Raw genomic sequence first — 55,402 nt, forward strand, 5'->3', positions numbered from 1 at the left:
TGAACTCGGTCTCCCACTGCCTCCACCGGCGTTCGCTTCCGTGGACGCGGACGGACCACACGCTCAGCGCTACCGACACGATGCCCGGAGTCAGCCGCTCCCGTTCGAGCACGCGGACGGCTGCGTTCGCCGCCCCCGACAGGCCGGGAACGTCGCGGTAGCGCACCCAGGGAGCGCTCCGGCCACGGTTCCGCAGACGAAGCGAAGCCGGCTTTCTACGCGGCACGGCCCCTTCGGATGTCAGTCATGGACGAGATCCTCCCATGGCCAGGACCGGTCGGACAGGTCCTAGCGGCCGGAACCGAGCTCGGCCAGCACCGCGTCGGTGAAGGGGGTCCAGACCTCCGCTGCCCACGGGCCGAAGGGCCGGTCGGTCAGGGCGACACAGGCCATGCCGGCCGCCGGGTCGATCCACAGGAATGTGCCGGACTGTCCGAAGTGGCCGAAGGTCGCCGGGGAGGACGAGAGGCCCGTCCAGTGCGGGGACTTGGAGTCCCGGATCTCGAAGCCGAGCCCCCAGTCGTTGGGGTTCTGGTGGCCGTAGCCGGGGAGTACGCCCTTGAGGCCCGGGTGGACGACGGTCTGGGCCTCCAGCACCGTACGCGGGTCCAGGAGCCGGGGCGCCTGCACCTCCGCGGCGAACCGCACCAGGTCCTCGACGGTGGAGACGCCGTCCTTGGCGGGCGAGCCGTCCAGCGTCGTGGCCATCATGCCCAGCGGTTCCAGGACCGCCTGGCGTACGTACTCGGGGAAGGGGATCTCGGTGGCCTTCGCGAGGTGGTCGCCGAGGACCTCGAAACCCGCGTTGGAGTACAGCCGACGGGTGCCGGGAGGGGCCGTGACCCGGTGCTCGTCGAACGCGAGGCCGCTGGTGTGCGCGAGGAGGTGGCGGACGGTGGAGCCCTCGGGGCCGGCCGGTTCGTCCAGCTCGACCGCGCCCTCCTCGTACGCCACCAGCGCCGCGTACGCCGCCAGCGGTTTGGTGACGGAAGCGAGTGGGAAACGGTGGGCCGTCGGGCCGTGCGCACCGACGACGGTGCCGTCCGCTCGTACGACGGCCGCCGCCGCGGTGGGGACGGGCCAGTTCTCGATCATCGCCAGGCTCTGCATGCATATGAGCCTAAACCGAAGAACGCCGCCGAATGCGCTTGCTTGGAGTGCACTCCAAGGTTCTAGCGTGGAGGGCATGACGGTGATGGAAAGCACTTCCGCACGGACCGACACCTGTGCCTCGGCCCCCAAGGCCCACCCGCGCCCCGAGGGTCAGGACCGCTACACCATCAGTGAGGTCGTCGCCTTCACGGGCCTCACCGCGCACACCCTGCGCTGGTACGAGCGGATCGGGCTGATGCCGCACGTCGACCGTTCGCACACCGGCCAGCGCCGCTTCACCAACCGCGACCTGGACTGGCTGGCGTTCGTCGGCAAGCTCAGGCTGACCGGAATGCCGGTCGCCGCCATGGTCAGGTACGCGGAACTGCTGCGCGAGGGCGAGCACACCTTCGAGGAGCGGCAGGAGCTCCTGGAGGCGACCCGACGCGACGTGAGGACGCGGATCGCGGAGCTCCAGGACACCCTCGCCGTACTCGACTTCAAGATCGAATTTTATGCGGGCGCCCGTGCGGCGTCGGAAAGGCCCTGACGACATGAGCGACAACAGCACCGGCCGGATCGCGACCGTGGAGCTCGGCGGCGGCCCCCGGGTCGGCGTACAGGGGCTCGGCTGCATGGGAATCAGCGAGTTCTACGGTGACACCGACGAGGCAGCCGCCCGGGACACCCTGGAGGCGGCGCTGGAAGCGGGCGTCACCCTCTTCGACACCGCCGATGTCTACGGGCGCGGCGCCAACGAGACGTTCCTCGCGCCGTTCGTCGCCGCGCACCGCGACGAGATCACGCTGGCCACGAAGTTCGCCATCGAGCGGACCGACGACCCGCACTACCGCGGGGTGCGCAACGATCCCGCGTTCATCCGGCAGGCCGTCGAGGACAGCCTGCGCCGGCTGAACACCGACGTCATCGACCTGTACTACATGCACCGGCGCGACCCGCTCGTCCCGCTCGCCGAATCGGTCGGCGCGATGGCCGAGCTGGTGCGGCAGGGCAAGGTCAAGCAGCTCGGGCTGAGCGAGGTGACCGGGGCCGAGCTCCGCGAGGCGCACGCCGTGCACCCGATCGCCGCCCTCCAGTCCGAGTGGTCACTCTTCAGCCGGGACGTGGAGCGCAGCGCCGTGGGAGCGGCCGTCGAGCTCGGAGTGACCCTTGTGCCGTACTCGCCGCTCGGCCGCGGCTTCCTGACCGGGTCGTTCGCCGACGCGGTCAAGGACCTGTCACCGGACGACTTCCGCAAGCACCAGCCACGCTTCACCGGCGAGAACGCGAGGACGAACACAGCCCTGCTGGAGCCCGTCCACAAGATCGCGGCGGCGCACGGTGCCACGGCCGCACAGGTGGCCCTCGCGTGGGTGCAGCAACGCGCCGAGGTGCACGGACTGACCGTGGTGCCGATTCCCGGCACCCGCAAGCGCAGCCGTCTGCTGGAGAACGCGGCGGCGACCCGGCTGACCCTGACCGGGCAGGAGCTGGAGGCGCTGGAGCCGATCGCGGGACAGGTCGCGGGGGACAGGTACCCGGACATGAGCAGCACCTCGACAGCCCGCGAGTAGATGCAGCCCAGGGGCGTGGCCGGGGTGCACCGTGCACGGGCCACGGTCACGCCTCCGCGCCCCCCGGCGTCACCAGCCCCGACTCGTACGCGAAGATCACCGCTTGTGCCCGGTCCCGCAGATCGGCCTTGGCGAGTATCCGTGAGACGTGTGTCTTCACCGTCTGCTCCGCGACCACCAGCCGATTCGCTATCTCCTGGTTGGACAGGCCACGCGCCACCAGCTCCAGTACCTCCGTCTCGCGCGGCGTCAGCCCCCGCAACCGCAGGGCGGGGCCGCTCCGGAACGCTCCGGACGGCCGCTGGCGTGCAAAGTCCGCGATCAGCCGACGGGTCACGGACGGCGCGAGCAGGGCGTCCCCGGCGGCCACGACGCGTACCGCCGAGATCAAGTCGGCCGGCGGTGCGTCCTTCAGCAGGAAGCCGGATGCACCGACGCGCAGCGCCTCGTACACGTAGTCGTCCACGTCGAAGGTGGTCAGCATCAGCACCTTCGGACGGTGGTCCTGACCGACGGACGGGGACAACAGCTCGCGTGTCGCGGCCAGTCCGTCCATCTCCGGCATCCGGACGTCCATCAGGACCACATCCGGCTGCTGTTCGCGGCTGACCTCGATGCCCCGGCGTCCGTCCGGCGCCTCTCCCACCACGTCGATGTCGCTCTGCGCCGCCAGGAGCGCGGCGAACCCCGCCCGGACCATGGCCTGGTCGTCGACGATGATCACGCGGATGCTCAAGAGTCCTCCGGGGCCGGGGAGATCGACGGGACCGGACCGGCGGACAGCGGAAGCCGCGCGGCCACCCGGAAACCCCCGTCGGGCAGTGGACCGGTGTCCAGCGTGCCGCCGGTCAACCGTACGCGTTCACGCATCCCGACCAGCCCATGCCCAGTTCCGGTCGTCTCCAGCGGTGAACCGGGCCGCTGCGCACGGTCGTTGACGATCAGTACCGTCACGTGGCCGTCGGCTGTCGTGACCGAGACCCGGGTGCGGGCCCCCGGCGCGTGCCGGACCGCATTCGCCAGAGCCTCCTGCACGATCCGGTACACGGACAGGTCGACGGCCTGGGGCAGGCCGTCCCCCACAGCCTTGGGCACCTCCTCGCCCATCGAGAGCTCCACGGGAAGCCCCGACCGCACCGTGGCCTCCACCAGCTGCTGTATCCGGCCGAGCCCCGGCTGGGGTGCCCGCTCCCCCTGCGTGCCGTCGCTGCGCAGAACCGAGAGCAGCAGCCGCATCTCCGTCAGAGACTCCCGTGCACTCGCCGCGATCGCCTCGAACTCGGCCCGCGCCTGCTCGGGCAGTCCGCCGATCCGGTACGGGGCCGAGTCGGCCTGCACGGTGATCACGGACATGTGGTGCGCGACCACGTCGTGGAGCTCGCGGGCGATCCGGGTCCGTTCCTCCAGGAGCGTCCGCCCGGCACGCTCGGCCTCACTGATCGTCTCCTGCTCGGCGAGCCTGCGCTGGGCGTCGCCCCGTTCCCGTAGCGCCGCCGCGACCACCAGTACCACCGCGCCGAGGATGAGCAGCAGCAGGGCACTGCCTTTGCTGCGGTCGGGCGCGATCACGTGCAGCAGCAGGCCTGCCACGCCCGTCATCAGCCAGACGGCCACCAGGGTCGTCCGGGGCTCGCGGAGGCCCAGCGCGAACAGCACGAAGAGGTAGCCGATGATCACCGGGGGCGTCCACGGCCAGATGCCGGGCTCCTCGGCCGTGAACGGCAACGGCGCGGTGCTGTACTCCGTGGCTCTGGACCACAGCAGCACCAGGGCGCCGACGACATCCGCGCAGAAGATGATCCACCAGGCCTGCAGCGGCCGGTGCGCCAGCATCAGCAGCGGAGCGGCCTGGGCGACGGCGAGCATCGCCGCCGTACCGCCCGCCAGGCGGTACTCCGAGGTCAGGACGTTGAAGGTGACGGGCACGAACAGGAGGGCGAGAAGGGCGACGGCCCCGTACGGGAGCAGCCGCCGCCATCGCCTCGGGGAGTTCGCGAAGAACGGGGTCGGCGGATGGGACGGGTGGGACAGCGCATGGGCGAACTCGCGCAGATGGCGGTGAGCAGCGCTCAACAGGCCGACGGCGGGTTCGGGCAGGGGTGGACCGGAGAAGGTGGACATCGCCCGCTCAGCCTAGGCAGCCTGCCGGTCCGTGGCGTCATACCCCGGTGCTGATGTGGGACAGGCCGCCCCGTACCGCAGTAGGGGGTGGGCGGGCGGCAGGCCGGGAGCTGGCCGCCGGCTACAGCTCCGCGAGCAGCTGTGCCTTCTTCGCGCTGTATTCGTCGTCCGTGACCAGACCGGCCCGGTGCAGCTCCCCGAGGTGCCGGATCCGCTCGGCGATGTCGGCCGGGTCACGCCGTTGGCCGCCCACCGGGGCGAGGGCCGCCGCGACGGGCACCGCCTGGGTCCTGCGGACGGATTCCAGCACGGCCGCGGCGAAGGGCAGCGACTCGTGCACCGGCCCGTAGCCGAGCCCGAAGACGACAGCGGCCGGATCCTGGTCGACCGGTACGTGCCGGACGGCCGGCTGCTGGGCGCCCTGCGCCGCGTCCGGCCCGAGTGCGTGCACGGGACCGCCCTCGTCCGCGTCACCGGCCGCGCCGCGCACGATCAGCCGCAGGTATCCCTCGAGGGCCTCGGGCGAACGCCATTGCACGTCGCTGAGCTCCGCCACCGGGAAGGTCTGGTCACCCGCCTTCCACTTGGTGCTGGACGCACCCGTCCAGGACCACCGGAAGGAGACCCGGACCCCGTCGAAGCCGGCCCGGCCGTCGTACGCCTTGAAGTGCATGGGCGCCTCGGGAGCCGTGACCAGGAACCCGTCGGCGTGCTTCGCCGCGTCCGGTCCGAGCAGGGACCGCAGCTCGTCCGCGTAGTACTCGGCGAGCGTTTCGCGTTCGGCGGGCAGCACCAGCCGGTAGGGGTCGCAGCCGTCCTTCAGCTGCCCCGCCGCGGCCTCCAGCAGCGGATCGGCACCAGGTCTCGGCACCGCGTGCAGGACCACCGTCCCCCGCCTGCCCGGGGTCAGCGTCACCGACGACAACGCCGCATACGGAATGCGGCGCTCACGCAGGCTCTGGAAGAGCCTCGGCGTGCGGATCCCCCGTTCGAAGCGGATGAGCAGGGAGTCGGTGTCGAACTCCCAGGTGGCATGAATTCCGGCCAGCACATCACCCATGTGCCTCATCGTATGCGGCGCGGGCGCGCACGTCCCCCCTCGGTACATGCAATCCCCGCAAGGCCTTTCACCGTTCTCTACGCGCGTCAGGCGTCCGGCTCACCGGAGATCTCGCGGTGGCACGCACGGTCGGAGCTTGCGCAGCTGACCGAGTCGTAGGCCCCGACGCCGATGGCGGCGAAGTTGCTGAGGCTGTCCGTGCCCGGCTCGAAATAACCGCTGTGCCCGACCGCACCGTTCGCCGACACGATGCGCGCGCCGAACTCCGGGTCGACCGGATCCGCGCCGTGGCCGAGCCCGCCCACGGCCATGTTCGGCACATCCTGGATCCAGTCGTCGCCGTCCCGCATCGCCCACACCCGGGCCCCGGTGTCCAGCGCCTCGGCGCTGTCCGCCCGCATGCCCGGACTGCCGGCGACCGCGATGTCGGACACCCTGGACGGCAGCTCACGCGCGGCGACCCCGCACAGCACGGAGCCGTAGCTGTGGCAGATCAGCGAGACGGTCGAGGTGCCGGGCAGTGCACCCACGAGCGCGTTCAGCCGCACCGCTCCGTCCGCCGCGAGTCCGCCCAGGGCGGCGTCCATGCCGATCCCCGCGGGTGCGGTGTAGTCGGCCCACGCGATGACGGCCGTACGGGCCCCGGGACGCGCCGCGCGCTCGGCGTCGTACAGCTGTTGCGCCATGCCGACGGGCGCGGCGTTCTTCTTGGTGCCGGTGCGTTCCAGCGTCAGCAGATTCGTATCGACCCCCGGAACGACGACGGAGACCCGCTCCGCCCGGTCGAGGTCGCCGAACACCTCCGCGGCGTGGCCCCTGCCCGACGGGTCGAAGGCAAGGATCCGCCGGTCCCCGGCGAGCATCGACCGGAAGCGGGCGAGCCGGAGCGCCGCCTGGTGGCGGCCGCCGGACGAGAGTCTCGGGTCCTGCGTCCGCTGTTGCTCCGCGGTCTCGGCCCGGGCCAGCGCATGCCGGTTGGCGCGGTAGCGCAGGCTGACCGGGGCGCCGTCCAGATTCCCCACCACGAGCGGGTACTTGTCGGTGAGAGCGACCTGCTGGCCCGCCGTGAGCGTGGCGAAGAAGTGAGCCAGCCGGTACGGCGGCGCATCGGTGTCCGGGAGGGCGTGACCGGCTATCCGGTCACGCGCCCAGGAGGCGAGCGCGATCTCGCGTGGCGCTTCGGAGTGTTGATGACGCACGGCGGTCCACCCGGTGGTCGCCAGCATCACGAACACCACCGCCACGGCGAGCAGAGCGCGCCAGGCGGTGAGCGTGGGGGAGGAGTCGAAGGAAGTCACTGCGCCCCACCCTAGGAGACGCGCGTGGGCAGCCGTGAGGGCGGTGACGCACATCACCCGGCTGCGGGGAATTGGATGCCCCAACCTCACCCTCCGTGTGTGCAGAGCCCACACTCCGGCGCGCCGGGAGGCCGATCGGCACCCCGAAAGCGTAGAGAGGCCGGGGCATTGTGAGTTGGGCCATGCCGAAGCGGTGAGGCGTGCGGCACAGATGTGTGGTGCGCCTAAGTGGTGCGCCAGTCTCCGGCAAGTGCTGGTCCGAGCCGGTCCAGGTGCATCTCGGTGAGTGCCCGGAGCGCGTCCACGCTCGCGTCCTGCCGTCGTCCCCAGAGCTGTCCGGTCAGCCGCATCACCCCGGAGAAGGCGGCGACGGCCACCCGGGGCCGTGGGTCCGTCTCCGGGTCCAGCCCCTCACGCTCCGCGATCAGCAGAGTCACCTGGTGCTCCAGGTCGACGCTGCGCCGCATGAGGGCGGCGAGCAGTACGGGGGTCGATTCGATCATTTGGTAGGTGCGCATGTGGAGTTCGACGGTGACGTCGTCCTCGAGGGCGTCGGCGATGCTGTCCCAGGCGTTCAGGGTGGCCCGGCGCATTGCCTCGAAAGGGGCCTCCTCGGCGGGGCGTTGACGCAGTTCCGCGAGAAAGTGCGACTCACCCATCTCCTGGACGGCGAAGGCCACCGCCTCCTTGTTCGCGAAGTAGCGGAAGAAGGTGCGCTGGGAGACCTCCACCGCGTCGACGATCTCGTCGACGGTGGTCCGGTCGTACCCCTGGGTGGTGAAGAGTTCCAGGGCGGCGTGCAGCAGAGCCTCACGGGTGCGCTGTTTCTTGCGTTCGCGCAATCCGACCGGAGCCGCGAATGCGGGGACCCCGGATGTCTGCCTGCGTGTCACGTAGGGGTCCTCTTTCTGTCGCTTTGACCTGATCAGCCTACCTGTGAGCTACGTGACAGTTACTGACTTGTGAATTGGTTTGTCAACTGTCAGCCGCTGACATAATCTCCCCGCATGACTAGTCAGACCACAGTCGAGAAGGCGCCGCGGGAGCCCGAAGACACCCTCGTTCCCGCACCGGCGAAAGGACTGCGCGGCCACCCCTGGCTGACGCTCTTCGCCGTCGCCATCGGCGTGATGATGGTTGCGCTCGACGGCACGATCGTCGCGATCGCCAACCCCGCCATCCAGCAGGACCTCGGCGCCTCGCTCGCCGACGTCCAGTGGATCACCAACGGCTACATGCTCGCACTCGCGGTCTCCCTGATCACCGCGGGCAAGCTCGGTGACCGCTTCGGCCACCGCCAGACCTTCCTGATAGGCATCGCCGGATTCGCCGCGGCCTCGGCGGCCATCGGCCTCGCCGACAGCGTCACGGCGGTGATCGTCTTCCGCGTGCTCCAGGGCCTCTTCGGCGCCCTGCTGATGCCCGCGGCGCTCGGCCTGCTGCGCGCCACCTTCCCCGCAGAGAAGCTGAACATGGCGATCGGCATCTGGGGCATGGTGATCGGCGCCTCGACCGCGGGCGGTCCCATCCTCGGCGGTGTGCTCGTGGAGCACGTCAGCTGGCAGTCCGTCTTCTTCATCAACGTGCCGGTCGGCGTGCTCGCGCTGGTCTTCGGTCTGGTGATCCTCAAGGACCACCGCGCCGAGAACGCGGCCAAGTCCTTCGACATCGGCGGCATCGTGCTGCTGTCGCAGGCGATGTTCTGCCTGATCTGGTCGCTCATCAAGGGTTCCGAATGGGGCTGGGGCGACGCCAGGACCCTCGGCTTCCTCGGCGCCGCAGTGGTCCTGTTCTTCGTGTTCGCGCTCTCCCAGAAGAACGTCCGCGAGCCGCTCATCCCGCTGGCCATGTTCCGCTCCGTGCCGCTCTCGGCCGGAGTGGTCCTGATGGTGCTGATGGCCTTCGCCTTCATGGGCGGGCTGTTCTTCGTCACCTTCTACCTGCAGAACGTCCACGGCATGAGCCCGGTCGACAGCGGTCTGCACCTGCTGCCGCTGACCGGAATGATGATCGTCGGCTCGCCGCTCGCCGGTGCGGCCATCACCAGGTTCGGTCCGCGTGTGCCGCTCGTCGGCGGCATGGTGTCCGTCGCGATCGCCATGTTCGGCATGTCGCAGCTGACGATCGGCACCGGCACCCTGACCATGTCGCTCTGGTTCGCGCTGCTCGGCTTCGGCCTCGCACCGGTCATGGTCGGCGCCACCGAGGTCATCGTGGGCAACGCCCCGCTGGAACTCTCCGGTGTAGCCGGCGGGCTGCAGCAGGCCGCGATGCAGGTCGGCGGCAGTCTCGGTACGGCAGTCCTGGGCGCCGTCATGGCCTCCCAGGTCGACGCGAAGCTCGGCGACAACTGGAAGGCGGCCGAACTGCCGCCGGTGGATTCCACCCAGTTGGAGCAGGCGTCCTCGGCCGTCAAGGTCGGGATGCCGCCGGTGGCACCCGGTACCCCGCCGGAGATCGCTGCGAAGATCGCGGGCGTCGCCCATGACACGTTCGTGTCGGGCATGAGCTCCGCGTTCATGGTCGCCGGCATCGTCGCCGTCGTCGCCGCTCTGGTCGCCATGCTCACCAAGCGCGGTGCGAACGCCGAGGCGGGCGCGGGAGCCGGCCACATCTGATCCCGCACAGCCCGGGCGCATTCCCTGCGCCGGGGCGTCAACACAGCGCACCCGACAGCCCCGCCGGACGGTTCCGGCGGGGCTGTCGCCTATCAGGGTGATCCGTGGCCCCGGCCCTTCCCGGTGCGCTGCCCCGCAGGTCAGAGTGCGGACATCGAGTCGTTCCGGCTCGCTCGACCACGGGGGTTGATCCACCATGCGCACGACCGTTCTCGCCGCCACCCTGGCGGCCACCGCACTCGTCCCGGCCACGGCCCTGGCCGGCACCGCACCCGCCGCCCACCACGGGCCCACCGACCAGGGGCGCTCACGGAGCGCTCCGCAGCCCGCACCGGCGGGGCTCGCACCGTGCGGGGCGGGACAGCTCTGTCTCTGGTCGAAACCCGACTTCACCGGGGCCAGGCAGACCCATGAACTGTCCACCGTCGACATCGAGAGCTGCGTCCCGCTGCCGGCCGCCGGCCGCGCCCAGGCACTCGTCAACCGCACCGGGCGCCCCGTCACCACCTACCAGTCGGCCGAGTGCGCGGAGACCGGCGAATTCGAGACCTACCCGGGCGGCGGCACCTGGGTGCCCCGCTCCCCGTACACGGTGAGGGCCTTCAAGATCTGGGAGAGCTGAGCGAACGCCGAAGGGCGGCGGGACCGTGAGGTCCCACCGCCCTTCATCCGCTGTTCCGCGCCGTTACGCGTCGCCGCCGGCGGGACCCGGGTCGGCCGCGGCCACATCCAGGAGCGCGTACCGGTCGACCGCCGTCTTCAGCGCCGAACGGTCGATCCTGCCCTCCTTCGCCAGCTCCGTGAGCACCGCCAGCACGATCGACTGCGCGTCGATGTGGAAGAAGCGGCGGGCCGCCCCACGGGTGTCGGCGAAACCGAAGCCGTCGGCGCCCAGCGACTGGTACGCACCGGGTACCCAGCGCGAGATCTGGTCGGGCACCGAACGCATCCAGTCCGAGACCGCCACGAACGGACCCTCGGAGCCGGAGAGCTTCCGCGTCACGTACGGGACGCGCTGCTCCTCCTCCGGGTGGAGCAGGTTGTACCGCTCCACGTCCACGGCCTCACGGCGCAGCTCGTTCCAGGAGGTCGCCGACCAGACGTCCGCCTTCACGTTCCACTCGTCGGCGAGGATCTGCTGCGCCTCGACCGCCCACGGGACCGCCACACCGGACGCCATGATCTGGGCCGGGATCTGGCCCCTGTCGCCGCTCCGGTAGCGGTACACGCCCTTGAGGATGCCGTCGACGTCCACGTCGGCGGGCTCGGCAGGGTGCTGGATCGGCTCGTTGTACACGGTGAGGTAGTAGAAGACATCCTCACTGTTCTCGCCGTACATCCTGCGCAGACCGTCCTTGACGATGTGCGCGATCTCGTACCCGAACGCAGGGTCGTACGCGACACAGCCCGGGTTCGTCGAGGCGAGCAGCTGCGAGTGTCCGTCCGCGTGCTGGAGACCCTCACCGGTCAGCGTCGTCCGGCCGGCGGTCGCACCCAGCACGAAGCCGCGCGCGAGCTGGTCGGCCATCTGCCAGAACTGGTCACCGGTCCGCTGGAAACCGAACATCGAGTAGAAGACGTACACCGGGATCAGCGGCTCGCCGTGCGTGGCGTACGCAGAACCGGCGGCGATGAGCGAGGCCGTGCAGCCCGCCTCGGAGATGCCGTCGTGCAGCATCTGGCCGGTCGGCGACTCCTTGTACGCGAGGAGCAGATCGCGGTCCACCGCCTCGTACTGCTGACCCAGCGGGTTGTAGATCTTCGCACTCGGGAAGAAGGCATCCATGCCGAAGGTGCGGTACTCGTCGGGTGCGATCAGCACGAAACGCTTGCCGATCTCCTTGTCCCGCATGAGGTCCTTCAGGACGCGGACGAACGCCATGGTGGTGGCGATCGACTGCTGACCCGAACCCTTCTTCGCAGTCGCGTAGGCCTTGTCGTCCGGCAGCTGGAGCGGCTTGGCACGCACCACGCGGGTCGGGACATAGCCGCCCAGGCCCTGGCGGCGGTCGTGCATGTACTGGATCTCTTCGGATTCGCGGCCCGGGTGGTAGTACGGCGGGTGGCCGTCGTCCAGCTGCTTGTCCGTGATCGGGATGTGCAGCCGGTCGCGGAAGCGCTTGAGGTCCTCGACCGTGAGCTTCTTCATCTGGTGGGTCGCGTTGCGGCCCTCGAAGTTCGGTCCGAGCGTCCAGCCCTTGACCGTCTGCGCGAGGATCACGGTCGGCTGGCCCTTGTGGGCCTTGGCCGCCGCGTACGCCGCGTAGACCTTCCGGTGGTCGTGGCCGCCACGCCCCAGGTGCAGGATCTGGTGGTCGGACATGTCCTTGACCATGTCGCGCAGCCGCGGGTCGTCGCCGAAGAAGTGGTCACGGATGTACGCGCCGGTCTCGGTGGCGTACGTCTGGAACTGGCCGTCCGGCGTGGTGTTCAGCTTGTTGACCAGGATGCCCGTGCGGTCCTGCGCGAGCAGCGGGTCCCAGGTGCGGTCCCAGACCAGCTTGATGACGTTCCAGCCGGCACCGCGGAACTGCGACTCGAGCTCCTGGATGATCTTCCCGTTGCCGCGGACCGGGCCGTCGAGGCGCTGCAGGTTGCAGTTGACCACGAAGGTGAGGTTGTCCAGACCCTCGCGGGCGGCGATGGAGAGCTGGCCGAGCGACTCCGGCTCGTCCATCTCGCCGTCACCCAGGTAGGCCCACACATGCGACTTGGAGGTGTCGGCGATGCCGCGCGCCTCCATGTAGCGGTTCATCCGGGCCTGGTAGATCGCGCCGAGCGGACCGAGGCCCATCGAGACGGTCGGGAACTCCCAGAAGTCCGGCATCAGCCGCGGGTGCGGGTAGCTGGACAGTCCGTGCGGCGCCTTCGACTTCTCCTGGCGGAAGGCGTCGAGCTGCGTCTCGCTCAGCCGGTCGAGGAGGAAGGCGCGGGCGTAGATACCCGGGGAGGCGTGTCCCTGGAAGAAGATCTGGTCGCCGCCGTCTCCCCGGTCCTTGCCGCGGAAGAAGTGGTTGAAGCCCACGTCGTAGAGCGAGGCGGAGGAGGCGAAGGTGGCGATGTGGCCGCCGACACCGATCCCGGGGCGCTGGGCGCGGGAGACCATCACCGCGGCGTTCCACCGGGTCGCGTTGAGGACCTTGCGCTCGATCTCCTCGTCGCCGGGGAAGAACGGCTCGTCCTTCGTGGCGATCGTGTTCACGTAGTCCGTGCTGCGCATCTCCGGCACGGCGACGCGCTTCTCGCGCGCGCGCTCGATGAGCCGGAGCATCAGGTAGCGGGCCCGCTCACGGCCCCGCTCGTCGACGGCGGCGTCGAGGGAGTCGAGCCATTCCTGGGTCTCTTCGGGATCGAAGTCCGGGACCTGGCTCGGAAGGCCGCCAATGATGATCGGGTTGCGATCGGATCCGGAAGCCACGCTGTTCCTTCGCTGTTCGGTGGTGCTCTTCGGGGCCTGGTTGCGGGGGAACGTACCCCCGGGGCGTCTGATGTACGCCGACTCCATCGTGTACCGCGAGGACGTAAACGTCATCTCTACTGTGGAGTAACACAGGGTTCCCGGACGTCGCGTCCGGGCACGAGTATCGGCACCACGTGGGCGCCCCGGCCCAAACCGCAACCATACGCCCAACCCGGCCATCTGTTCCCAAAGGCTGTTCGACTCCGAATGGCGGACCGAAACGGCATAAGCTGAGTAAGGACGTAAAGGGTTCGGACACCATCGTCGGCCCCGCAGGAGACATGCCGGAAGTTGCGGCGACGTGGCAGGGAACGTCACCGTTTAGGCGGTCTCGGACGCCGGGTACTTGCGCGATTCGCCGAGCCCGTGTGGACTACGGCCAACGCCCCGCGCACGCGCGTGGCTGAAGCATTTTCCGAAACATGATCAGGAGGCAACCCGTGAGCGCGACCGCGGACCACGCGGAGGAACGGACCAACACGGCCGCAAGGCTTGGGTTCGAGCCCGGACAAGTGGTCCAGGAGATCGGCTACGACGACGACGTCGAGCAGGAGCTCCGTGAGGGCATTGAGGCCACAATCGGCCAGGAACTCGTCGACGAGGACTACGACGACGTCGCTGACGTCGTCCTGCTCTGGTTCCGCGACGAGGACGGCGACCTTACGGACGCGCTGGTGGATGCCATTGGTCTGATCGAGGACGGTGGGGCGGTCTGGCTGCTGACGCCCAAGACCGGCCGCGACGGATACGTCGAGCCGAGCGACATCAACGAGGCTGCCCAGACAGCTGGTCTCGCCCAGACCAAGAGCATCAGCGCGGGCAAGGACTGGACGGGCAGCCGTCTGGTCACCCCCAAGGGGGCCAAGGCCAAGCAGCGCTGAGCGTTCTTTCCAACACCGAGGCCCCCGACGGCACTGCGCCGCCGGGGGCCTTCGTACGCGCCCGTCCGGGCCTGCGCGGGTCCGGACGGAGCCCTGCGTAGGGTGGGAGTCACCCGGACGGACCAGTCCGGGGCAGTGGTGACGTTGCGAAGGGATTGCGTTTCATGGCGATCGAGATCGGCACGCCGGCTCCGGATTTCGAACTCAAGGACAACCACGGACGGACCGTGAAGCTCTCCGACTTCCGCGGTGAGAAGAGTGTGGTCCTCCTCTTCTATCCGTTCGCGTTCACCGGGGTCTGCACGGGCGAGCTCTGTGCGCTCCGTGACGAGCTGCCGAAGTTCGAGAACGACGACGTCCAGCTGCTCGCCGTCTCCAACGACTCGATCCACACCCTGCGTGTCTTCGCCGAGCAGGAGGGGCTCGAGTACCCGCTGCTCTCCGACTTCTGGCCGCACGGGGCGACATCCCGGGCGTACGGCGTCTTCGACGAGGAGAAGGGCTGCGCGGTGCGCGGCACCTTCATCATCGACAAGGAGGGCGTGGTCCGCTGGACCGTGGTCAACGGCCTTCCCGACGCCCGTGACCTGAAGGACTACATCAAGGCGCTCGACTCGCTCTGATGCCGGATCTCCTGGCGGCGCCCGGCCAAAAGCCTGTTTTGGCCGGGAACCGGTCACTAGGATCCAATCGTTGATCCGATGCCAACGCACGACGGGGGCGCTGGTGTCTGCCGGCCCTCTCAACACTTTTGGAGGACTCGTGGGAGTCAGCCTCAGCAAGGGCGGCAACGTCTCGCTGACCAAGGCCGCGCCGAACCTGACCGCGGTCATCGTCGGTCTGGGTTGGGATGCCCGTACCACCACCGGTGGGGACTTCGACCTCGACGCCAGCGCTCTGCTGACGAACACCGAGGGCAAGGTCGCCAACGACGGGAATTTCGTCTTCTTCAACAACCTCAAGAGCCCCGACGGCTCGGTCGAGCACACCGGTGACAACCTCACCGGTGAGGGCGAGGGCGACGACGAGGTCATCAAGGTGAACCTCGCCGGTGTCCCGGCCGACGTCGACAAGATCGTCTTCCCGGTCTCCATCTACGAGGCCGAGAGCCGCCAGCAGAGCTTCGGCCAGGTGCGCAACGCGTACATCCGCGTGGTCAACCAGGCGGACAACAGCGAGCTCGCACGCTACGACCTGAGCGAGGACGCCTCGACGGAGACCGCCATGGTCTTCGGCGAGCTCTACCGCAACGGCGCGGAGTGGAAGTTCCGTGCCATCGGCCAGGGGTATGCCTCGGGTCTGCGCGGTATCGCGCAGGACTTCGGCGTCAACGTCTGAGCCGACTCGGCTCCACCACGTCCGGCGCCGCACGATGTGCGGCGCCGGACGCGCTCGACAGAGCGCCGCGCCCGTCCCGCGGGCGCGTGCGCTCGAAGACCGTCCATCGACTCGGGGAGGACACAGCATGGGCGTCACGCTCGCCAAGGGAGGCAATGTCTCCCTCTCCAAGGCCGCACCCGATCTCACCCAGGTGCTGGTCGGGCTCGGCTGGGACGCACGATCCACGACCGGAGCCGACTTCGACCTCGACGCCAGCGCGCTGCTGTGCCAGTCGGGCCGGGTGCTCGGTGACGAATGGTTCGTGTTCTACAACAACCTCACCAGCCCCGACGGCTCCGTCGAGCACACCGGCGACAACCTCACGGGTGAGGGCGAGGGCGACGACGAGTCGGTCATCGTGAACCTCACCCAGGTGCCGGCCCACTGCGACAAGATTCTTTTCCCGGTCTCGATCCATGAAGCCGACAATCGCGGGCAGACTTTCGGGCAGGTCAGCAATGCCTTCATCCGCGTGGTGAACCAGGCGGACGGTCAGGAGCTGGCGCGCTACGACCTCACCGAGGACGCCTCGACGGAGACCGCGATGATCTTCGGTGAGCTCTACCGATACGGCGGGGAGTGGAAATTCCGTGCAGTGGGGCAGGGGTACGCGTCGGGGCTGCGAGGCATCGCTCTAGACTTCGGGGTCAACGTTTCGTAAAGCCGCGCACGGCGCGGGGGAGCCCCGTACTCATCGGGGGAGACCCGTTACATAAATGATGGGGTAGCCAGTGGTCCTGAAAACCTTCGGCTGGTCGTTCGCGGTCACCGCGCTCGGCCTGGTCGCAGCGGTGATCTACGGGGGGTGGCAGGCCTTCGGAATCGTCGCGATCCTGTCGGTCCTCGAGATCTCGCTGTCCTTCGACAACGCGGTGATCAACGCCGGAATCCTGAAGAAGATGAGTGCCTTCTGGCAGAAGATCTTCCTCACCGTCGGTGTGCTCATCGCCGTCTTCGGCATGCGGCTGGTCTTCCCCGTCGTGATCGTCGCCATCAGCGCCCAGCTCGGGCCCATCGAGGCCATTGATCTTTCCTTCAATGATCCCGACAGGTACAAGGAACTGGTGACGGACGCGCATCCGTCCATTGCCGCCTTCGGTGGCATGTTCCTGTTGATGATCTTCCTCGACTTCATTTTCGAGGACCGGGACATCCAGTGGCTGCGCTGGATCGAGCGTCCGCTCGCCAAGCTCGGCAAGGTCGACATGCTGTCGGTCTGCGTCGCGCTGATCGTCCTGATGATCTCCGCCATGACGTTCGCGACCCACGCACACCAGCACGGTGGCGGGCACGCCGACAAGGCGGAGACGGTCATGCTCGCCGGCATCGCCGGTCTGATCACCTACCTGGTCGTCGGCGGTCTCTCCGGATACTTCGAGAACAAGCTCGAGGAGGAGGAGGAGCGCGAGCACGAGGCCGAGGAAGAGGCCAGGAAGGCCGGTAAGCCGGTCGCCGCGGTCGTCCTCGCCGGCAAGGCCGCGTTCTTCATGTTCCTCTACCTCGAGGTGCTCGACGCGTCCTTCTCGTTCGACGGTGTCATCGGCGCCTTCGCCATCACCAACGAGATCGTCCTGATGGCGCTCGGCCTCGGTATCGGTGCCATGTACGTCCGTTCGCTCACCGTCTACCTGGTCCGCCAGGGCACGCTGGACGACTACGTCTACCTGGAGCACGGCGCGCACTACGCGATCGGCGCGCTGTCCGTCATCCTGCTCGTCACCATCCAGTACGAGATCAACGAGATCATCACCGGTCTCGTCGGCGTCGTCCTGATCGGTTGGTCCTTCTGGTCCTCGGTGCGGCGCAACAAGGCGATCGAAGCAGCCGACGGCGACGGCGGCGGCTCGGATTCCAAGGCGGAAGTCTCCTCCGGGGTGTGACCCGGTAGGGATTGAGGAACGCTCTCTCTGCGGGGCGGCCCACGGCGGCGGGTCTCCGGGAACACCCGGACCCTGCCCGGTGGCCGCCCCGCAGTGACGTGCGGGGCGTGTGCGGGGTCGGGCTCTACCGATACATGTGGGGGTTGGGATGGCCTTCTGGGACAGCCTGTGGCCGGGGCGAGAAAATCAGTTCGAGTCGGGCAGCTCCGCGACGAACTCCATCGTGCTCTCCAGACGGCACGCCACGGTCTCGCTGAACAAGCAGGGCGCCCTGTCGGGGAATCTGCGCGTCAACCTCTCCTGGCGGATGCGTACCTCGGACATCGAGGGCAGGTCGCGGCAGAGCGGCAGGCTGCTCCGTCCGCTGAAGCTCTTCACTCCCGATGTGGTCCAGGCCCACACCCAGGGTGTGGTCAACGTCGACCTGGACCTGGGCTGCATGTACGAGCTGACGGACGGCACCAAGGGTGTGGTGCAGCCGCTGGGCAATCTGATCGGCGATCTGAACGCCCCGCCCTACATCCGGCTCAGCGGCGACGACCGCTTCGGCGCACCGTCGGGCGAGACGGTCTACGTGAACCTCGACAAGCGGGCCGAGATCAAACGCCTGCTGTTCTTCGTCTACATCTACGACCAGACCCCGGCCTTCGACCGTACGCACGCCAAGGTGACGCTCTATCCGGGCAACGGCCCGCGGATCGAGATCGAGCTGGACGAACGGGCCCCGCAGGCCCGCTCCTGCGCCGTGTTCACGGTGGAGAACGTCAAGGGTGAGCTGATCGTGCGCCGCGAGGTGAAGTTCGTGTACGGCTTCCAGTCGGAGCTGGACCGGCTGTACGGCTTCGGCATGCAGTGGGGACGCGGCTACAAGACGCGGGCCTGAGTGGCCGCCGTGGAGGGCGACCGCACTGCCGGCTCAGGGACGGATGAACTGTGGGCCCTGCGGGGGAAGCGTGAACCCCGGATCGGGAGCGTGCGCCGCCGTGGCTGCGGGCTGCGGGTAACCGTAGGCGGGCGGCGCGGAGGCAGGCTGCGGGTAACCGTAGGCCGGCGGTGCGGAGGCGGGCTGCGGGTAGCCGTAGGCCGCCTGGGAGGGCTGCGCAGCAGCGGGCGGCGGGTACCCGTACGCCGGCTGCTGGTGCTGGACCGTGGCCTGCGCGTCGGGGCCGGGCGCGGGTGGGGTGGGTTCGGGTACGGGCGGGGTGGGGTCCGGCTCCGCGGCTGCCTCTGCCTCATCGACGGAGATCCCGAACGCGGTGGCCAGTCCGACCAGGCCCGTCGGGTACCCCTGGCCCACCGCACGGAACTTCCAGCCGTCGCCGCGCCGGTAGAACTCGCCGCAGATGATGGCGGTTTCCTCGCCGGTCTCGGCTCGCACATCGAAGACGGCGAGCGGATCGCCGTCCGCGGACGCGGAGTCGTACAGCGATATCCGCAGGTCCCGGACCTGTTCGAAGGCCGCCTCGTCGCAGGACGCCGCGATGACCACCTGGTCCACGGACGGGTCGAGCGCGGAGAGATCCGCCTCGATGGTGTCGGTCAGTCCTCCGGCGGCACTGCGCTTGGGCAGCCGTCGCACCAGGCCCGAGGGATGCCGGGGCTGGTTGTAGAAGACGAAGTCCTCGTCCGAACGCACACGGCCCGAGGCGCCGAGCAGCAGGGCGGAGGCGTCCACGTCCGGAACCCCCGCGCCCGGGGTCCAGCGCAGCACAGCCCGTACGGCCATGGCGTCGAGAGGGACGTTCGAGCCCTTGAGCATCGCGTGCGTCATGCCGGTCATCCTGCCTGCTGGTGGGCCTCCCGGACAACGTGGGGGTCCGAACGCGCGGGCGGGAGAGTGCCAGGAAGCGGCGTGGGGACGCGCCGCGAAGAGTGTGAGAAATGGCCGGGTTACCCGAAGTTCATACTCTTGGGGAACTGTGGACACCCGTCCGAACGTACTATTACCGGCCATACGTCGTCCGGCCTGTCAGGCAGTACGGGGGAATCACATGCGTCATTTCGGGCACATCTCGCCCACTGCCCGAGAGGGCCTGTTCTTCCGGGAGCCGTGCGAATTCGACGCCGGCTCCTCCGCCCGCATGCTGTCGGCGGCCCTGGGCGCCACCCTCTACAGCCCGGCGACCCGGCCGCGACTGGCCGAGGACGTGATCAAGCAGGCCGGACGCGGTGTCGTCTCGATGGTGCTCTGCCTGGAGGATTCGATCGACGACGCCGAAGTTGTCGGCGCCGAGGCGAATCTGGTCCGGCAGTTCGCCGATCTTGATTCACGGGGCGCCGAACTGCCGCTGCTCTTCATCAGGGTCCGTGAGCCGGAACAGATTTCCGACCTCGTGGAGCGCCTCGGCACCTCGGTCCGATTGTTGTCCGGATTTGTACTTCCGAAATTCACGGAGGAGCGGGGAGAGCTGTTCCTGGAGGCCCTCACCGCGGCCGAATCCGCCAGTGGGTACCGGCTGTTCGCGATGCCGGTCCTCGAATCGCCCGAGCTGCTGCACCTGGAGACCAGGGGCGACACCCTCCGCGGAATCGCCCGCACCATCGACAAGTACCGGGACCGGGTCCTCGCGCTGCGCCTCGGCGTCACCGACTTCTGCTCCGCGTACGGTCTGCGCCGGGCCCCCGACATGACGGCGTACGACGTCCAGATCGTCGGCGCCGTCATCGGTGACGTCGTCAATGTGCTGGGCCGGGCCGACGGCACGGGCTTCACCATCACCGGGCCGGTGTGGGAGTACTTCCGCCTCCAGGAGCGCATGTTCAAGCCCCAGCTGCGCCGCAGCCCCTTCATGGGGCGCGCCGAGGAGCTGCGCACCGCCCTCATCGAGCACGACCTCGACGGACTGCTGCGCGAGATCGAGCTCGACCGGGCCAACGGACTGCTCGGCAAGACCTGTATCCACCCGTCCCACGTGCTGCCGGTGCACGCCCTGTCGGTCGTCAGCCACGAGGAATTCAGCGACGCGCAGGACATCCTGCGGCCGGAGCGGGGCGGCGGCGGGGTGCTGCGCTCGGCGTACACGAACAAGATGAACGAAGTGAAGCCGCACCGCGCCTGGGCCGAGCGCACTCTGCAGCGGGCCGAGGTCTTCGGAGTGGCCAAGGAGGACGTCGGCTTCGTCGAGTTCCTGGCCGCGGGTCTGGCGGACTGAGCGCGGTCATGGGCGAGCACGTACCGGGAGAAGAGGCAGTTGACGTGAAGTGGTCGGGTGACTGGGTCGCAGAGCGGCTCGGGGTCGAGCTCGTCGGCGACGGGGAGCTCCGGGAGCTGCTGGGCCTCGCCCTGCGCCGCAACCCGAAGCGGGCCCATCTGCTCGTGTCGAACGTGCTGGGCAAGCACGTGCCGCAGCAGCCGTCGGTGGTGTACGGGGCAGGGTTCGAGCTCGGTGAACGGGTGCGGGACCTGCTGGGTGAGGCGGAGGCAGCTCGCGCCGTCGTCCTCGGGTACGCGGAAACGGCGACCGGCCTCGGCCACGCGGTCGCGGACGGCCTCGGGGTGGCCACGTACCTCCACTCGACCCGCCGCCCCGTCGCGGGCGTCGCACAGGCGGGCGGCTTCGAGGAATCGCACTCGCACGCCACGTCCCATCTGCTGCTCCCCGAGGACCCGGCCCTGCTGACGGGCGCGACGGCCGAGGACTCCCCGGGCGCACCGCTGGTCCTGGTCGACGACGAGTTCTCCACCGGCAACACCGTGCTCAACACCATCCGCGACCTCCATGTGCGCTACCCCCGGGAGCGGTACGTCGTCGTGGCCCTCGTGGACATGCGGTCCGAGGCGGACCAGGGGCGGCTCGCCGAATTCGCCGAGGAGATCGGCGCCCGCGTCGACCTGGTCGCCCGCGCCCGCGGCACCGTGCGACTGCCCGACGGTGTCCTTCAGAAGGGCCGGGACCTGGTGGCGGCCCACGAGGAGGCTCCGCCCGCGGCCCCGGACAGCGCCGCCCTGCGGGGCCCGCGCCCCGCCCCCGTACGGGTCGGGCTGGACTGGCCGGCCGGAGTCCCCGACGGCGGACGCCACGGCTTCACCCCCGCGCACCGTGCCGCCCTGGAGGCCGCCCTGCCGGACATGGCCGCCCGGATCGCCGACGCGCTGGGCGGCGCCCGCAAAGTGCTCGTCCTCGGTTTCGAGGAGCTGATGTACGCGCCGCTGAGACTGGGCACCGCCCTGGAGGACGCCACCACCGCCGACGTGCGGTACTCCACCACCACCCGCTCGCCCGTGCTCGCCGTCGACGACCCCGGCTACGCGATTCGCACCCGCCTGGTCTTCCCGGCCCACGACTACCCCGCAGACGGGCCCGGCGACCGGTATGCGTACAACGTCGCGGGAGCCGGCTTCGACGCCGTCCTGGCCGTGGTCGACTCCGCCGCCGACACCGCGGCACTGCACGCCCCCGACGGGCTGCTCGCCGTGCTCGCCGCGCACACGGACCAGGTCCTGCTCGCGGTCCTCCCCTCGTACATCCCGGCGCCCGCCCCCTTGCCCGCCCTCGAAAGGCAGGAAGCCTCCATGCTGCCCGAACCCCTGCGGGGCCCCGCCTTCTCCTCCTACGCGGCGGACGACGTCGGCTGGCTGCTCCAGGACCTCTCGGACACCGTGCTGGAGGCACCCACGGAGGAACGCGAGGAGGCGATACAGAGCGGTGGCGCGCACTACGCCGAATCGCTGCCGGTCGAGTACCAGCCCACCCCGCAGTACCAGGAGCTGTTCAAGGCGGCCCTGGACACCTCGGCCGCCCGTATCGCCCGGGCAGTCGGAACGGTCACCGAGACGGTTCTCGCCGAACGCGGTCCCCGCCCCGTACTGGTCTCGCTCGCCCGCGCCGGCACCCCCGTCGGCGTCCTCATGCGCCGCTGGGCCCAGCACCGGCACGGGCTCGACCTGCCGCACTACGCCGTCTCCATCGTCCGGGGCCGCGGTATCGACGCCAACGCCCTGCGCTGGCTGGCCGCCCACCACGACCCGGCGGATGTCGTCTTCGTCGACGGCTGGACGGGCAAGGGTGCCATCACCCGCGAACTTGCCGCCGCCCTGGCGGAGTTCGACGGATTCAACCCGGAGATCGCGGTACTGGCCGACCCGGGTGGCTGCGTCGGGACGTACGGAACGCGCGAGGACTTCCTCATCCCGTCCGCCTGCCTCAACTCCACGGTCTCCGGACTCATCTCCCGTACGGTCCTGCGCTCCGACCTCGTCGGCCCCCACGACTTCCACGGAGCGAAGTTCTACCGGGAACTGGCCGACTCCGATGTGTCCGCCTTCTTCCTCGACACGGTCGCCGCCCGCTTCGACGAGGTCGCCGAAGCCGTGGACGCCGACGCCAAGGAGATGCTCGCCGCGGACCGCGCCCCCACCTGGGAGGGCTGGGCCGCCGTCGAACGGATCAGCGAGGAGTACGGCATCCACGACGTGAACCTCGTCAAGCCGGGCGTCGGCGAGACGACCCGGGTGCTGCTGCGCCGTGTGCCGTGGAAGATCCTCGCCAAGCGTGGCGCCGGCAGCGACCTCGACCACGTACGGCTGCTCGCCGAACAGCGCGGCGTCCCCGTCGAGGAGGTCGGTGAGCTCCCGTACACCTGCGTCGGACTGATCCACCCGAAGTTCACCCGCGGCGCGACGGGCGCGGACGGCAAGGCGGTGGCGGGACAGTGAGCGCGCCCGTGACGCTGGTGGCCAGCGACCTCGACCGCACCCTCATCTACTCGGCAGCGGCGCTCCAGCTGTCCATGCCGGACGCGGAGGCCCCACGGCTGCTCTGCGTCGAGGTCTACGAACACAAACCGCTCTCCTACATGACGGAGAAGGCTGCCGCCCTGCTCGACGAGCTGGCCCGCACCACGGTCTTCGTACCGAGCACCACCCGGACCCGTGAGCAGTACGGACGTATCCACCTTCCCGGCCCCGCACCCCGGTACGCCATATGCGCCAACGGCGGACACATCCTGGTCGACGGAGTCTCCGACCCGGACTGGCAGAGGCAGGTGGCCGGCCGGCTCGCCGACGAATGCGCCACGCTCGCCGAGGTCCGCGCGCACCTCATCGCCACGGCCGATCCCGCCTGGCTGCTCAAGGAACGGGTCGCCGAGGACGTCTTCGCGTATCTCGTGGTCGAACGCTCGCTCCTCCCCGAGGGCTGGGTGAAGGAGCTGGCGGCCTGGGCGGACCCCCGCGGCTGGACGGTCTCCCTGCAGGGGCGCAAGATCTACGCCGTCCCCAAGCCGCTCACCAAGAGCGCCGCGATGAACGAGGTCGCCCGCCGCTGCGGCGCCACGACGACGCTCGCCGCCGGTGACTCCCTCCTCGACGCCGATCTGCTGCTCGCCGCCGACCACGCCTGGCGCCCGGGGCACGGCGAACTCGCGGACAGCGGCTGGGGGGCTCCGAACGTCCAGGTGCTGCGGGAGCGGGGCGTTGCCGCGGGCGAGCAGATCCTGAGCCGGTTCCTGCATGCGTCCGGCCCGCGGGCGGGTCGCTGAGCGTACGGGCAGGATCTTCGGCAGGCTGGGACAGGCCGGCCGCTACGAGGGAGATGCGCCATGTCCAAGGGGAACGAAACCAAGATCACCGACGAGCTGTACGCGTACGTGCTGGCGCACAACCCGCCCCTCGACGCGGTGCAGCGCGAGCTCGTGGTGACCACATACGCCCAGCTCCCCGACCACGCCGGTATGCAGTCGTCGCAGGAGCAGGGCCCGCTGCTCGCCTTCCTCGTCAGACTGACGGGCGCCAGGCACATTGTCGAGGTCGGCACCTTCACCGGCTTCTCGGCGCTGTCGATGGCCCAGGCGCTGCCCGCGGACGGACTGCTGATCGCCTGCGACATCTCGGAGGAGTGGACCGCGTACGGGCGTGAGGCCTGGCAGAAGGCGGGCGTCGCCGACCGGATCGATCTGCGGATCGCGCCCGCACTGGACACCCTGCGTGCAATGCCGTCCGAGCCGCACATCGATTTCGCCTACCTGGACGCGGACAAGGGCAACTACATCCCGTACTGGGAGGAACTGGTCCCGCGGATGCGTCCCGGCGGGCTCATCGTCACGGACAACGTGCTCTTCCACGGCGGTGTCACCGATCCACGGGCTACCGGGGCGGCCGCGGCGATCAAGGAATTCAACGACCATGTGGCCGTCGACCTCCGCATGGAGAGCGTCCTGCTGACCGTGGCGGACGGGCTGACGCTCTCGCGCAGGGTGTAGCGGAACCCGCACCTGTCGGTCCTGCCGCCCTGCCGTTTCCCCTGATCAGCCGTGCTGCGGCCGCCGTCGGATCAACCGCAGCAGCCGCCCCCGCAGCAGCCACTGCCGCCGCCCGACGGCGCGGGAGCGGAGCCGGCAGCGGCCGCCGAGGAACCGCCGACAGCCACGGTGGAGAGCAGCTTCACGGTGTCCTCGTGCCCTGCTGGACAGGAGGCGGGAGCGGAGGACTCGGCCATGGGACGGCTGACTTCGAACGTCTCGCCGCAAGGGCGGCAACGGAACTCGTAACGAGGCATGGCCCCAGATTAGGGCCTTTCCCTCGTGACCTCCGGCATCGGGGCACGACGGCGGCGCTCCTCGAGCGTGACCTGCTCGGGGTGACGGGCCCGCCAGTACGGATTGTCGTGCGGCAGACCGCCGCTGACCCTCCCGTACATGCCGAACATCATCAGCAGCAGCCCTATGGCGAAGCTGAACAGCACGTTCTGCATCTGGAAGGCGAGGAAGTTGAGGCCCGTGTCCAGCAGCGCCAGATTCACGAATCCGCTGAGGATGAAGGCGATGCCCAGGAACATGTTCAGGGTGGAGGCGAAGTTTCCGCCGATCACCATCCCGACGAAGAGCAGCATCCCGACACAGATGGACAGCACACTGAGCGCCCCGTTGGTGTTGAGGCCGGCCACCGTGTCGCCGCCGGTGTCGAAGAAGCCGATCCGGTCGATCAGTCCCAGAATGCCGAAGGCGAGGAGGAACAGCCCGGCCAGTCCGGCCCCCACCCGGTAGACCTGGCTGAGCCGGTGGTCCACCGGCAGATGCTCGTCGAGCCGGGTGGCCTTGCGGCGTCGGCCCGTGGGATGCAGGACATGAGTGGCCATGACGGCCTCCTTCGGCCCGTGCGGCCAGCGAACACTCCAGCAGGACCGCTGCGTACCTCCAGGATCGGCCCACCTGCCGCCATGGACAAATCGGACCGGCGGCGGGGCCGCCGGACGGGTCGCGGGTCCGGACACGCCCGACGAAGGGACGCGGCCCCTCAGCAGGCGCCACGGCCGTGGGTCACGGGGCCGCGGGCATCCGGAGCCGTGGGCCGCGGGCATGGCAGCTGTGGGTCGCGGGCTCTCGGGCGCCGCAGCCGTGGGTCGCGGGCGCCGCAGCTGTGGGTCGCGTGGGGGCCCTCAGGCGCCGCTGCCGCGCTCCTCACGGATCGCGGAGACCACCCGGGCCGTCGTCTGCCGCACGGTTTCCATCTCGGTCAGGAAGTGCCAGTAGTCGGGGTGACGTCCCTCGAGCCCGGCGACGGCCCGCTCGAGCCGGGCCACGGCATCGTCCAGCGGACGGGCATGGAGCGGATCGGGGGTGTGGCGTCCGGCCATCGCGAGGCGCTGCGCGTCCCGGATCGCGAACCGGGTCCGATCGATCTCCACCTGCGGATCCTTGGCCACGGCGTCCAGACGCTGCAGCCGGTCACCGGCGGCGGACACCGCCTCGTCGGTCGCGTTGAGCAGGGCCCGTACCGTACTCAGCCGGGCGGTCGCATCGGCCCAGCTCTGCGCGTCGCGAGCCGCAGCGGCCTCCGCCAGCTTCTCCTCCGCCTGCCGGATGTTCACCGCGGCCTGGTCGGGCACGGGCTGCAGGTCCTGCCAGCAGGCGGCCGAAAAGCGGCGCCGCAGCTCGCTGAGCACCGGCTCGACCTGCCCGGCGCGCGTCGTCAGGGCCTGGGCCCGGGTGCGCAGCGACACGAGCCTGTGGTCGATCTCGGCAGCCCGCTCCGGAAGCCGGTCCGCCTCCGCCCGCACCGCCTCGGCATCGCGCAGCACCTGGTCGGCGCGCTGAAGCGTCTCGGCCACGCCGTGCCTGCCGGCGCCCTGGTTCAGCTTGGTCAGCTCCGGGGCGAGAGCCGCCAGCCGTGCCGCGAGATCGTCGGCCCGCAGGCCGGACGCCCGTACGGCGTCGAGCGCGTTACTCGCACCGAGGAGCGCCTGACGGGCACGCTCCACGGCGGGAGCGAGCCGGGCGAGCTGCGTCTCCGCGCTGCCGAGCAGAGAGCCGAGTCCGTTGGCGAAGCGGTCGAGCTCTCCCTTCACCCGTACAAGGTCGTCCTTGGCCCGCGTCAGCTGTGTCCTGGCACCGGCAGCGGCGGAGGGCTCGAGATCGTCGCGGTCGAGGTCGTGGGCGTCGACCGCGGTGATGTACGCGTGGCTGACCTCGTCGATTCGTCTGCCCAGAGCGGTGAAGTCCTCCGCCGCCTTGCGGGCACGCTGCGAACTGTCGACCGCGGTGATCGTCTCGATGGAGATCTGCAGATCCCGCTGGGCGGTGTCCAGATCGAGGAACGCGGCAGCGGCCGCGTCCTTCGCCGCCTGGGCGTCGGCCCTCTGGTTCTCACCCCGCCCGCCGAACCAGCGCCGCGTACCCCCGCCCGCGAAGGTGGCCGGCAGCGCGGCGGCGATCAGAGGCACCGGCAGCAGCATCAGCACCAGGACGTCCTTGACGGCGGAACTTCCACTCGCTTTCGCCTGCGGCCGCGCGTGTGTCGCCGTCACATCCCTCTCCCGTGCCGATTCGCCCTGTCCCCGGTACATTCTCCCACCCGGTAAGGACGAACACACGGGTCGGTTAGTTCGCGCTTCGGACAGTGACTTCACCGTTGTCGCTGCGCGCCTTCACCACATGCGGGCTGTTGTCGCTGCGCGGTACGTCCACGGAGACGTCCCCGTTGTCGGCCTCGGCGGTCACGGCGTACGGTCCGTCGCCCTTCGGGAGGTCGATGGTGATGCCCCCGTTGTCACTGACCGTGTCCACCAGGTCCGGTACACCGGTGACCCCGAGCCGGATCGACCCGTTGTCCGAACGGGCGACCACCGACGAACCGGAGAACTCCTCGGCCACGACAGACCCGTTGTCGCTCTTCAGCTGGAGCGGCCCGCTCGAGTCGCGTACGAGGATCCCGCCGTTGTCGGAGTCGAGCACGAGCCGGGTGTCGAACCCGGACGCGGTGACCTTGCCGTTGTCCGCGTTCACGCTCAGCGCCACTCCGCGGGGCACCTCGACCCGGTGGTGCGAGGTGCAGTCACTGATCAACGCATCGCACTTCACCTTCAGCGTCAGCTTGTCGCCCTCCAGCTTCCAGGAGGCGTCCGGACCGTTGCCCAGCACGACCCACCCGTCGACGCGTCGGGTCACCTCGACCTGCTTCCCATCGGCGGGCACGAGATCCAGCGAGGAGTTCCCGGCGTCGATGGTGAGGGTCTTCCCGCTGAAGGCGAACGACTTGTGCTCGGCCGGGGCGCCCTCCACGTCCGTACTGCCACAGCCGCTGAGGGCCACGACGAGAAGAGCGGTTCCACCGGCGGCCGCGATGAGCGTCCCGGTACGTGAGTGGGTGCGGGTACGGAAGGTCATGGCGATCGATTCCCCCTGAGAGCGCTGCCGGTCTGCCCCCACCGTATGTACGGCGCACCCCGCGAACGATCCGGACGGCTACCGTCTCCGGGGTGGGGTTACCCCCCGCATGCCACCCCGCCGACTCCCGGACGGCCCGGCAGGTAACCGGATTGCCGGACGGGGGCGTGAGCCATGTAATCTGTTGCCTCATCCACGGGTGCGTAGCTCAGGGGTAGAGCGCTGCTCTTACAAAGCAGATGTCGGCGGTTCGAAACCGTCCGCGCCCACCAGCAGTAAGCACGACGAAGGCCCAGGTCACCGGTACTGAACCGGGAGCCTGGGCCTTGTTCGTTCCTCAGCCGCGGGGGCGGGGGAGAGGCGTCGTGCCAGTCACGTGCCAGATGCGTCGCCGGGTTCTGCCGGCCGGACCCTTCTGATCTGATCGTCGACGTGAGCGGCGATCGCATGGTCACGGCCGTTCACCAGGTGCTGGTAGATCAGCGCGGCACGCACCGACGAGTGGCCCATGCGTTGCATCAGCTCGCGGGTGGTCGCACCGCCGGTCGCGGCGAGGGTGTTCCCGGTGTGGCGCAGATCGTGGAAGTGGACGTCTCCCAGGCCGGTCGTCTCCAGGGCCCGCAGCCACAGGCGGCGGAAGTTGTTCCGGCGAAGCTGCCCGCCCCTCGCTCCCGTGAAGAGCAGCCCGGTGCGACCCGGCTCGGCGTAGGTAGCGAGGTGAGCAGCCAGGCTCTCCGTCAGCGAGGCGGGGAAGGCGACGGTCCGCACACCGGCCGCACTTTTGGGCGCCTTGACCAGGATGCCGTCCGTCCGAGTCTCGGCCAGGGCACGCCGTACGGCGACGGTCCGCCGATCGAGGTCGACGTCATGGCGCTGGAGCGCGGCGAGCTCCCCGAAGCGGAGGCCGGTGAAGGCCGCCAGGAGGATGAACACTCGGAAGCGCGCCGGCACGGCGTCGGCGAGCTGGAAGACCTCGGTGACATCGAGGAACGGCCGCTCGGCTGTCTTGGCCGCACCGGCGCCCTTGATACGACAGGGGTTGCGCTGGATCAGTTCGTCGTCGACCGCGGTGTTCATGATGGCGCGGAGGATCTGATACGCCTTGGCGACCGTCGGCTCACCGACACCGGACTCCAGGAGGCCGGCGCGCCAGCGGCGGATCTGCGGTGTGGTGATCTCACTCAGGACCACGTTCGCGAAGGTCGGCAGGATGTGGAGACGTAGGGCGCTGCCGTTGCGCTCGCGGGTGGTCGCCGCGTAGTTGCGCTCCTTGAACCAGGCTTCGGCGTACACCCCGAACAGGACCTTGTCGTCCGGGTTCTTCCACCGGCCGTCGAGGATCTCCGCTTCCTTGCGGACGAGCCACCGATCAGCATCGGTCTGAGTGGGGAAGGTCTCCGGCGCCGAACGCAGCAGACCATCGGGGCCGGGATACCGGGCCTGAAAGCGGCCGGACGGCAGCTTGCGGACCGAACCGAACCGGCGACGCTTCCCTTTCTGGTTTGCCATCAGGCCACCGCCCCGAAGCGCCGCCGACTCGTGACGATCGGCTGGACGGTGTTGGCCGCGACGAAGTCAGCCAACGCGCCCTCAGGGATGCGGACATGCCGCCCCACCTTCACGAACACGATCCGCCGTTCGGCGATCAGACGCCGAGGGAAGCGCGCGGTTGTACCGAGGAGTTGAGCGGCCTCCTCCACCGTGAGCAGTCGGTCAGTCATGCGGCCATGTCTCCTTCCAGGGCGAGGGCTTCGCGGGCGGTTTCTCGGTTGTGTTGCAGGTCTCTGGCGATCGAGGCGGCGAGGACAGACTCGCCGGGGCTGTGCCCCTGCCCGGCGTACTGCCAGTCGGTGAGGACGAGGACGGTCGGGTCCTGGCCGGGGTCGGGCAGGCCGAGTTCTTCGCGTTGTTGGGCGGCGCGGTAGTCGGCGCGGATCTGGCGGAGTGCGCCGAGGGTGGTGGAGTAGCGGCGGGACTTGGAGGAGAAGTGGCCGCGGAAGCCGAGCATGTGGGCCCACGCGCTCAGTCGCCGGTCCGGGTAGAGCGGAGCGAGGTCGAAGCAGGCTTCGATGAGGCGGCGCGGGTGGGCGGGTACCTCGAGGAGGACCAGGGCCTCGCGGTTGCCGACGCGGCGGTCGATGGTGCCGGTTGTCTCGGCGGCTTTGGTGGCGTACTTGGCGACGTAGGAGGCGACTGCCTGTTCGGTGATGTCGGTGCCGGCGTCGAAGGCGCGGATGGGGCGGATGTCGAGCTGGGTGCCCCAGCGGAGCGGGCGGTCGGGTTGGCCGGCGGCGGCCGGGACGGTGATGGTCGTGTACGCGTGTACGGCGGCGGAGCGGATGGCGTCGTCGAGCAGCTGCACGGAGGCCCAGGAGGGCGGCGGGCTGTCGGGTCCGTCCGGGCCGTCGAGGCGCATGACGGCGTGGAAGTGAACGGCCCCGCGCTTTTGGAACTCGGCGACCTTCCCGTACGACACCCGTGCCGTTTCCTTGAGTTCGCGTTGGGTGAGGCCGGCGCGGGCGGCGATCTCGCGCCGGAGCCGGTTGGTGAAGCGCTGCCACAGGTCCCCGGCGTGGTTGTTGAAGAGGACCGCCCCCGCGTAGTCGTACGACTCGGGGTCCAGCGGAGTACCAAGGGCGTCATCGTCGGGACGGTGGGTGGTGCCGCATCGGCAGCGGCCGGCATCGGGGCGGTTGTGGACGGGGCCGAAGGACGGGGCGGTGAGCGTGGCGAAGACGCGGGGGTGGTCGCGGACGGTGGCGGGGACGTCCTTGTCCTGGTCGCCCGCGAGCCCGGCGCGGATCAAGTGGTAGGTGTCGGCGGAGTAGGTCCAGGCGCAGGCCGGGCAGCGGGAAGCACGGCGGTTGCCGCAGGCGACGCGGAGCCGTCCGCCAGGCTCGGTGTCGGTGGAGTAGCGGTACAGGGTCTGGCCGGTGGTCTTGTCCTTGGTGAGCGTCCAGCCGGAGAGGTGGATGGGGTTGGAGCAGCCGCCGGTGCGGCGGATCTGGTCCTGCCAGCGGTCGAAGCCGGTGGACCCGGCCACCCGCAGCAGATCGCCGAGGGTGGCCGGGTCCAGGCCCGCGAGGATCGAGGCGGTCACGCGTGCTCCCGCTGGACGACCGGGGCCGGTGCCGGGGTGCGGGTCGTACCGGTGCCGTGGCAGGGGCGGCAGGTGATCAGGAGGGTGGCGCGGGTGCCGTCGTCGAGGAGCGTTCCGGTGTCGATGGCGACGGCGGGGAAGCCGTCGCAGTCCGGGCAGATACGCGTCGGGGCAGGGCTGTGCTGGGCCATGATGGTGGTCCTCTCGATTGCGGTTGGAAGGGGCCGGACCGTCCGGGCGGCGGCGATGCTTGGCGGCTTGTGCGCCGCCCGGAGGCCGGTCAGCGGTGCTGGTTGTCGGAGGCGATGAGCGAGCGGATGACCAGGGCGCAGATGGCGACGGATGCGCCGGTGATGGCGACCGCGAGGAGCATCGAGACCAGGACCGCGCCGACGACCAGGACAACAGCCGTCCCACCACCCACGAGAGCGATGACGGCGCCGGGCGTGAGCTGAACGGTCGGCCGGGCCGCAGCGGTCGGGACAGCCAACGGCGTGGGGCTCGGCGAGTGGTGCTGGACCACGGCGGTCGGCTCCAGGACGGCCGGCGGGGTGATGAGGCCGGTGGGCTGGGGCATGGTGGGGACCTTGGGCTTGAGCATGGTGGATCTCCCTTCGCGGGTGGTTACTTGACGGCGGTGTCGATGACGGGGGCGAGCAGGCTGTCGGCGAGGAGGTAGCCGCCGAGCAGGAGGACCGCGACGAGCCAGAGCGGCGGGCGGATGAGCTTGATGCCGAGCCAGCCGACGATGATCAGGGCGAACCAGAGGGGGACGTCCACGGGGCCGTTCTCCTATCGGGCGGTGCAGCGGTGGGTGCGGGCGGCGAGCTGTGCGGCGGTCTGGCTGGAGTAGTCGGCGGACCAGCCGCAGCGGTCAGCGCTGCAGACGGCGGCGTGTTTGGTGTGGCCGTGGCGGTCGCGGTGGGTGCCGATCTGCACCGGGCCGATCCGCATCACGGAGTGGAAGTGGTCACGAGTGGGCATGACGGTGGTTCTCCCTTCGGTTCAGGCGAGTTGGGCGGCGATGGTCTCGGCGAGCTGCGGTGGGACACCGAGTCGGGCGCGCAGGGTGTCGGTGTCGATCCGGGTGCCGGTGCGGGCGTGGTGGTCGTCGGCGAGCTTGCGGGCGTGGTCCACCAGCGCGGCTGGGACCGACGGACCAGCCGGGACGACGGTGGTAGCGGGGGCGAGTGCCGGGGTGTCCTCGGCAGCCGCGGCGATAGGCGAGGGCTCCGGTCGCGGGTCGGGGGCCGGTTCCCGCTCGACTTGCGGAGTGGGCTCCGGGGCTACGGGTGCCGGCGGAACCGACTCCGGCGCCTCGGTGGAGTGGGAGTGGGCGAGGAGGGTGCCGCCGAGGAAGGCGAGGGCGGGCCAGCCCGCGATGCCGAACCGCAGCCAGGCCGGCGGATGCGCGAGGTCGAGGAATCCGGCGGTGGCGACGTTGGCGCCGAGCGAGGCGAACAAGGCGATCAGGAACCAGCACCAGGCCAGCCGGGACGGGCCCTCACTGCGCAGGCGTCGCCATGCGGCGACCAGCAGCAGATCAACGCTGATCGGGTAGGCCCATGCCTTCCATCCGTCCTGACCGGCGGCGGCGGCGAGGTCGTGGAGGTGTGCGAAGGACAGGGCACCGGCGATGACGGCCTGGACCAGGACGGCGTCCACGCGGAACGCGGGGCGGGCCATCACGACCCGCCGGGGTAGTCGGGGCCGTCGGCGGGGTCGTAGCCGGGCGGGAACATGCCCGGCGGGGGCTCGGGAAGCGACGCGGCCAGGGACGGGCCGATGGTGTCGATGAAGTCGTCGTCGGCGCCGGGCGTGTTGGCGTACAGAGCCAGGGCGCCGAGCATCAGCACGGTGCGGTGGAAGTCCTCGATGTGCTCACACATGGGAGTTGGTCTCCCTTCCTTCAGACATGGAGCGGGTAGGGACCTGGCGCGATGCGGTCGCGCCAACCGGGGTGCGGGAGGGATTAGGCGGTGGCGGTGGCTGCTTTGGCGAGCGGCTCGGGGGCCGGGGCCAGGGCGCCGACGACGGGCCGGAAGGCTGCCAGGACGGGCAGGTCCGGGGTGCGGTCGGCGTGCCGGTTGCAGATGTTCACGGCCTGGCGCAGGGAGGTGTGGGGGGCGCGGATGCGGGCCCAGCCGCCGGAGGAGTCGCCGGTGACGGCGATGCCGGGCGTTTCGGTGGGGATTTGGATAGCGGCCAGGACGGCGTCGGGGGCGATGTCGCCGAAGGCCATGTTGGCGGAGGACTCGTCGTTCACGCGGTGGGCGGTGCGGCCGGTGAGCTGGGCGCGGAGCATGGTGATGCCCTTGCCGAGTTCGGAGCCGAAGCGCTGTCCGCAGATCTCCAGGTAGATCCCCGCGGCACGGCCGAGTTGGGCGAGGCGGACCAGTGCCGTGATGATCCGGTCGCGGCGCTTCTCCTCATCCTTCGAGGCGAAGAGGGCAAGTTCGGCGACCTCGTCCACCAGGACCACGACCGGAACGGGGCGCAGGTGGTCGGGCAGGTCCCAGATGTCAGCGGCGATCTCCGCGTCCGGCACGTTCACCGTGATCCGCTGCTCGGCCCGGATCAGTTGGTAGACGTCCTCCATGTGCGTGACGAGCGCTTCAAGCAGGTCAAGGGCCGTATCGGGGTTGTCGGCGAGTGCGGAAAACCGGCGGGCCAGCGGGAAGAGCTCGACGCCCTGCTTGCAGTCGATCCCCACCAGCGCCACGTCCATGGGTGCAAGGCCGGCCACCAGGTTGCGCTGATACACGGACTTCCCCGACTCCGTGGCGCCGAGGGTGAGCCCGTGCGGAACAGCGCGGTAGTCGCGGTAGTGGACTGCCCCGTCCTCCCGCAGGGCGACCGGGACCCGCATCGGTGCCGGGTCAGTCTTGGTGGGCATCTGCACCCGCTTAAGGACGTCGTAGCCGGTCATCCGCACTTCGACGACGCCGGAGCGCAGTTCGCGGGAGGTCACGCCGTACATGCCGAACGAGTGCCGCAGCCGGTCTGTTGCGGCGGAGACGTCGAAGGCGTCCTGTCCGGGGCGGAGCTTGAGGCGGAGCACGAGGCCGGTGCGGGTGGGGCGGATGCGCAGGATGCGCGGGGCGCGGGACTCCGGTGCGGGCCGGTTGGCCATCCGGGCGAGGGCCAGGCGCCAGCGGGAGGGCGGGACGGTCAGTCCGCACGCGTCCATCACGGAGACGTAGCGGACCGAGACCCGCAGCGCGGCTAAGAGGGCGCCGAAGGCCAGCCAGTACCAGGCGGGGCGCCGCCACCGCAGGATCACTGCGGCAGCGACAACCAGCACCAGGGCGACCGTGAAGCCGGTCATGGTCAGGCCGCCTTCGAGGCCGATGCAGCGGCGGCGAGCGAGGTGACCGCGACCGCACGGAACGCGATCCCGTGCTTCTTCTGTCCGTTGAACTCGTTCTCCCACGCCGAGGCGACCAGCCCCGTCAGCGCGACCGGAGTACCCATCGCCAGGTCCTCGGAGACGCCCGGCTGAGGAACGGTGAGCTTCAGGATCTCCACCTCGTCCGGCGTGGAGAACATGACCTCCACCGTCATCAGCGTCACGCCGTCCTTGTCGAGCGCGATCTCACCGGTACGGCGGTCCTTGACCTTCGGCTGGGGAGCCTTGGCAACCATCACGGTCGCGTTGGTGGTGTCGACGGGAATCTGACGCACAGCAGATCGCTCCTCTATAGGTGCCGAGCTCCATCACTCATGTATATGAGTGATATGAAGAAGAGTGCAGCGCTCCTGTACATGAGTCAACCCGCCGCGAAGAGGAAATCGCAGCGGGTTGAGGGGAGTTGAGTGCGCGTCAGTCAGCGGCAGGGATCCGGTAGCTGAAAACGAACTGGTCAGCGGCCATAAGGGTGTCGCAGACCTCGACCACACGACCCTCTTCGGTCACGGCATCGCGGATGAGATGAACGACCGGGGCGCCGGGACTCAGCGCGAGTTCGGAGGACTCCGCCTTCGAGGCCGGCCGCGCCTGGAGGGTCTCGACGAACTCCGCGAAGACATGGCCGTCGTCCTCAAGTCGGGCGTAGATCCCACCGGGGCCGGGGTTCTCCGAGAACAGCTCCGGGATGTCCTTCACGACGTCCCACGGCAGGTACGACGTAGCGGTCTCGACCGGAGTGCCATTGCGGAAGTAGAGGCGACGGCGGGCCAGCACCTTGGTTCCGGGGTCGACGTCGAGGCGATCCGCGATGTCGTCGGGTGCGTCGGCCGGCCCGATGAACAACACGCTCACCTTGGCGGTCGCGCCGGCCTGCTCCGACTCTGCTAGGTACGCGGCCTTGCCACCCTTGCGATGCGAGCGCCGGAACCGGTCCGAGGACCGATGGCGCACCGGGGGCCGGGCCTTCACCAAGGAGCCCTTGCCATGCCGGGTCTCCACCAGGCCGCTCGCGCGTACCTCCACCATGGCCTTGCGGATCGTGCCGCCGGACACCCCGTAGCGGTCGACCAACTCGGACTCACTCGGCACCATGCCGCCAGGCTTCAGGACACCTGCCCTGATCTGCTGAACGATCTCGTCGGCGATCTGAACGTACCGGGGTACGGCCCTGCCACCTCCTACTGCTGTTCCCATCGACCTACTCACTCTCCTATGCTCCTGTACATGAGTAACAGCGCCCAGGAAGCTCCGTCAACGCCGAAGCACAGTGTGTCCGTGGCGGGGGCAGTCGTGCGCGAGGACGGACGGCTCCTGGCGATCCGCCGCGCAGACAACGGGACATGGGAGCTGCCGGGCGGAGTGCTGGAGCTGGAGGAGTCTCCGGAACAAGGCGTCAGCCGCGAGATCTGGGAAGAGACCGGCATTCACGTCGAGGTCGACCAGCTCACGGGCGTCTACAAGAACACGGCCAGAGGCATCGTCGCCATGGTCTTCCGGTGCAAGCCCTCCGGGGGCACCGAGCGCACATCAGCCGAGTCAACCGCGGTCGACTGGCTCACGCCGGAGCAGATCACCGAGCGCATGTCCGAGGTCTACGCGATCCGCCTGCTCGATGCCCTGGACGGGGCCGGCCCTCACGTGCGGAGCCACGACGGCAAGCACCTCGTCGGCTGGAACGTGTGAGGAACAGACTGCCTGTGCAAAACGCGGGCGACACGGATGTCTGCCTGTTCATCGAGCCGTATGGCGAAGACTTCTGGATGAAGCCCGCAGACGCCTTCGAAGTGGTGCCGATGGGCGACGGCAACGTGCAGTTCTCAGTGGTCTTCGCGACGGGGCTCATCACGGTGTGGCTCTACGAGGACGGCGACCCCTACAACATGATGCTCGACTACGAGGTGGTCGATGCCAGCGGCGAGAAGCTGGAGTGCGGGCACCAGCGACCAAGTGATTCTGGCGGCATCTGAGCCTCAGGTGTTCTGGTCTGCGGGACCGCCAAGCATCAACCGAGGCCGGACACACTCTGACTCAAGCAGCGCGGTAAGACTTTCTCTACTTCATCAAGGCCCGCGCACGGCGCGGGCGCGCGCCGCCTCAGCGGCGCGGCCTGCCTCTGTCTTCGCCCCGGCTGGCCGCGCCAGGCGGCGCGCTGCGTGCTGCGGACTGAAGGCGGGAAGCCCGCTGTGGCTGGGGCGGTCGGCTCCACGGCTTTAGCCACCTCCCTGGTTCGGGTCCCGCGTCGAGCAAGACCAGGGGGCCACTCGTTCAAATTCCGGGCAGGATCACAGCCTGCCCGAGTTGCCGGCCAGCGTACGGCCCCCTGATCATGCTCGACCCCAAACCGGGCAGGCCACCGGCCAAACCCGCTCCGCCGACCTCCTCTCCCAGTGTGTCGGACTCCTGAGCGCAGCAAAGCACGGGTTACCTCGTACCAATCCGTACAAGCGACTTCACAACGGGTAATCTTCGAGGCTAAGCTTGGCAACCCTTTATGTTGTTGGTCGACTCACCGGGGGCCCGCATGGCCGACTATTCTGCCAATGAATCCATGCTCGGTTACCTATATCAGGCAAGATACGCACTGCACGCCGCCCTGAGTCGAATCCAGTCCGGATCAAGTGCAAATGTTCGAATTGAACAATTGGACGATGTCAGCTTCGATACTCCCGGGACGCCGACGGAACTGCTGCAACTGAAATATCACACGGATCCGACCACTACGATCCCTAATGCCTCGGCCGACATCTGGAAAACTCTAAGGGTTTGGCTAGACCAAGCACCCGGACATTCCTTCTCGCAGGAGAATCCTGTTTCTCGCTATCTGATCACAACGGGAAGGGCAGCAAAAGGATCAGCCGCGCACTATTTGCGTGACCGCGGGCGCGATCTGAATGAGGCAACAAAGATACTAACGAATACTGCAGAGACTTCCAAGAACGACAAGCAGCAAGACGTCTACAGCATGTTCCTCAAGTTGAAGCCAGAGGAGAGAAGCGCCTTGGTTTCAACATTTATTGTGGTTGATAACGAGCCACTGTTGGAGAATCTTGAAGTCGAACTACAGCAAAAACTGTACTTCGCCGCCTCTGAAGACAAGCGACCAGCTTTTCTTCGTCGACTAGAAGGCTGGTGGTTCCAACGATGCGTTCAGCACCTTAAGGATAAAACCGCCCCGCCAATTACGGTCGCAGAAATCCAGGAAGAGCTGGAACTAATAAGAGAGGAGTTTAGGCGTGACAATCTTCCCATCAATCCGGAGATTTTCGATATCGTCGAGGAAGAGGGGGCGGAAAGTGATTTCGTTCGCCAGCTCAAGCTAATTAATGTCACCGGACCGCGGCTAGCCGGAGCCGTTTCTTGCTACATTCGAGCTTTTGCGCAGCGATCAGAATGGGTCCGAGATGACCTACTGACACCGGGGGAACTCTCTCGCTACGAAGACCGGCTAAAGGAGGCTTGGCGAGTGCGATTCTGGGAGTCGCGAGAGGAGATCGGAGAATCCGCCGCCGAAGCAGAAAAGATCAAAGTCGCACGGGCGCTATATAAGTGGGTTGAACAAGAAGCTGACATCAGAATCCGTGATATGTGCCGCGAGGCATTTGTGATGCAGGGCACCTATCATGGTCTCGCTGACCACCGAGAGGTCGGATGGCATCCTGACTTCGAAGTGAGGTTGGCAACCTTGCTTGAGAGTGAGTCTGCATGACCCAGTGGCTTCAGCCGTTCACCAGCCAGGAAGAATCAGCTCTTTTCAATCCCGCCTTCCTTGCCGTTGTCATCCGCAAGTCTGCTGAATATTACGAAACCGAGGCAGATGGGCCGATGCCAATTTCCTTGGCATTCTTGGTAGTTCCCGCAGCCATGAGTAAACAGATTCGCGACACATTCCCCGTCACCAAAGCAACTTCGCTTGTAGTCTGGATTGACGCCCACGAGAGGGAGCGTTTGATCTTGCAAAAAAATGCTCCTGCTCTGGCGCCGGTCGTGAGAAAGGGGCTGATCCTGGGCGCACAAGCTGATCTATTTTCATTGCGAGACGCAAAAATTACGGCAACTTCGGCGCGAAGAATCAAAAATTTGGTATCACTGTCACAAGGCTCCGTCGAGGTGGCACACATCCTCAAAGTAGCCGAGCGTCTAGGGAAAAGCTTCGCAAGATCCGGTGACGTAGCTTCTATCTTTTCGACCTGGGGAGTCAGCGCAGGATGATGCAGATCCGTGAAATTGTGCTCTATTCCTGGACCGGGAAACAGCGACGCCTCCCCCTAAAGCTAAATTCTGTCAACATCATCACCGGAGATTCCGCGACCGGAAAAACTGCCCTTACGGACGTCATTGACTACTGCCTCGGTAGTGGAACTTGCGAGGTCCCTCGGGGAAAAATCACTGAGACCGTGTCATGGTACGCGCTCCATCTGCAAGTGAATGACTCCGAAGTTTTTGTAGCAAGGCAGGCGCCTGAAGAGAAGGCGCAATCGTCACAGCGAGTTTTCATTAAACAAGGATCGACAGTAAGCATCCCCAGCTATGCGGATCTTGGGCAAACCACGAATGTCGACGGCCTCATTAGCCTTCTGTCGCGGCTGCTTGAGTTCCCGGATACCGGGAACTCCGAACTGCAAGGAATCCCCAACTATGCTGTGACCTTGCGTCACGCGGCATTCTTCCTTTATCAGCAGCAGGACGAAATCATCAGCCGGCAGCGCCTTTTCCACCGCCAAGGCGAACCTTTCGTCTCAAACTCTATCCGCGAGACGCTGCCGTTCTTTCTGGGCGCTATTACTGCGGAGGACGTGCGGGTTGCGCGTCGAATCAGTCGACTAAAGAAGCGTGTGAGGGACACCTCTAAGGAAATAGCTGACCTTGAGGCAGCGGCTGATCGCGGCGGCATGCGAGCCCAGCAGCTTCTGGCCGAAGCGGCAAGCGCAGGTTTGACCACACTAATCTCTTCGGATGACGGTTCTTTGACCGTCGATGCGCTGGCTGAATTGCGGACCATTCTGGCCCTGCGGCAAAACACAAGCGCCAGATCTGGAGAGGTTGACAGTGCGCAACTTGGCAATTCCAACAGGGCACGTCAAGCTCTACTTGAGGAACGCGATCGAATCCGGAGCAGGTCCAAACGAGCTCAGAGCTCCCTTGAATCAATCGCTACGGTGCTAAGTGATAGAAGAAGCTTCGAGAGGGAGGCAAGCGAGCAACGGGCTAGGCTTTCCTTTGTACAGCTAATCCCCGACACAGACAACGACGGGTGCCCACTATGCGGATCCCAAGTAGAGGGGCACCGGGAGGAGATCGCGGGGCTTCGTGAGCATTTTGTCTCACTGAATCACATGCCTCGGTCTGTTTCATCTGAATCGCCTAGGCTTAAGGACCTTGCCGAGACCCTCAAGCGGGAGATCGATGATTGCCAGCAGGCAATTAGAAACAACTCCGCGCAGCTCGAATCAATCGAGCGGACGAACGAGCGGGAACGAAATCTCGCCCTGCAGGAAAGTGTCCAGGCGACCGTAATTGGTCGTATCGACTTCTACCTTGAGGGTGTTGGAGGGGACGAGCGCCTTCGACTACTCAGGCAAGAACTTGAGTCTCTGAAAATTCAGCTTGAAGCGGCTGAGAGTGAAGTCGACTCTGATGTCATCCGCGATAGGACGCACTCAATCGTTTCGCGACTGAACCAGCGGATGACGAATTGGTCCAGCCAACTCCCAATCGAGCATTCGGCAGATCCCATGAGGCTCGACATCAAGAAGCTGCAGATCGTGCTGGATACTCCGACTGGGCCGCTAGCAATGCCTCAAATTGGTAGTGGGCAAAGCTGGGTCGCCTATCACTTGCTAGTACATATGGCGCTCCATGAATGGTTCGCTGAACACAGCAGACCAGTTCCTGGGGTTGTGTTTTTTGACCAGCCTTCACAGGTCGGGTTCCCTGCGGATTCTGAGTACAGAGACAATGATGTGGCATCAGGCGATAGGCATACGATCGCCGACACATTCCGCTTTATAATTGACGCTGCAGGTCGAGCTGAAAGATCCTATCAAATCATCATCGCCGAACATGCTGACTTCGACGAGCAATGGTTTCAAGACTGCGTTCGAGAAAAATGGAGAAATGGCACTGCCCTAATTCCTCAAGATTGGTGATGAACTTCAGGCGCGCCAGACCATGGCAGAGCTACGTACCCAGTTACTTCGGGACGAAGCAGTCCTCAGGCCGTCCAAGGTCGACGGAAGTCGGCTGACAAAGCCAGAAGCCCATGGCATCTGATCTGGTCAGAGCCATGGGCTTCCCGTGCTGTGCTGGCCGGCGGGGCCTTGGATCAATAGGCGGACTCACGCGGATCGCTCGTTGCCCGGAGATGGCCGCGGCTCGTTGCGATGCGGTAGACGTCCCGCAGAGCCCCGGTCAGCGCACTGACCAGGCACCGCATGTCGTCGAGTGACGTCCCCTGGTCGTCGAGAGCGTCTGAGGCCTCTCCCAACAGTTCGCTCGCTGTCCCGAGTTGGATCGCTTCGATGCCGTCCGCGAGGCGAGACATGTAGCCGTCCGGGTCGTCAGTGCTCAGGTAGCAGGGCTTGTCCCCCGGGCCCGACCATGGGAGGAGCCGCAGTTCGTTCGGTGTCGTCATCCTTGAGTCGGCCTCTCATTGAGCACGTGATGGGCGGTGAAGACGGCGTCGGCTCGGTCTCCCGGAAAGGCCAGGAGCGCGGCTTCAATGACGCGGCCGGCGGCGTCGGTGGCGATGCGGGTGATCCCGAGAACGGCCATGTTGGTTCCGATGCGGAGGGCCGACGCTTCGTCTGGGGTGGGAGAGCGGGCGGAGACCGTCTCTCGGATGGTGGTCGGCGACGGGCCGAGGACGGCGAATCGCGTGGCTGCCTCCCGGCACACGGAGTCGTCGTCGATGACTCCGGCCGGGGCCAGGTCGCGCGGGATGTAAATGCGGGCCAGGCCGTGCGGTGACCCCTGTTCGAGGCTGAGGCAGGTGTACTCCGCGAGAGGGCTGCCCGTTGGCACCTTCAGCAAGGTCGTCAGCTGCATGGAGGCCGGAACCGTGGTGCTACGAACCGTGATGCGCAACGTTGGCTCAGCGGCGATCCGGGGGTCCAGCGTGCCCCAGCCGCCGACGTACATGATCTTGCGGCGGGGGTGACGTACGTAGTTCCCCTTGCCGTGGATCTTCTCGACGAGTCCTTCGCCCTGGAGCACGGCGAGAGCGCGTCGCAGGGTCACCGTGCTGACCCTGTACCGGGCAGCAAGACCTGCTTCGGACGGGAGGCGTTCGCCAGGCTTGATGCTGCCTGTCGTGATTTGGTGGCGTAGGTCGTCGGCGATGTCGTGATGGCGTCGGGGCACGGAGCCGGTCACCGCCTTCTCAGCAGTCGCAGGGCGATGAGCCGGGTACGGGCGTGTATGGCCAGCAGCTCGCCCGACTCGAAGACCAGTTGCTTGGCTCCGTGAGGGAGCTGGAAGAGGTCGCTCACTCGGCAGGCCTGACCGCCGAGTTGGATGATGTCGCCACGCTGCACGGTGGCCGCAGTGACCTCGACGGAGGAAACCAGTGCACCGCCGGGGGATCGGACCTTCACGCCATCACCTTCACGGGCACAGACGGGTCGGGGGTCGAGTGACACGGGCAGATGCACACCTCGTAGATCACCGGTACGTCGTCCGTCGTCGAAGGCGGGGACGGCTCGATGCAGGAGTGGTGCGTGCCAATCCAGCACGCGATCGAGCGGTAGGGGACGGAAGCTGCGCCCGTTGGGTGCGGTAGGCGGCGAGGAGGCATCAGTGGACCCCCGCGAGGGCCGACCAGGCATCGGCCGGCAGGTTCGGGGCAACGAGCACCGTGCGCGTCCGTACACGCTCTTCCCACGCCAGCAGGTACGGACGGACAAGCGCGACGTCCTCTCCCCTCAGCGGGTAACGGTGGACCGTGCCGACCGGAGCCCGCCCCAGGACGACGGTCGAAGCGTCAGCGGGTGCGAGGCGGGCGCGAGGGGCCAGCGGCCGGGAGGGCGTTAAGGGGCGGCGATGCCGACCTTTGGGGAAGCACCGCACTCTGGTGCGCGAGATGGCATGGCGGATACGGTTGAGCATGCTGTTCAGCCCCTATCGCTGATAGCCCGGTCCCCCGACGTCGCCCGTCGTGGGGACCGTTTTCCGTACGACCGCCCATAAGGTGCGGCCGTTCAAGCTGGTGGCCAGAAGCCCGAATCGATCGGCCTCAGCCACCGCCTCCAGGACCTCCCGCCATGAATCGACGGAGAGCGTGTCCGGTACTTCTGCCTCGACTGTCGTGAACCGGGTGTGCTCCTTCACGCGCGTGGGGAGCCCGGCGGCAGACAAGCGGGCAGCGAGAGCCGCTGCGGTCACTCCCGAAGCGGACACAAGGCAGCCTCCGTCACCAGCGATCACTTTCAGTGAAGCTAGTTAACTAGATTAGAGCTAGTGGACTAGATTTTCCATATGTCTGAGCAACCGCCGTACCTCCGCATCGCCGACGAACTCCGGCAGCGCATCGCGGAGCACGTCTGGGAACCGGGTGACCGCCTCCCCTCCCGCGCCCAGATCGGCCAGGAGTGCGGCGTGGGCGAGAACGTGGTGCGCAGGGCACAGGAGTTGCTGATCTCCCAGGGAGTGCTGGAAGGCCGGGCCGGATCGGGCACCTACGTCGCCGAGCCCCGGCAACGAGTGAGAGTCGTCCGGTCGTCGGCGCGTGAGCAGTCCAGCGGATCCCCGTTCCGCGAGGACATGAAGGCCCTTCGCCGGCAGAGCGACTGGGAGAGCCGGACCGACGCGAAAGTGCCGGCCCCGGCGGAGATCGCGACGCGGCTCGGAATCGTCGAGGGCGAGCTGTGCGTGCGTACGACGTACGAGTTCCTGGCGGACGGAAAGCCTGTCCAGCTGTCGACAAGTTGGGAACCGTACGCCGTCACTGGCGGCACCCTCGTCGTTCTCCCCGAGGGAGGACCACACGCGGGGGCCGGGGTCGTGAACCGCATGGCCGCGATCGGAGTGACTGTCAGCCATGCGGTGGAGCAGCCCGAACCGCGGCACGCGACCGCCGAGGAGGCATCGCTACTTGGCATCCAGAAGGCCGCACTCGTGACGCACATCCGGCGGACGTACTACGGCGACCAGGGCCACCCCGTGGAGACGGCGGACATCGTGGTGCCCGCAGCGCACTGCGAGATCGTCTACGAGATCCCGATCAACCGCTGACGAGCTGACCCCGGCAGCTCCAAAGCCGTGCCCCCCGCGTGCCCCTTCCGTGCCCGACAGAGCGGGAAACCAGGGGGAACAGCGGCGACCGGCAGGAACCGGGCATGGCAGAAGCCCTCGACCATACGTACTGGTCAGGGGCCTCTTGCCTGCGGTGGGTGTGGGATTTGAACCCACGGTCACATCGCTGCGACGACGGTTTTCGAGGCCGTCGCTCGGGCTATCCCACTTCACACGTGACCTTCTCGAACGTTGATTTAGTCGTAGTCGACTAACCTCTCGGCCCACAGGCGGTTCATGACGCCCCGCCACTCCACCTTGACGCAGGTGCACTCCTTCTAACTGTCCGCGTGGTTGTCCAGGGGCGTCCGTGAGTGTCCCAATTTGCAGGTCAGGCGGGGTGCGCGTCACGGCGGGGAACAAGGGTGTCTATGGGTGCACTGAGTAGAGATATAAGGGCGTCCGGAGGGTCACAGGACCTTTCCCTGTGCAATGACGATCTGTTCTGCCGCAAACCGCATTAGGGGAATTTCGCGAGCCAACTCCTCATCGTGCGCGAAAGGTGCGTACTTTGGCAATTCCCCCTCTTTGGCGTGCACCAAAGCATTCCTGACTTTGTAAATCCTTTTTGCGATTGCGCCGCGTACTGCCTCTTCATCATGCGCGCGAATGTCCACCTTACTTGCGCCAGCAAAAGGAACGTCTCTATTTGCATAGTGGCCCACCAAGTCGGCGTCGTAGGCGTCAAGGTCAGATATAAGGCGAGGAATGCTGATGAAGCTATCGAGTACCAATTGCAGGGACCGTAGTTCGTTTACCCCGCCTTCATCCTTGATTCGACCCTTAACTTTGGTGACGATGTTAACGATGGACTGGATGTCCTTACTTCGGCGGGCAGAGAAAGATGGGTCGGTGATCCCTGACCGCACCTGGCTTATCAAGTCCTCATTGAACACCTTCACGAAAAAATGCTCAGCGATATGATAGTAGGCAAGGTATTCCAATAGTGGGATTTCCGCTGCTACACCCATGAGGTAGTGATGTACCAGGTCTGCGTCGTAGGTCTGCCTGGGCGCGTCAAGAGAACCGTTTTGGCTCCTGCGCACCCGCTGGAATGCTTGGGGCCGAAACATCGCTTCTAGCCCGATTCGAGCCGCCGCATCTGTGTTATAAGCAGCATGGAAAAGGAAAGAATTGGCGAGTGTTTCAAAATCTGCGCGAGATTTTACGGCGGTGATCTGCAACGTAGTGGCGCGAAGCCCCTCGGCGATGACATCGAAAAGCGAGTCACCTTCGATTGATCGCCGACCTGTTGAAATGCGATCGCTACCTATTTGGCGTATCCGGTTTAGTATCATCCTGGCTCTCGGGGAGGTCAGGAGAACCGGATTTTGTGCAAACTTGCACAGAAGATAGGCGGCAAATTCTCGGGACGGTCTACCAACTCTAAAAGTTACGGGATTATCACCCTGCCCTTCAAACGTCTCGCCTTCGAAGAATCTATCGAAAGCGCCGACCTGATCGAGTGAGACCAAGGAGAACTCTGCTTCACTTTCCCACTGGAACGAACTCTCGGTCCTCGATTGTGCGCTGGCGAGGCGCGTTGTGATTGCGGCTATTTCGGCACTGCTCGCGCCGAGAATTACCTTTCCATCAGGTAGCGAGATGGGGTCTCGCAGAGTGAAGTCATCGCTTGCTGTTCCGTCGCTGCGGAATACCCGCCGGAGTCCTTCCATGATAGAGGTTTCGTTTATGGCTGACGATGCGCTCATGTCTATCCTTCGGTGCTCTTGAATCGCTTTTCTTGGTGCCGCTATCGAAGTATTCTGACTAGCGGAAAGCCGTTGTGCGGGAGATTGAACAAAGTCGAACATCAGTACGCATCTCAGAGGGGTTACTTGGGATGCACCTACTGAGTGACAGCACGTCTGTGAGCTGGAGTGAGGCGCTGGCGGGCACGGGCAGCCAGCGACGGCCCACCAGAACCCCCGGGCCCGGAGACCGCCTGTCAGAGCCCGGTGGGAGAGTGTTGCCATGCAGGACACGCTCTTTGACATGCCGGAAGAGGCTCCGGAACACGCCGTGATCGCTCGCTTCCATCTGGGCGGAGACGACTTCGGTGAACCTGACCAGAGGTCATTGGTCTTCGACGCCGAGCGGTCAATCGGGGCCGCGGTCGCAGCCGCTGGTGTGGGTGAGGTCGACGGCAATGAGTTCGGCGGGGGAGAGGTTGTGATCTACGCCTATGGTCCTGACGCCGAAGCTTTGTTCCGGGCGATGGAGCCTGGGTTGCGGATGCTTCCGTTTCGGCCGGCACACGTTGTGCTGCGCTATGGGGAGTCCGGTGACGACGTCGTGAGCGAGCGTGTTGAGCTCTAGGAGCGCGTGCCAGATGCGTGCCAGATCGAGCGGTCAGCCACGGTTATTTGGAGAACGTCACGGCGTCAGCAGCTGGTGACAGCCGTCTCAGCACACAGACAGACTGAGCTGCGGTGATGACTCAGAGGCCGATACCAGGCTTACAAAGCAGATGTCGGCGGTTCGAAACCGTCCGCGCCCACCAGTCGGAACGCCCCCGCAGCGAGCCGCTGCGGGGGCGTTGACGGTAGTAGGTGACGGCAGTCCCTCCGGCCGTATCCCGTCGCGCAGGGGCTGAGTAGAAACTTTCTCTGCGGGTTCAAGGCACCCGGCTGCGCTCCGCTCCGCCGGGCGCGCTTCCCGGCTCCGGCCGCGCCGTGCGCGCCTGCCTCCGGCCCGCTCGGCGCTGCCGCCGCCGACGCGCGCCCACGACTGGATAGGCCCGGAGGGCATGAGACGAGAACCAAGCCCCCGGCTTGAAGTCGAATGACCCTGCTGGCCCGCTCGGTCGGCAGCCGTAGGCGATGGACAGCGCGTCCCAGGTCCGCCATGCTGCCCTGGCGATCACGTGCCGACGGTGGCTGCGTTGTGTGAGGGGCGGGTTTTGGTGGAGCAATTGCAGGTCGAGGCTGTTCCGCCGGAGCGCATCCGTTACCGGCATACGCGTCTCCAACGTGTACTGCCTGTTCTGCCCCTCCTTGTCGTCGTCGGGGGCACGATGGTCATCGATTGGGTGACCTTGAAGCGCGCCGGATCTGAGATAGCCGAGTCATTGGGTACGTGGGCCGCCATGGTGCTCGTGCTGCTGATCCTCGGGCAGTGCTTCGGCGTCACTCTCACGGAGTCGACGGTCATCGTGCACGGCCTCCGCCGCCGGACCATCCAGTGGTCGAACGTCCAGGCCATCCGCGTCGAGCGCTTCCAGGGGACCCGAGTCGTTGTGATCTATGAAGCGGGCGGCCGTCGTACTCGCCTTCGGGCACCGATCACCGGGTTCCTCTGCTGGGATCGGGGGTTCGAGGAGAAGTTCCGCACCATCGGCAGGTGGTGGCTGGACCACCGCGGCCCGGATTGGGCGCCTGTCCTGCTTCCGGGGGCGCAGTGGAGCGGCCCAACGGTTCCCGACGGGAACCCTTTCGCCGCTCCCACGTAGTCGGAGGCTGGTCCACGCACCCTCGGGCGGTGGAGCGTCTGATGGCCGTCGCCGGCCGTTCTGGCCAGAGCTACGAATCCTGGCCCGTGGGGCAGACCTCGGCGGGCGCTATCGCAGTCGGTGCGGCGCGCGCTCCAATCTGCGAATGAGCTGCCAGACGACGAGGATCGATAGCGCAGCGGCACAGATGCCCAGACCATCGCTGAGCACGTTCTGAACGCAGGGCCTGGCGAGCCTGACTTGCGATGAGGCCAGGTTCACATCCTTGTGCTCCTCGCGGCTGCGCCCGAAGTGCGCTCGCATCCGGTGGAGGAGGCAAGGGAAAAGCCCCAGGCCAGCGGCCCGGGACTTCTTGTTGTCTCGGAGGTTCTCACTGCCGTCATCAAGCTACCCCCGAGCTCCCTTCAGGCACTCGGACTGAGGAAGGACAGTGCGCCACTTGTCGGTAGAGCGATCGCCGAAGCCGATTCCAGTCCAGTAGATGCCGATAGACGCGCGGGGTATTCCGTTCGGAGCAGTAACGAAGAAGTGAGAGACGTATCGTTGCCCGCCCCTCGTTCGGCCCTCCACAGCCAGGACCCATCCAAAGCCACGGTTTGGCTTCCTAGGCACTCGGGCAGAGTTCACTACTTTCGGCGCTGCGCCAGGGGAGAGGCATTCGGTCCGCGCCTCGTCCAACACATCTTCACAAATTTCAACCTGAACAGTGGATTTCTCGCAGAAGTGCTCCGTGGTGTTGTCTGCAATGTCGGAAATCGCGTTCTTGAGGACTTCTCGCGCCTGGGCTTCCGTGACGCTCGACGGTCCGGGCCTGTCTTCGTTTGCACAGGCCGCCATAAAGAGCATGAGGCAGACGCCCACGAGGGCGACGAGCCACTGCCGTCGGCGGCTCGCGCGAACAGCGGGTTCCCCCAGCGGATTCATCGGGCAGTCCGCACCAGCCACAACAACCCCCACAGGCCAAGCCCCTGATCCCCGTGACCTGGCGGCTGACGGATCTTGCACCACCAGCCCGTCCCCGAGCGAGGAATTCACAGGCTCACCACCGTCGCCTCGCCACAAGAGGACGACGATCAGGAGGGCGATGGTGCCGGGACTCGGCCGGCACAGTACGGTCCGGGCATGTCGTCCGACTCCCCACCCAGGTGCCCTGAGTGCGATCAGCCGATGCGGTTCGGAGCCTTCGTGCTCTCCCGACGTACTGAGGACGGCAAGCGTGTCTGCCGCAGCGTGTGGGACTGCTCTCAGCGCCACATCTGGTGGCAGTGGGCCGACCGTCCAGACGAACCACCGGAGCCCTGTCCGCATCCCCAACTCATCAGCCCCTGATATCAGTCGGTGACATCAACGGCGACGGACGACAGCGGTACGGGACGACCAGTCGCAGCCCTACTGTCGAGGGCGGCAACACAACCAATTCAACGCCCCTCACCCTGCGGAGCCAACGCGCCATCACATACAGAGATGCGCCAGCAATGCTGCACGGCTCCCACACCTCGGTGCCAGTGCAGGCAGGCTTCCATCGCCGACGATGTAGATCGCCTGTGCGCCTACGGCGGGGGCGATGTAGCCATTGGTGCGAGATGAGGCACGCAGCAGCCAATCCACCGGCCGCCACGCTGGCCGGGCGAGATCATGGAGCCGCGCGCGCACCGCGGCAAGCAGGAAGCCCACAGCGAAGAAGAACTGCTGCCGGGGGGAGAAGACCATCCCGTCCTCGGGTGAGCCCTCGATGATGGCCGCCCACTCCGTTCGGAGGCGCATCCGCCGCGAGCCCGCGATGCGAACGGCGAGGCTAGTGTGGCGGCAAGCGCTCCGAGGCGCCGATCCGCGCGAGTGCCGTTGCGCCTGTAGTGACCACGACCGAGCTTCGCATTCTCGAAGCCGGGCGGGCTGGTCGCTGCGGCTGCAATCAACCGTTACAAAAAATCGTTGGGCGAAGGTGAATAGCCGATGACCCCAATGCGGATCGCGATAGCTGGGACCCCCCATCATTGGGGCGCACACGTCCAGGGCAGAATAAGGGCAGGATTCAACTCTTTCTGCATTCTGGTCCAGGGAATGCAGCGTTATGCTCTCCGAATGGCGATCCGGCGAATCTCATTCCAGTCCAGTAGGTGACTGTCGACGCCTTCGGTGCATCACTATCGAATGCAATGAACATCTCTGTTCGATAGCGAGCTCCCCCGAGTGTCCTTCCGTCGAGCACCAGGAGGCGGCCCCCTTGCTTCTCTTTCGTGTCTGGAATGCCAATAGAGTTAATCACGCTGGGGGATGGGCCGGGATTAAGGCAAGACGCTTTGGCGTCTTGCAATTGTGCATGACATGCCAGTCGATCGAGAGACAGTTCATCGCAAAGTGAATGCCCGTTCCCTTTAGCGCCAATTATCGCCTCCAGGACTTGCCGGGCCTGTTTATCAGTGACCTTTCCTTGAAATCTTGAGGATGCGCAAGAGCAGATCACCAGGGCGAGCGTGAAGACGGCAAGTGTGCGACGAGCGATCACTCCAAATGCTCCTGTCCAGTTAACGATGAACGCCTGGTGCTGCAGCGGCAGTTGATCTGGGTGCGCGTGGGAGACTCGTAGATGCAATCAGTCGGCGCCGGATCCGTGCACGGCCTGTTCCCAGAGGTCCAGCCCCACGCGGAGGAGTTCGCGCACGACCGCGGTCTCCTCGTCCGTCCAGGCTCCCTCGCCGGCGGTCGGTTCGAGAGCGTCACCGCCGAAGATCTTTTCGTAGGCGCTGTCGTGGATCGATCCTTGCGAGGGAAGGGGTGGGCCGACCTTTAGGCTGTGGGAGAGGTCTTCGAAGAAGTTCCATGCCTCCAGCAGCAGTCCTGCCGAGACCGAGTCAAGGTCAGGGTGCTCGACCCACCGACGTACGACGCCCAGATCGAGTGTGGCTCCGCCGTCCCAGACGAGCTCCCAGTCGTTGCGGTCACAGTATTTCTGCAGCGTCTTGAGGTCATGGAACGTGAGGAGTCTTCCGCGTTTGTCAACGGCGAGCTCATCGGAGGCATTGCCCTCCCCGGGCCGCCAGATCAGCGTCAGGTCTCCTCTCCTGGTGGCGATTTGGTACGGATAGTAGTCAGCCATGCGGGGTCTCCCTGGTGCCGCCGCGGTAGTCGCCGTGTGGGTCATCCTGCATGCAAATATCGTCGTGTGGTGACTTCGGATCAGGTGGAACTGTGGGGTGCGGAGCTGGCGGGTCCGGGGCCGTGGGTCGCTGGGTGTTTCGAGCGGTTGGAGCCGCGGGCGACGGCGGTCGCCTATGTAAGCGGGCTGCTGGCGGACGTGCCGCGCAAGAACGGGTGGCAGTTGGCTGAGCAGGCCGGTGCCGCGACGCCCTGGTCGACGCAGCGGCTACTGGGGGCCTCCGCTGGGATGCGGACGGGGTCCGCGATGTGGTGCTTTCCTGCGTGGTCGAGCGTCTGGGCGAGGCCGACGCGGTGCTGGTCCCTGGACGAGACGGGGTTCTTGAAGAAGGGCAGCCCGTCGGCGGGCGTTCAGCGGCAGTACACGGGCACGGTGGGGCGGATTGAAAACTGCCAGGTGGGGGTGTTCTTGGGCTACGCGTCCTCGCGCGGGCGGGTGCTGATTGACCGGGAGTTGTACCTACCGGACGAGTCGTGGGTGCGTGACAGGAGGTGGGCTTCGCCTCCACGCCGGGAGCTGGGGCGCCGCATGCTGGCCCGTGCGCTGTCGGCCGGGGCTCCGTTCGCGTGCGTGGCTCGGGTACCGCCGCATCCATGCGCCAACCGCGGCTGTCGTCGTGCGCCCGCCAGGGACTACGGGACAGCCCTTAGCCACCTGGTGGTCAGGGACCCTCGGCCTGCGCGGTGGGTGTGGGATGTGAACCCACGGTGGCTCGGGCCGCGACGGCTTTCAAGATCGCGTGGTGAGGGACGCAGCCCGACGGCGCAACCCCCAAGCCCTGAACCGGCTGCTGACGAAGATGCCGACGCCGGCGGACAGGGCGATGAGCGTGGATGAGGGCCCAACGCCAAGGGAGACCGGTTGGTGCCCGGCTGCCGGCGACAACGAAAACGTGATCACCACGAGGGTCGCTGCTGCTCCGGCGAGAAAGACCGCCAGTTCGGCCCACCACATCGCTCGTGTTGGTTGAGTCGTCACGGCATCGTTGTACACCATCAGTGTCTTGGCCGACCCTTGGCAACGGTTCGTCGCCGGGCAGGCCCGGATGTGAGGCGTGAGGCACTCAGGGGACCCCGACCGATCATGGTTGGCGGCCTTTGACATCCACTTTTGACATCAACGGGTGCGGTCACCCGCGGTCGGCACGCTGCGACTTCAGCATGCGGTCCAGGTGACTCGCTGCCGCGCGCCGGGTGTCCTGGACGACGTGGGTCGTCAGCCGGCCGCCTTGGCGATGATGCGCTCCATCTCCTCCGGGCCGAAGGCCCGCAGGGTCGTGGAACGGACGTTGCCCACCCCGCCGAGTTGCAGGAGGGCTGCCGTGGCGGTTTCGTCGTCGGGCGCCTCGACGATGGCCACGAGGTCGTACGGACCGACGGTCCAGTAGATGCTCAGTAGCTTCGCCCCGAGCTTCTGTACCGCTGACCCGAAGGCCTCGGAGCGCTTTGCGGTGTCCTTGTAGTTTCGGACCCCTTGATCGGTCCAGCTCAGCAAGGTGACGTACGTCGGCATGTTCTTTCACCTTCACGAGGAGACATATCGTGAGGCCAAGCCTGGACATCTGGGCTGAAACCTGCACGAGATGCGCACCCGAACGAGCATGGCGAGCGACCGCAGGCGTCGAGGGGCAGGCTGACATCCACGCCTGACATGAACGACAGCGGACACCGATGGTCGCCGCAGTTCTCTGCGGAGTGGATGCAGGTGCAGTCATGCAGGCGATCCAGGGTCGCTGTTGTCGCGGATCGAACGCACAACGTCCGCGCCCACGAGTGCAAAGGCCCCCAATCGATCATGGTTGGGGGTCTGTGACACGTCGTCCTGCGCGAGGCGGAAGGCCGACTGTCCACGACGCCGGAGGGCACCCCGCGCCCAGAGCCGCGTACAGATGGTGCGCGCCCTGTACGAACGCCCGGACCGGCTTACCGAAGCCTCCCCATGTCCGCCTGTGACGGCCAGGCAGCAGCTTTCCCGGGCGCGCACCACCAGGTACCGGGGGCATAACGAGGGGCTGCTGCCTCGCCCTTATGATCAGAGGAGAATGTGTGAAGCCTCCGTGTGCCTGGAGGGGGGGATCGCGGACCGCCAGGAGCAGCGACGACTGCACCCCGCGCGGCCGCCCAGAAAGCAAGAGGCAGTTCTGTGAACGTACGCAAACGGCGGACAAGTGCTCCCATCGGGGCCGGTCTCGCGGTGGTCCTGCTGGGCGGCTGCGGCATCCAGACCGACGGAGGTGTTGCCGAGCGCGGCGACTCGATCGTCGTGGGCATGTCGGATGACGTCCTGGCCGCGGATCCGGCCTCGGGTTACGACCCGGGGTCCTGGCTGCTTTTCAACAATGTCTTCCAGTCCCTGCTCAGCTTTCCCCGAGGGAGCTCGACCCCTCAGCCGGAAGCGGCGAAGTCCTGCGCCTTCGAGAACGGCAGCAAGGTGTACCGGTGCACGCTCCGTGACGGCCTGACCTTCAGCAACGGGAACAGCCTCACCGCCGAGGACGTCAAGTACTCCTTCGATCGGGCGATAAGGATCGATGACCCGGCCGGCCCCGCGCCGCTGCTCTCCTCGATCGCGAAGATCACCGCTCCGGACCCGCGAACGGTCGTCTTCCAGCTCAAAGTTCCCGACGCCACCTTCCCCAGCAAGATCGCTTCGGGCGCCGGCTCCATCGTGGACCACAGCGAGTACCCGGCGAACAGCCTGCGCAAGGACGGCAAGGCCGTCGGGTCGGGACCCTACGAGCTGAAGTCCCTCGACAAGTCGAAGGCCGTCTTCTCGGTCAACTCCGGCTACCGGGGCACAGCGCGGACGAAGAACTCGGGCGTCACCCTCGAATTCTTCCGGGGCAACCAGAAGAAGCTGGCGTCCGCGCTGCAGAAGGGGGACATCGACGTCGCCTACCGCGGTCTGGCCGCGCGGGACATTGCCCAACTGGAGGATTCCAGCGCTGCGGCCGACAAGGGCATCGACATCGTCGAAGGCACCAGCGCCGAGGTGCAGCACCTGGTCTTCAACATGAAGGACCCGGTGGCCAAAAAGCTCCCCGTGCGTAAGGCCATCGCGTACCTGGTGGATCGTGATGCCCTCGTCAGCGAGGTCTACCACTCCACGGCCACCCCGCTGTACTCGATCGTCCCGGCCGGTATCACGGCCCACAACACCGCGTTCTTCGACATGTACGGCGGGAGCCCGCAGCCGGCCAAGGCCGAACAGGCGCTGCGCACCGCGGGCATCACCGACAAGGTGAAGCTCACGCTGTGGTCCACGCCGAGCCGCTACGGCCCCGCCACCGACAACGAGCTCACGGCGATCGCCAAGCAGCTCAACGCGAGCGGACTGTTCGACGCGGAGGTCAAGTCCCTGCCCTTCGATCAGTACGAGGAGCGGATCGAGGCCGGCGAGCTCGGCGTCTATGTGAAGGGCTGGGTCCCGGACTACCCCGACCCGGACAACTTCACCCAGCCGTTCTTCGGCGAGGACAACGTCCTGCAGAACGGCTACGTGAGCAACGACATCACCGGCCGGATCATCCCTGGCACCGCCGCACAGGCCGATCGGGGCACCACCCAGAAGGCCTTCGGCGAGCTCCAGGACAAGGTGGCCGAGGACCTGCCGATCCTGCCGCTGTGGCAGGGCAAGCAGTACGCGGTGGCGTACGACAACATCTCCGGTCTGGAATGGACCCTGGACGCATCGACCGTCTTCCGCTTCTGGGAGATCAGCAAGTACTCGTAGAGCTTTGTCCGCTCGATCGAGCTCCAGTCGATCCCTGCGCGCCGTGTGTGTTGGTTCCGGCCGAGAAGGGTGTCGACGGAGGCCGGGAGTTCGTCGGGCAGCGTAACCCGCTGCCCGACATCGTGGCGGACCCGGAGTCGAACCGACCTGGCAGGACCGCTTTGAGCTCGGCGCCAGGCCTACAAGCAGATGTCGGCGGTTCGAAACCGTCCGCGCCCACCAGCCGGAATGCCCCCGCAGCGAGCAGCTGCGGGGGCATTGACGGGAGGAGGTGACGGCAGCCCTGAGGCGCCTGGAGTCGCGCTGGGTTGCGTGAGTGGACATGTCCCCGGCGGTGTCGCCCATCGATTGTGGGCGGCGGCCCACCGGCTCGACTCGTTCATGGGAACTCAACCGACCTCAGCTGTCAGTGGCAGTCGAAGCGCCAGTCCCACGGGAGGCCGGGGCACTGGCGGCAATGGAAGAAGTAGACGCCGCCGCAGTCTCCCAACTGGATGTCGCCGGTGATGGTCAAGAGGTGTTCCATGCGGTGTCCGCTCCCGCAGTTCGGCCAGTCGGCAGGCTGCGTCCAGGCGGGCCAGCCCCCGACCTTCGTCCCGATGATGTTGGAGTCGGGTGGCCACACGGAGCCGCCCGTCGGCGACCGGAGACGAGGCTCCCAGGTCTCCCACATGTCCTTGGGCAGATCCAGCCACCTCGGGCAGTCCTCCGCGGTGGTCGGGGACAACGTGGACGGTTCCGGCATGTGGTCCTCGTCGTACTCCCCGTCGCTCACCCCGGGGATCTCGGTCAGCAGCCCTCCGGCCACGACCTCCGCCTCGTTGCGCCAGTACAGCTGCGGCATCACCGGCCCGGGATCCTGCTCATGTATCAGCGCGCACCACACCAGCTGAAGCAGGTCCTTCCCTTTCGGGAACTCCAACCCCGGCACATCCTGGGCGAACAGCTGGAGGATCGGCACCATCGGCACGGCGCCCGGGACGATCTCGGTGCGGTTGCGCCAGTCGGATCCGTACGTCCAGTGGTCTTCCTGCGCGCAGTACGGCCACGGCTCGTCCGCCGGCCACAGCAGCTCGCCTCCCAGCGAGCTCTCCCGCACACCAGGGTCGCCCGGCTCCGGGTTGAGGAGGGTGGCTTCCCGGGCAAGGGCCGCGTACTCCGGTATCAGGGTCCGCAGATCCTTCGCGGGCAGCTCGGGTGTGTCTCCGGACATCGTGGCTCCTCAAGGCGTGCAAACAACGACGGAACGCTGCGGGCACGTTAGTACGTGCCACCGACAACCCCAGACAGCAACGGTCG

The 55,402-nt window shown here is 67.2% G+C and carries 58 protein-coding genes and 1 tRNA gene (1 of these 59 only partly in view); 25 read left to right on the plus strand and 34 right to left on the minus strand.

Going from position 1 to position 55,402, the window contains the following annotated elements; genetic code table 11:
* Together ACFWBQ_RS14895 and ACFWBQ_RS14900 are read right to left on the minus strand one after the other, a co-directional pair.
* Positions 1 to 166: the 5' end (the start) of a hypothetical protein gene (locus ACFWBQ_RS14895; protein WP_385487880.1), read on the minus strand. It extends 185 nt beyond the left edge of the window; 166 of the gene's 351 nt are visible here — the first part of the coding sequence; its start codon is at positions 164 to 166; the stop codon falls past the left edge of the window.
* 122 nt (positions 167 to 288) lie between these two features.
* Positions 289 to 1,110 (minus strand): serine hydrolase domain-containing protein, encoded by an 822-nt coding sequence (locus ACFWBQ_RS14900; RefSeq protein ID WP_385487882.1) that lies wholly within the window; start codon positions 1,108 to 1,110, stop codon positions 289 to 291.
* A 76-nt stretch (positions 1,111 to 1,186) separates the two neighbouring features.
* Here ACFWBQ_RS14900 and ACFWBQ_RS14905 point away from each other — a divergent pair, with 76 nt between their 5' ends.
* Entirely contained in the window at positions 1,187 to 1,642 is a 456-nt protein-coding gene (locus ACFWBQ_RS14905; protein WP_385487884.1) for a MerR family transcriptional regulator, read from the plus strand.
* 4 nt (positions 1,643 to 1,646) lie between these two features.
* Positions 1,647 to 2,666, plus strand: a complete 1,020-nt coding sequence (locus tag ACFWBQ_RS14910; protein WP_385487886.1) for an aldo/keto reductase — start codon at positions 1,647 to 1,649, stop codon at positions 2,664 to 2,666.
* A 46-nt stretch (positions 2,667 to 2,712) separates the two neighbouring features.
* Here ACFWBQ_RS14910 and ACFWBQ_RS14915 read toward each other — a convergent pair whose 3' ends face one another.
* From ACFWBQ_RS14915 to ACFWBQ_RS14935, 5 genes are all read right to left on the minus strand, one after another.
* A complete protein-coding gene (locus ACFWBQ_RS14915; protein ID WP_385487888.1) occupies positions 2,713 to 3,402 on the minus strand; it encodes a response regulator in 690 nt (229 codons plus the stop codon).
* The gene (locus ACFWBQ_RS14920; protein WP_385487890.1) at positions 3,399 to 4,787 is read right to left on the minus strand and encodes a sensor histidine kinase; all 1,389 of its coding nucleotides are present in this window, start codon (positions 4,785 to 4,787) and stop codon (positions 3,399 to 3,401) included. Before ACFWBQ_RS14920 ends, ACFWBQ_RS14915 begins: the two co-directional genes overlap by 4 nt.
* Before the next feature lie 121 nt (positions 4,788 to 4,908).
* The gene (locus ACFWBQ_RS14925) at positions 4,909 to 5,847 is read right to left on the minus strand and encodes a DUF4429 domain-containing protein (protein WP_385487892.1); all 939 of its coding nucleotides are present in this window, start codon (positions 5,845 to 5,847) and stop codon (positions 4,909 to 4,911) included.
* Positions 5,848 to 5,933: 86 nt separating this feature from the next.
* A complete protein-coding gene (locus ACFWBQ_RS14930; RefSeq protein ID WP_385487894.1) occupies positions 5,934 to 7,145 on the minus strand; it encodes an alpha/beta hydrolase in 1,212 nt (403 codons plus the stop codon).
* Between the two features lie 224 nt (positions 7,146 to 7,369).
* Entirely contained in the window at positions 7,370 to 8,038 is a 669-nt protein-coding gene (locus tag ACFWBQ_RS14935; RefSeq protein ID WP_385487896.1) for a TetR family transcriptional regulator, read from the minus strand.
* Positions 8,039 to 8,152: 114 nt separating this feature from the next.
* On the opposite strand from ACFWBQ_RS14935, the gene ACFWBQ_RS14940 reads away from it, so the two are divergent.
* Complete coding sequence (locus ACFWBQ_RS14940) at positions 8,153 to 9,763, plus strand: MFS transporter (RefSeq protein WP_385487898.1); 1,611 nt, start codon at positions 8,153 to 8,155, stop codon at positions 9,761 to 9,763.
* Between the two features lie 196 nt (positions 9,764 to 9,959).
* The gene (locus ACFWBQ_RS14945) at positions 9,960 to 10,385 is read left to right on the plus strand and encodes a peptidase inhibitor family I36 protein (protein WP_385487900.1); all 426 of its coding nucleotides are present in this window, start codon (positions 9,960 to 9,962) and stop codon (positions 10,383 to 10,385) included.
* Between the two features lie 63 nt (positions 10,386 to 10,448).
* On the opposite strand, the gene aceE is transcribed toward ACFWBQ_RS14945, so the two are convergent.
* Positions 10,449 to 13,181, minus strand: coding sequence for a pyruvate dehydrogenase (acetyl-transferring), homodimeric type (gene aceE / locus ACFWBQ_RS14950; RefSeq protein WP_385487902.1), 2,733 nt, complete (start codon positions 13,179 to 13,181; stop codon positions 10,449 to 10,451).
* 482 nt (positions 13,182 to 13,663) lie between these two features.
* Here aceE and ACFWBQ_RS14955 point away from each other — a divergent pair, with 482 nt between their 5' ends.
* The 6 genes from ACFWBQ_RS14955 to ACFWBQ_RS14980 all read left to right on the plus strand — a co-directional run bounded on the left by ACFWBQ_RS14955 (position 13,664) and on the right by ACFWBQ_RS14980 (position 18,247).
* Positions 13,664 to 14,104, plus strand: coding sequence for a DUF3052 domain-containing protein (locus ACFWBQ_RS14955; protein WP_329211418.1), 441 nt, complete (start codon positions 13,664 to 13,666; stop codon positions 14,102 to 14,104).
* Positions 14,105 to 14,268: 164 nt separating this feature from the next.
* A complete protein-coding gene (locus tag ACFWBQ_RS14960; RefSeq protein ID WP_385487904.1) occupies positions 14,269 to 14,727 on the plus strand; it encodes a peroxiredoxin in 459 nt (152 codons plus the stop codon).
* 139 nt (positions 14,728 to 14,866) lie between these two features.
* The gene (locus ACFWBQ_RS14965) at positions 14,867 to 15,442 is read left to right on the plus strand and encodes a TerD family protein (protein WP_385487906.1); all 576 of its coding nucleotides are present in this window, start codon (positions 14,867 to 14,869) and stop codon (positions 15,440 to 15,442) included.
* 127 nt (positions 15,443 to 15,569) lie between these two features.
* Positions 15,570 to 16,145, plus strand: a complete 576-nt coding sequence (locus ACFWBQ_RS14970) for a TerD family protein (protein ID WP_385487908.1) — start codon at positions 15,570 to 15,572, stop codon at positions 16,143 to 16,145.
* A gap of 70 nt (positions 16,146 to 16,215) precedes the next feature.
* A complete protein-coding gene (locus ACFWBQ_RS14975) occupies positions 16,216 to 17,364 on the plus strand; it encodes a DUF475 domain-containing protein (protein ID WP_385487910.1) in 1,149 nt (382 codons plus the stop codon).
* A gap of 148 nt (positions 17,365 to 17,512) precedes the next feature.
* Positions 17,513 to 18,247, plus strand: a complete 735-nt coding sequence (locus ACFWBQ_RS14980) for a Tellurium resistance (protein WP_385487912.1) — start codon at positions 17,513 to 17,515, stop codon at positions 18,245 to 18,247.
* Positions 18,248 to 18,280: 33 nt separating this feature from the next.
* Here the strand turns inward: ACFWBQ_RS14980 and ACFWBQ_RS14985 are convergent, their stop codons facing one another.
* Positions 18,281 to 19,144 carry a TerD family protein gene (locus ACFWBQ_RS14985; RefSeq protein WP_385487914.1) on the minus strand — a complete coding sequence of 288 codons (864 nt, stop codon included), beginning with the start codon at positions 19,142 to 19,144 and terminating at the stop codon, positions 18,281 to 18,283.
* Positions 19,145 to 19,355: 211 nt separating this feature from the next.
* Here ACFWBQ_RS14985 and ACFWBQ_RS14990 point away from each other — a divergent pair, with 211 nt between their 5' ends.
* From ACFWBQ_RS14990 to ACFWBQ_RS15005, 4 genes are read left to right on the plus strand one after another with little or no spacing between them, the layout of a single operon-like run.
* Complete coding sequence (locus tag ACFWBQ_RS14990) at positions 19,356 to 20,516, plus strand: HpcH/HpaI aldolase/citrate lyase family protein (protein ID WP_385487916.1); 1,161 nt, start codon at positions 19,356 to 19,358, stop codon at positions 20,514 to 20,516.
* Between the two features lie 8 nt (positions 20,517 to 20,524).
* Positions 20,525 to 23,020 carry a phosphoribosyltransferase gene (locus ACFWBQ_RS14995; protein ID WP_385487918.1) on the plus strand — a complete coding sequence of 832 codons (2,496 nt, stop codon included), beginning with the start codon at positions 20,525 to 20,527 and terminating at the stop codon, positions 23,018 to 23,020.
* A gap of 17 nt (positions 23,021 to 23,037) precedes the next feature.
* Positions 23,038 to 23,844, plus strand: a complete 807-nt coding sequence (locus ACFWBQ_RS15000) for an HAD family hydrolase (RefSeq protein WP_385488551.1) — start codon at positions 23,038 to 23,040, stop codon at positions 23,842 to 23,844.
* Between the two features lie 60 nt (positions 23,845 to 23,904).
* Complete coding sequence (locus ACFWBQ_RS15005) at positions 23,905 to 24,564, plus strand: O-methyltransferase (RefSeq protein ID WP_385487920.1); 660 nt, start codon at positions 23,905 to 23,907, stop codon at positions 24,562 to 24,564.
* A 71-nt stretch (positions 24,565 to 24,635) separates the two neighbouring features.
* Here the strand turns inward: ACFWBQ_RS15005 and ACFWBQ_RS15010 are convergent, their stop codons facing one another.
* The 4 genes from ACFWBQ_RS15010 to ACFWBQ_RS15025 all read right to left on the minus strand — a co-directional run bounded on the left by ACFWBQ_RS15010 (position 24,636) and on the right by ACFWBQ_RS15025 (position 27,966).
* Entirely contained in the window at positions 24,636 to 24,860 is a 225-nt protein-coding gene (locus tag ACFWBQ_RS15010) for a zinc ribbon domain-containing protein (protein ID WP_385487922.1), read from the minus strand.
* 9 nt (positions 24,861 to 24,869) lie between these two features.
* Positions 24,870 to 25,439, minus strand: a complete 570-nt coding sequence (locus ACFWBQ_RS15015) for a DUF4383 domain-containing protein (protein ID WP_385487924.1) — start codon at positions 25,437 to 25,439, stop codon at positions 24,870 to 24,872.
* A gap of 300 nt (positions 25,440 to 25,739) precedes the next feature.
* Positions 25,740 to 27,107, minus strand: coding sequence for a hypothetical protein (locus tag ACFWBQ_RS15020; protein ID WP_385487926.1), 1,368 nt, complete (start codon positions 27,105 to 27,107; stop codon positions 25,740 to 25,742).
* 73 nt (positions 27,108 to 27,180) lie between these two features.
* Positions 27,181 to 27,966, minus strand: a complete 786-nt coding sequence (locus tag ACFWBQ_RS15025) for a DUF4097 family beta strand repeat-containing protein (protein ID WP_385487929.1) — start codon at positions 27,964 to 27,966, stop codon at positions 27,181 to 27,183.
* 197 nt (positions 27,967 to 28,163) lie between these two features.
* Here ACFWBQ_RS15025 and ACFWBQ_RS15030 point away from each other — a divergent pair.
* Positions 28,164 to 28,238, plus strand: a tRNA-Val gene (locus ACFWBQ_RS15030).
* A gap of 100 nt (positions 28,239 to 28,338) precedes the next feature.
* Here ACFWBQ_RS15030 and ACFWBQ_RS15035 read toward each other — a convergent pair.
* From ACFWBQ_RS15035 to ACFWBQ_RS15090, 12 genes are all read right to left on the minus strand, one after another.
* Positions 28,339 to 29,475: a tyrosine-type recombinase/integrase gene (locus ACFWBQ_RS15035; RefSeq protein ID WP_385487931.1), complete on the minus strand. Its 1,137-nt coding sequence runs from the start codon at positions 29,473 to 29,475 to the stop codon at positions 28,339 to 28,341.
* Positions 29,475 to 29,687, minus strand: a complete 213-nt coding sequence (locus tag ACFWBQ_RS15040; protein WP_385487933.1) for an excisionase family DNA-binding protein — start codon at positions 29,685 to 29,687, stop codon at positions 29,475 to 29,477. The genes ACFWBQ_RS15035 and ACFWBQ_RS15040 overlap by 1 nt, the downstream gene beginning before the upstream one ends.
* A complete protein-coding gene (gene repSA, locus ACFWBQ_RS15045; RefSeq protein WP_385487936.1) occupies positions 29,684 to 31,066 on the minus strand; it encodes a replication initiator protein RepSA in 1,383 nt (460 codons plus the stop codon). The genes ACFWBQ_RS15040 and repSA overlap by 4 nt, the downstream gene beginning before the upstream one ends.
* A complete protein-coding gene (locus ACFWBQ_RS15050; RefSeq protein ID WP_385487939.1) occupies positions 31,063 to 31,257 on the minus strand; it encodes a hypothetical protein in 195 nt (64 codons plus the stop codon). The genes repSA and ACFWBQ_RS15050 overlap by 4 nt, the downstream gene beginning before the upstream one ends.
* Positions 31,258 to 31,346: 89 nt before the next feature.
* A complete protein-coding gene (locus ACFWBQ_RS15055; protein WP_385487942.1) occupies positions 31,347 to 31,667 on the minus strand; it encodes a SpdD-like protein in 321 nt (106 codons plus the stop codon).
* Between the two features lie 23 nt (positions 31,668 to 31,690).
* Positions 31,691 to 31,846, minus strand: coding sequence for a hypothetical protein (locus ACFWBQ_RS15060; RefSeq protein ID WP_384605834.1), 156 nt, complete (start codon positions 31,844 to 31,846; stop codon positions 31,691 to 31,693).
* Positions 31,847 to 31,858: 12 nt separating this feature from the next.
* Positions 31,859 to 32,050 carry a mobile element transfer protein gene (locus ACFWBQ_RS15065; RefSeq protein WP_385487946.1) on the minus strand — a complete coding sequence of 64 codons (192 nt, stop codon included), beginning with the start codon at positions 32,048 to 32,050 and terminating at the stop codon, positions 31,859 to 31,861.
* Between the two features lie 21 nt (positions 32,051 to 32,071).
* Positions 32,072 to 32,752, minus strand: a complete 681-nt coding sequence (locus ACFWBQ_RS15070) for a DUF2637 domain-containing protein (RefSeq protein WP_385488555.1) — start codon at positions 32,750 to 32,752, stop codon at positions 32,072 to 32,074.
* Positions 32,752 to 32,955, minus strand: coding sequence for a hypothetical protein (locus tag ACFWBQ_RS15075; protein WP_385487949.1), 204 nt, complete (start codon positions 32,953 to 32,955; stop codon positions 32,752 to 32,754). The genes ACFWBQ_RS15070 and ACFWBQ_RS15075 overlap by 1 nt, the downstream gene beginning before the upstream one ends.
* Before the next feature lie 83 nt (positions 32,956 to 33,038).
* Entirely contained in the window at positions 33,039 to 34,394 is a 1,356-nt protein-coding gene (locus tag ACFWBQ_RS15080; protein WP_385487952.1) for an FtsK/SpoIIIE domain-containing protein, read from the minus strand.
* A gap of 2 nt (positions 34,395 to 34,396) precedes the next feature.
* The gene (locus ACFWBQ_RS15085) at positions 34,397 to 34,750 is read right to left on the minus strand and encodes a hypothetical protein (protein WP_385487954.1); all 354 of its coding nucleotides are present in this window, start codon (positions 34,748 to 34,750) and stop codon (positions 34,397 to 34,399) included.
* Positions 34,751 to 34,889: 139 nt separating this feature from the next.
* The gene (locus tag ACFWBQ_RS15090) at positions 34,890 to 35,669 is read right to left on the minus strand and encodes a GntR family transcriptional regulator (RefSeq protein ID WP_385487957.1); all 780 of its coding nucleotides are present in this window, start codon (positions 35,667 to 35,669) and stop codon (positions 34,890 to 34,892) included.
* An 18-nt stretch (positions 35,670 to 35,687) separates the two neighbouring features.
* Between ACFWBQ_RS15090 and ACFWBQ_RS15095 the strand changes: the two genes are divergently transcribed.
* The 5 genes from ACFWBQ_RS15095 (at position 35,688) to ACFWBQ_RS15115 (ending at position 40,621) form a co-directional block, all read left to right on the plus strand.
* Positions 35,688 to 36,158: an NUDIX hydrolase gene (locus ACFWBQ_RS15095; RefSeq protein ID WP_385487959.1), complete on the plus strand. Its 471-nt coding sequence runs from the start codon at positions 35,688 to 35,690 to the stop codon at positions 36,156 to 36,158.
* A gap of 14 nt (positions 36,159 to 36,172) precedes the next feature.
* Positions 36,173 to 36,442, plus strand: a complete 270-nt coding sequence (locus tag ACFWBQ_RS15100; RefSeq protein ID WP_385487962.1) for a hypothetical protein — start codon at positions 36,173 to 36,175, stop codon at positions 36,440 to 36,442.
* Positions 36,443 to 36,996: 554 nt separating this feature from the next.
* On the plus strand, positions 36,997 to 38,181 hold the full coding sequence (locus tag ACFWBQ_RS15105; protein WP_385487964.1) for an ABC-three component system protein: 1,185 nt from the start codon (positions 36,997 to 36,999) through the stop codon (positions 38,179 to 38,181).
* Positions 38,178 to 38,684 (plus strand): three component ABC system middle component, encoded by a 507-nt coding sequence (locus ACFWBQ_RS15110; protein WP_385487966.1) that lies wholly within the window; start codon positions 38,178 to 38,180, stop codon positions 38,682 to 38,684. The genes ACFWBQ_RS15105 and ACFWBQ_RS15110 overlap by 4 nt, the downstream gene beginning before the upstream one ends.
* On the plus strand, positions 38,681 to 40,621 hold the full coding sequence (locus ACFWBQ_RS15115; RefSeq protein ID WP_385487969.1) for a DUF3732 domain-containing protein: 1,941 nt from the start codon (positions 38,681 to 38,683) through the stop codon (positions 40,619 to 40,621). The genes ACFWBQ_RS15110 and ACFWBQ_RS15115 overlap by 4 nt, the downstream gene beginning before the upstream one ends.
* 176 nt (positions 40,622 to 40,797) lie before the next feature.
* Here ACFWBQ_RS15115 and ACFWBQ_RS15120 read toward each other — a convergent pair whose 3' ends face one another.
* From ACFWBQ_RS15120 to ACFWBQ_RS15135, 4 genes are all read right to left on the minus strand, one after another.
* On the minus strand, positions 40,798 to 41,106 hold the full coding sequence (locus ACFWBQ_RS15120) for a hypothetical protein (protein ID WP_385487972.1): 309 nt from the start codon (positions 41,104 to 41,106) through the stop codon (positions 40,798 to 40,800).
* Positions 41,103 to 41,846: a GntR family transcriptional regulator gene (locus ACFWBQ_RS15125; RefSeq protein WP_385487975.1), complete on the minus strand. Its 744-nt coding sequence runs from the start codon at positions 41,844 to 41,846 to the stop codon at positions 41,103 to 41,105. Before ACFWBQ_RS15125 ends, ACFWBQ_RS15120 begins: the two co-directional genes overlap by 4 nt.
* Positions 41,843 to 42,067 carry a hypothetical protein gene (locus ACFWBQ_RS15130; RefSeq protein ID WP_385487978.1) on the minus strand — a complete coding sequence of 75 codons (225 nt, stop codon included), beginning with the start codon at positions 42,065 to 42,067 and terminating at the stop codon, positions 41,843 to 41,845. Before ACFWBQ_RS15130 ends, ACFWBQ_RS15125 begins: the two co-directional genes overlap by 4 nt.
* Positions 42,068 to 42,590: 523 nt before the next feature.
* Positions 42,591 to 42,869, minus strand: coding sequence for a hypothetical protein (locus ACFWBQ_RS15135; protein ID WP_385487981.1), 279 nt, complete (start codon positions 42,867 to 42,869; stop codon positions 42,591 to 42,593).
* 78 nt (positions 42,870 to 42,947) lie between these two features.
* On the opposite strand from ACFWBQ_RS15135, the gene ACFWBQ_RS15140 reads away from it, so the two are divergent.
* A complete protein-coding gene (locus ACFWBQ_RS15140; RefSeq protein WP_385487984.1) occupies positions 42,948 to 43,703 on the plus strand; it encodes a GntR family transcriptional regulator in 756 nt (251 codons plus the stop codon).
* 470 nt (positions 43,704 to 44,173) lie between these two features.
* On the opposite strand, the gene ACFWBQ_RS15145 is transcribed toward ACFWBQ_RS15140, so the two are convergent.
* A complete protein-coding gene (locus tag ACFWBQ_RS15145; protein WP_385487986.1) occupies positions 44,174 to 45,475 on the minus strand; it encodes a hypothetical protein in 1,302 nt (433 codons plus the stop codon).
* Positions 45,476 to 45,737: 262 nt separating this feature from the next.
* Here ACFWBQ_RS15145 and ACFWBQ_RS15150 point away from each other — a divergent pair, with 262 nt between their 5' ends.
* Entirely contained in the window at positions 45,738 to 46,082 is a 345-nt protein-coding gene (locus ACFWBQ_RS15150; protein WP_385487989.1) for a hypothetical protein, read from the plus strand.
* 547 nt (positions 46,083 to 46,629) lie between these two features.
* A complete protein-coding gene (locus ACFWBQ_RS15155; RefSeq protein WP_385487991.1) occupies positions 46,630 to 47,214 on the plus strand; it encodes a hypothetical protein in 585 nt (194 codons plus the stop codon).
* Positions 47,215 to 48,666: 1,452 nt separating this feature from the next.
* Here ACFWBQ_RS15155 and ACFWBQ_RS15160 read toward each other — a convergent pair.
* Together ACFWBQ_RS15160 and ACFWBQ_RS15165 are read right to left on the minus strand one after the other, a co-directional pair.
* Positions 48,667 to 48,924, minus strand: a complete 258-nt coding sequence (locus ACFWBQ_RS15160; RefSeq protein ID WP_385487993.1) for a hypothetical protein — start codon at positions 48,922 to 48,924, stop codon at positions 48,667 to 48,669.
* Between the two features lie 883 nt (positions 48,925 to 49,807).
* Entirely contained in the window at positions 49,808 to 50,311 is a 504-nt protein-coding gene (locus ACFWBQ_RS15165) for a hypothetical protein (protein WP_385487995.1), read from the minus strand.
* Between the two features lie 84 nt (positions 50,312 to 50,395).
* Here ACFWBQ_RS15165 and ACFWBQ_RS15170 point away from each other — a divergent pair, with 84 nt between their 5' ends.
* Positions 50,396 to 51,208, plus strand: a complete 813-nt coding sequence (locus ACFWBQ_RS15170; protein ID WP_385488557.1) for a transposase — start codon at positions 50,396 to 50,398, stop codon at positions 51,206 to 51,208.
* Positions 51,209 to 51,586: 378 nt separating this feature from the next.
* Here ACFWBQ_RS15170 and ACFWBQ_RS15175 read toward each other — a convergent pair whose 3' ends face one another.
* On the minus strand, positions 51,587 to 51,883 hold the full coding sequence (locus ACFWBQ_RS15175; RefSeq protein WP_266737179.1) for a GYD domain-containing protein: 297 nt from the start codon (positions 51,881 to 51,883) through the stop codon (positions 51,587 to 51,589).
* Between the two features lie 630 nt (positions 51,884 to 52,513).
* On the opposite strand from ACFWBQ_RS15175, the gene ACFWBQ_RS15180 reads away from it, so the two are divergent.
* Positions 52,514 to 54,103 carry an ABC transporter substrate-binding protein gene (locus ACFWBQ_RS15180; RefSeq protein ID WP_385487998.1) on the plus strand — a complete coding sequence of 530 codons (1,590 nt, stop codon included), beginning with the start codon at positions 52,514 to 52,516 and terminating at the stop codon, positions 54,101 to 54,103.
* 406 nt (positions 54,104 to 54,509) lie between these two features.
* On the opposite strand, the gene ACFWBQ_RS15185 is transcribed toward ACFWBQ_RS15180, so the two are convergent.
* A complete protein-coding gene (locus ACFWBQ_RS15185) occupies positions 54,510 to 55,316 on the minus strand; it encodes a DUF1963 domain-containing protein (protein WP_385488001.1) in 807 nt (268 codons plus the stop codon).
* Positions 55,317 to 55,402: the final 86 nt, after the last annotated feature.

It is taken from the genome of Streptomyces sp. NPDC060035, assembly GCF_042736635.1.
Classification (GTDB): Bacteria; Actinomycetota; Actinomycetes; order Streptomycetales; family Streptomycetaceae; genus Streptomyces.

Coding starts and splice junctions, on each gene's coding strand:
- ACFWBQ_RS14900 (WP_385487882.1), bottom strand. CDS start 1,110: ATGCAGAGCCTGGCGATGATCGAGAACTGGCCCGTCCCCACCGCGGCG.
- ACFWBQ_RS14905 (WP_385487884.1), top strand. CDS start 1,187: ATGACGGTGATGGAAAGCACTTCCGCACGGACCGACACCTGTGCCTCG.
- ACFWBQ_RS14910 (WP_385487886.1), top strand. CDS start 1,647: ATGAGCGACAACAGCACCGGCCGGATCGCGACCGTGGAGCTCGGCGGC.
- ACFWBQ_RS14920 (WP_385487890.1), bottom strand. CDS start 4,787: ATGTCCACCTTCTCCGGTCCACCCCTGCCCGAACCCGCCGTCGGCCTG.
- ACFWBQ_RS14925 (WP_385487892.1), bottom strand. CDS start 5,847: ATGGGTGATGTGCTGGCCGGAATTCATGCCACCTGGGAGTTCGACACC.
- ACFWBQ_RS14940 (WP_385487898.1), top strand. CDS start 8,153: ATGACTAGTCAGACCACAGTCGAGAAGGCGCCGCGGGAGCCCGAAGAC.
- ACFWBQ_RS14945 (WP_385487900.1), top strand. CDS start 9,960: ATGCGCACGACCGTTCTCGCCGCCACCCTGGCGGCCACCGCACTCGTC.
- ACFWBQ_RS14960 (WP_385487904.1), top strand. CDS start 14,269: ATGGCGATCGAGATCGGCACGCCGGCTCCGGATTTCGAACTCAAGGAC.
- ACFWBQ_RS14970 (WP_385487908.1), top strand. CDS start 15,570: ATGGGCGTCACGCTCGCCAAGGGAGGCAATGTCTCCCTCTCCAAGGCC.
- ACFWBQ_RS14980 (WP_385487912.1), top strand. CDS start 17,513: ATGGCCTTCTGGGACAGCCTGTGGCCGGGGCGAGAAAATCAGTTCGAG.
- ACFWBQ_RS14985 (WP_385487914.1), bottom strand. CDS start 19,144: ATGACCGGCATGACGCACGCGATGCTCAAGGGCTCGAACGTCCCTCTC.
- ACFWBQ_RS14990 (WP_385487916.1), top strand. CDS start 19,356: ATGCGTCATTTCGGGCACATCTCGCCCACTGCCCGAGAGGGCCTGTTC.
- ACFWBQ_RS14995 (WP_385487918.1), top strand. CDS start 20,525: ATGGGCGAGCACGTACCGGGAGAAGAGGCAGTTGACGTGAAGTGGTCG.
- ACFWBQ_RS15005 (WP_385487920.1), top strand. CDS start 23,905: ATGTCCAAGGGGAACGAAACCAAGATCACCGACGAGCTGTACGCGTAC.
- ACFWBQ_RS15010 (WP_385487922.1), bottom strand. CDS start 24,860: ATGCCTCGTTACGAGTTCCGTTGCCGCCCTTGCGGCGAGACGTTCGAA.
- ACFWBQ_RS15015 (WP_385487924.1), bottom strand. CDS start 25,439: ATGGCCACTCATGTCCTGCATCCCACGGGCCGACGCCGCAAGGCCACC.
- ACFWBQ_RS15025 (WP_385487929.1), bottom strand. CDS start 27,966: ATGACCTTCCGTACCCGCACCCACTCACGTACCGGGACGCTCATCGCG.
- ACFWBQ_RS15035 (WP_385487931.1), bottom strand. CDS start 29,475: ATGGCAAACCAGAAAGGGAAGCGTCGCCGGTTCGGTTCGGTCCGCAAG.
- ACFWBQ_RS15040 (WP_385487933.1), bottom strand. CDS start 29,687: ATGACTGACCGACTGCTCACGGTGGAGGAGGCCGCTCAACTCCTCGGT.
- ACFWBQ_RS15050 (WP_385487939.1), bottom strand. CDS start 31,257: ATGGCCCAGCACAGCCCTGCCCCGACGCGTATCTGCCCGGACTGCGAC.
- ACFWBQ_RS15055 (WP_385487942.1), bottom strand. CDS start 31,667: ATGCTCAAGCCCAAGGTCCCCACCATGCCCCAGCCCACCGGCCTCATC.
- ACFWBQ_RS15065 (WP_385487946.1), bottom strand. CDS start 32,050: ATGCCCACTCGTGACCACTTCCACTCCGTGATGCGGATCGGCCCGGTG.
- ACFWBQ_RS15070 (WP_385488555.1), bottom strand. CDS start 32,752: ATGGCCCGCCCCGCGTTCCGCGTGGACGCCGTCCTGGTCCAGGCCGTC.
- ACFWBQ_RS15075 (WP_385487949.1), bottom strand. CDS start 32,955: ATGTGTGAGCACATCGAGGACTTCCACCGCACCGTGCTGATGCTCGGC.
- ACFWBQ_RS15080 (WP_385487952.1), bottom strand. CDS start 34,394: ATGACCGGCTTCACGGTCGCCCTGGTGCTGGTTGTCGCTGCCGCAGTG.
- ACFWBQ_RS15090 (WP_385487957.1), bottom strand. CDS start 35,669: ATGGGAACAGCAGTAGGAGGTGGCAGGGCCGTACCCCGGTACGTTCAG.
- ACFWBQ_RS15095 (WP_385487959.1), top strand. CDS start 35,688: ATGCTCCTGTACATGAGTAACAGCGCCCAGGAAGCTCCGTCAACGCCG.
- ACFWBQ_RS15105 (WP_385487964.1), top strand. CDS start 36,997: ATGGCCGACTATTCTGCCAATGAATCCATGCTCGGTTACCTATATCAG.
- ACFWBQ_RS15110 (WP_385487966.1), top strand. CDS start 38,178: ATGACCCAGTGGCTTCAGCCGTTCACCAGCCAGGAAGAATCAGCTCTT.
- ACFWBQ_RS15115 (WP_385487969.1), top strand. CDS start 38,681: ATGATGCAGATCCGTGAAATTGTGCTCTATTCCTGGACCGGGAAACAG.
- ACFWBQ_RS15120 (WP_385487972.1), bottom strand. CDS start 41,106: ATGACGACACCGAACGAACTGCGGCTCCTCCCATGGTCGGGCCCGGGG.
- ACFWBQ_RS15140 (WP_385487984.1), top strand. CDS start 42,948: ATGTCTGAGCAACCGCCGTACCTCCGCATCGCCGACGAACTCCGGCAG.
- ACFWBQ_RS15145 (WP_385487986.1), bottom strand. CDS start 45,475: ATGAGCGCATCGTCAGCCATAAACGAAACCTCTATCATGGAAGGACTC.
- ACFWBQ_RS15150 (WP_385487989.1), top strand. CDS start 45,738: ATGCAGGACACGCTCTTTGACATGCCGGAAGAGGCTCCGGAACACGCC.
- ACFWBQ_RS15160 (WP_385487993.1), bottom strand. CDS start 48,924: ATGGTCTTCTCCCCCCGGCAGCAGTTCTTCTTCGCTGTGGGCTTCCTG.
- ACFWBQ_RS15165 (WP_385487995.1), bottom strand. CDS start 50,311: ATGGCTGACTACTATCCGTACCAAATCGCCACCAGGAGAGGAGACCTG.
- ACFWBQ_RS15175 (WP_266737179.1), bottom strand. CDS start 51,883: ATGCCGACGTACGTCACCTTGCTGAGCTGGACCGATCAAGGGGTCCGA.
- ACFWBQ_RS15185 (WP_385488001.1), bottom strand. CDS start 55,316: ATGTCCGGAGACACACCCGAGCTGCCCGCGAAGGATCTGCGGACCCTG.